This window comes from Wolbachia endosymbiont of Frankliniella intonsa, from assembly GCF_029856955.1.
Lineage (GTDB): Bacteria > Pseudomonadota > Alphaproteobacteria > Rickettsiales > Anaplasmataceae > Wolbachia.
In genome coordinates, this window is the sequence record NZ_CP097148.1 from 1326443 (window position 1) to 1384113 (window position 57671).

The 57671-nt window shown below is 33.8% G+C and carries 45 protein-coding genes, 3 tRNA genes and 17 pseudogenes (2 of these 65 running past the window's edge); 32 read left to right on the top strand and 33 right to left on the bottom strand.

Annotated features, from left to right (window positions below; all coding sequences use genetic code 11):
* The 5 genes and pseudogenes from M3L71_RS07465 to M3L71_RS07485 all read left to right on the top strand — a co-directional run.
* Positions 1 to 314: pseudogene (locus M3L71_RS07465) on the top strand (IS630 family transposase); it begins 538 nt to the left of the window's first position.
* Positions 311 to 454, top strand: coding sequence for a hypothetical protein (locus tag M3L71_RS07470; protein ID WP_280143202.1), 144 nt, complete (start codon positions 311 to 313; stop codon positions 452 to 454). The pseudogene M3L71_RS07465 and the gene M3L71_RS07470 overlap by 4 nt, the downstream one beginning before the upstream one ends.
* A gap of 37 nt (positions 455 to 491) precedes the next feature.
* Positions 492 to 752 (top strand): transposase, encoded by a 261-nt coding sequence (locus M3L71_RS08500; RefSeq protein ID WP_410543483.1) that lies wholly within the window; start codon positions 492 to 494, stop codon positions 750 to 752.
* A 98-nt stretch (positions 753 to 850) separates the two neighbouring features.
* Entirely contained in the window at positions 851 to 1888 is a 1038-nt protein-coding gene (purM, locus tag M3L71_RS07480) for a phosphoribosylformylglycinamidine cyclo-ligase (protein WP_280143543.1), read from the top strand.
* 87 nt (positions 1889 to 1975) lie between these two features.
* Positions 1976 to 2981, top strand: a pseudogene (locus tag M3L71_RS07485) (IS630 family transposase).
* A gap of 13 nt (positions 2982 to 2994) precedes the next feature.
* On the opposite strand, the pseudogene M3L71_RS07490 reads toward M3L71_RS07485, so the two are convergent.
* Positions 2995 to 3141, bottom strand: a pseudogene (locus M3L71_RS07490) (IS110 family transposase); the annotation flags it as partial.
* A 287-nt stretch (positions 3142 to 3428) separates the two neighbouring features.
* On the bottom strand, positions 3429 to 4448 hold the full coding sequence (locus M3L71_RS07495) for an IS110 family RNA-guided transposase (protein WP_280143544.1): 1020 nt from the start codon (positions 4446 to 4448) through the stop codon (positions 3429 to 3431).
* A 554-nt stretch (positions 4449 to 5002) separates the two neighbouring features.
* On the opposite strand from M3L71_RS07495, the gene M3L71_RS07500 reads away from it, so the two are divergent.
* Together M3L71_RS07500 and M3L71_RS07505 are read left to right on the top strand one after the other, a co-directional pair.
* The gene (locus M3L71_RS07500) at positions 5003 to 5686 is read left to right on the top strand and encodes a phosphatidylserine decarboxylase (protein ID WP_280143545.1); all 684 of its coding nucleotides are present in this window, start codon (positions 5003 to 5005) and stop codon (positions 5684 to 5686) included.
* Positions 5683 to 6453, top strand: coding sequence for a CDP-alcohol phosphatidyltransferase family protein (locus M3L71_RS07505; protein ID WP_280143546.1), 771 nt, complete (start codon positions 5683 to 5685; stop codon positions 6451 to 6453). The genes M3L71_RS07500 and M3L71_RS07505 overlap by 4 nt, the downstream gene beginning before the upstream one ends.
* 33 nt (positions 6454 to 6486) lie before the next feature.
* Here M3L71_RS07505 and M3L71_RS07510 read toward each other — a convergent pair whose 3' ends face one another.
* Both M3L71_RS07510 and M3L71_RS07515 read right to left on the bottom strand, forming a co-directional pair.
* A complete protein-coding gene (locus M3L71_RS07510; protein ID WP_280143547.1) occupies positions 6487 to 6684 on the bottom strand; it encodes a hypothetical protein in 198 nt (65 codons plus the stop codon).
* A pseudogene (locus M3L71_RS07515) lies at positions 6684 to 7689 on the bottom strand (IS630 family transposase). The gene M3L71_RS07510 and the pseudogene M3L71_RS07515 overlap by 1 nt, the downstream one beginning before the upstream one ends.
* A gap of 495 nt (positions 7690 to 8184) precedes the next feature.
* Between M3L71_RS07515 and M3L71_RS07520 the strand changes: the two are divergent.
* Genes M3L71_RS07520 through plsY form a run of 3 tightly spaced genes read left to right on the top strand, consistent with a single transcriptional unit; the run spans position 8185 to position 11579 of the window.
* Positions 8185 to 9522 (top strand): alanine/glycine:cation symporter family protein, encoded by a 1338-nt coding sequence (locus tag M3L71_RS07520; protein ID WP_280143548.1) that lies wholly within the window; start codon positions 8185 to 8187, stop codon positions 9520 to 9522.
* Between the two features lie 2 nt (positions 9523 to 9524).
* Complete coding sequence (locus M3L71_RS07525) at positions 9525 to 10991, top strand: alanine/glycine:cation symporter family protein (RefSeq protein WP_349292701.1); 1467 nt, start codon at positions 9525 to 9527, stop codon at positions 10989 to 10991.
* 9 nt (positions 10992 to 11000) lie between these two features.
* A complete protein-coding gene (gene plsY, locus M3L71_RS07530) occupies positions 11001 to 11579 on the top strand; it encodes a glycerol-3-phosphate 1-O-acyltransferase PlsY (protein ID WP_410543484.1) in 579 nt (192 codons plus the stop codon).
* Here the strand turns inward: plsY and M3L71_RS07535 are convergent.
* The 3 genes from M3L71_RS07535 to M3L71_RS07545 form a co-directional block, all read right to left on the bottom strand.
* The gene (locus M3L71_RS07535) at positions 11574 to 13454 is read right to left on the bottom strand and encodes a hypothetical protein (RefSeq protein ID WP_280143550.1); all 1881 of its coding nucleotides are present in this window, start codon (positions 13452 to 13454) and stop codon (positions 11574 to 11576) included. The genes plsY and M3L71_RS07535 overlap by 6 nt on opposite strands.
* A 55-nt stretch (positions 13455 to 13509) precedes the next feature.
* Positions 13510 to 14406: a cation diffusion facilitator family transporter gene (locus tag M3L71_RS07540; RefSeq protein WP_280144182.1), complete on the bottom strand. Its 897-nt coding sequence runs from the start codon at positions 14404 to 14406 to the stop codon at positions 13510 to 13512.
* A gap of 27 nt (positions 14407 to 14433) precedes the next feature.
* Positions 14434 to 14506, bottom strand: a tRNA-Val gene (locus M3L71_RS07545).
* A 487-nt stretch (positions 14507 to 14993) separates the two neighbouring features.
* Here M3L71_RS07545 and M3L71_RS07550 point away from each other — a divergent pair.
* The gene (locus tag M3L71_RS07550) at positions 14994 to 16136 is read left to right on the top strand and encodes a collagenase (protein WP_280143551.1); all 1143 of its coding nucleotides are present in this window, start codon (positions 14994 to 14996) and stop codon (positions 16134 to 16136) included.
* Here the strand turns inward: M3L71_RS07550 and M3L71_RS07555 are convergent.
* Positions 16066 to 16578 (bottom strand): ankyrin repeat domain-containing protein, encoded by a 513-nt coding sequence (locus M3L71_RS07555; RefSeq protein WP_280143552.1) that lies wholly within the window; start codon positions 16576 to 16578, stop codon positions 16066 to 16068. The genes M3L71_RS07550 and M3L71_RS07555 overlap by 71 nt on opposite strands.
* 200 nt (positions 16579 to 16778) lie before the next feature.
* Here M3L71_RS07555 and dnaE point away from each other — a divergent pair, with 200 nt between their 5' ends.
* The 7 genes and pseudogenes from dnaE to M3L71_RS07590 all read left to right on the top strand — a co-directional run.
* On the top strand, positions 16779 to 20108 hold the full coding sequence (dnaE, locus tag M3L71_RS07560) for a DNA polymerase III subunit alpha (RefSeq protein WP_280143553.1): 3330 nt from the start codon (positions 16779 to 16781) through the stop codon (positions 20106 to 20108).
* A 48-nt stretch (positions 20109 to 20156) separates the two neighbouring features.
* Entirely contained in the window at positions 20157 to 20930 is a 774-nt protein-coding gene (gene rpsF / locus M3L71_RS08370; protein WP_349292753.1) for a 30S ribosomal protein S6, read from the top strand.
* Positions 20930 to 21208 (top strand): 30S ribosomal protein S18, encoded by a 279-nt coding sequence (rpsR, locus tag M3L71_RS07570; protein WP_010402759.1) that lies wholly within the window; start codon positions 20930 to 20932, stop codon positions 21206 to 21208. The genes rpsF and rpsR overlap by 1 nt, the downstream gene beginning before the upstream one ends.
* Positions 21209 to 21211: 3 nt before the next feature.
* The gene (rplI, locus tag M3L71_RS07575) at positions 21212 to 21766 is read left to right on the top strand and encodes a 50S ribosomal protein L9 (protein WP_280143554.1); all 555 of its coding nucleotides are present in this window, start codon (positions 21212 to 21214) and stop codon (positions 21764 to 21766) included.
* Positions 21767 to 22002: 236 nt separating this feature from the next.
* The gene (gene purB, locus M3L71_RS07580; protein WP_280143555.1) at positions 22003 to 23304 is read left to right on the top strand and encodes an adenylosuccinate lyase; all 1302 of its coding nucleotides are present in this window, start codon (positions 22003 to 22005) and stop codon (positions 23302 to 23304) included.
* A tRNA-Met gene (locus M3L71_RS07585) sits at positions 23295 to 23366 on the top strand. The genes purB and M3L71_RS07585 overlap by 10 nt, the downstream gene beginning before the upstream one ends.
* Before the next feature lie 605 nt (positions 23367 to 23971).
* Positions 23972 to 24280: pseudogene (locus tag M3L71_RS07590) on the top strand (IS630-like element ISWpi10 family transposase); the annotation flags it as partial.
* 29 nt (positions 24281 to 24309) lie between these two features.
* Here the strand turns inward: M3L71_RS07590 and M3L71_RS07595 are convergent.
* A pseudogene (locus M3L71_RS07595) lies at positions 24310 to 25170 on the bottom strand (IS630 family transposase).
* 212 nt (positions 25171 to 25382) lie between these two features.
* Here M3L71_RS07595 and M3L71_RS07600 point away from each other — a divergent pair.
* A complete protein-coding gene (locus tag M3L71_RS07600) occupies positions 25383 to 25931 on the top strand; it encodes a hypothetical protein (RefSeq protein ID WP_349292702.1) in 549 nt (182 codons plus the stop codon).
* Positions 25932 to 26083: 152 nt separating this feature from the next.
* Here the strand turns inward: M3L71_RS07600 and M3L71_RS07605 are convergent, their stop codons facing one another.
* The 4 genes from M3L71_RS07605 to lipB are packed head-to-tail and all read right to left on the bottom strand — an operon-like array spanning position 26084 to position 28634.
* Entirely contained in the window at positions 26084 to 26632 is a 549-nt protein-coding gene (locus M3L71_RS07605) for an IS630 family transposase (protein WP_349292754.1), read from the bottom strand.
* Between the two features lie 27 nt (positions 26633 to 26659).
* On the bottom strand, positions 26660 to 27007 hold the full coding sequence (locus M3L71_RS07610; protein WP_264336399.1) for a transposase: 348 nt from the start codon (positions 27005 to 27007) through the stop codon (positions 26660 to 26662).
* A gap of 29 nt (positions 27008 to 27036) precedes the next feature.
* A complete protein-coding gene (locus M3L71_RS07615; protein ID WP_280143556.1) occupies positions 27037 to 28017 on the bottom strand; it encodes an LD-carboxypeptidase in 981 nt (326 codons plus the stop codon).
* The gene (gene lipB, locus M3L71_RS07620) at positions 28017 to 28634 is read right to left on the bottom strand and encodes a lipoyl(octanoyl) transferase LipB (protein WP_280143557.1); all 618 of its coding nucleotides are present in this window, start codon (positions 28632 to 28634) and stop codon (positions 28017 to 28019) included. The genes M3L71_RS07615 and lipB overlap by 1 nt, the downstream gene beginning before the upstream one ends.
* A gap of 303 nt (positions 28635 to 28937) precedes the next feature.
* Here lipB and M3L71_RS07625 point away from each other — a divergent pair.
* The 3 genes and pseudogenes from M3L71_RS07625 (at position 28938) to M3L71_RS07635 (ending at position 32971) form a co-directional block, all read left to right on the top strand.
* Positions 28938 to 30110: pseudogene (locus M3L71_RS07625) on the top strand (phage portal protein).
* Positions 30111 to 30213: 103 nt separating this feature from the next.
* Positions 30214 to 31284: pseudogene (locus M3L71_RS07630) on the top strand (IS3 family transposase).
* 517 nt (positions 31285 to 31801) lie between these two features.
* Positions 31802 to 32971 (top strand): hypothetical protein, encoded by a 1170-nt coding sequence (locus M3L71_RS07635; protein ID WP_280143558.1) that lies wholly within the window; start codon positions 31802 to 31804, stop codon positions 32969 to 32971.
* Here M3L71_RS07635 and M3L71_RS07640 read toward each other — a convergent pair.
* Positions 32955 to 33479, bottom strand: coding sequence for an IS630 family transposase (locus tag M3L71_RS07640; protein ID WP_349292755.1), 525 nt, complete (start codon positions 33477 to 33479; stop codon positions 32955 to 32957). The genes M3L71_RS07635 and M3L71_RS07640 overlap by 17 nt on opposite strands.
* Positions 33458 to 33835, bottom strand: coding sequence for an IS630 transposase-related protein (locus M3L71_RS07645; protein WP_280143559.1), 378 nt, complete (start codon positions 33833 to 33835; stop codon positions 33458 to 33460). The genes M3L71_RS07640 and M3L71_RS07645 overlap by 22 nt, the downstream gene beginning before the upstream one ends.
* A 54-nt stretch (positions 33836 to 33889) precedes the next feature.
* Here M3L71_RS07645 and M3L71_RS07650 point away from each other — a divergent pair.
* A pseudogene (locus M3L71_RS07650) lies at positions 33890 to 34363 on the top strand (transposase); the annotation flags it as partial.
* A gap of 42 nt (positions 34364 to 34405) precedes the next feature.
* Entirely contained in the window at positions 34406 to 34636 is a 231-nt protein-coding gene (locus M3L71_RS07655; RefSeq protein ID WP_280143560.1) for a hypothetical protein, read from the top strand.
* Between the two features lie 131 nt (positions 34637 to 34767).
* On the opposite strand, the gene M3L71_RS07660 is transcribed toward M3L71_RS07655, so the two are convergent.
* The 3 genes from M3L71_RS07660 to def all read right to left on the bottom strand — a co-directional run bounded on the left by M3L71_RS07660 (position 34768) and on the right by def (position 37044).
* On the bottom strand, positions 34768 to 35295 hold the full coding sequence (locus M3L71_RS07660; protein ID WP_280143561.1) for a demethoxyubiquinone hydroxylase family protein: 528 nt from the start codon (positions 35293 to 35295) through the stop codon (positions 34768 to 34770).
* 446 nt (positions 35296 to 35741) lie between these two features.
* Complete coding sequence (locus tag M3L71_RS07665; protein WP_280143562.1) at positions 35742 to 36515, bottom strand: uracil-DNA glycosylase; 774 nt, start codon at positions 36513 to 36515, stop codon at positions 35742 to 35744.
* Positions 36505 to 37044, bottom strand: coding sequence for a peptide deformylase (gene def / locus M3L71_RS07670; protein ID WP_264377471.1), 540 nt, complete (start codon positions 37042 to 37044; stop codon positions 36505 to 36507). The genes M3L71_RS07665 and def overlap by 11 nt, the downstream gene beginning before the upstream one ends.
* A gap of 137 nt (positions 37045 to 37181) precedes the next feature.
* Here def and ftsA point away from each other — a divergent pair, with 137 nt between their 5' ends.
* Positions 37182 to 38420, top strand: coding sequence for a cell division protein FtsA (gene ftsA / locus M3L71_RS07675; RefSeq protein ID WP_280143563.1), 1239 nt, complete (start codon positions 37182 to 37184; stop codon positions 38418 to 38420).
* 285 nt (positions 38421 to 38705) lie between these two features.
* Positions 38706 to 39599, top strand: a pseudogene (locus M3L71_RS08620) (IS5 family transposase).
* A gap of 251 nt (positions 39600 to 39850) precedes the next feature.
* Here M3L71_RS08620 and M3L71_RS07690 read toward each other — a convergent pair.
* Positions 39851 to 40391 (bottom strand): annotated as a pseudogene (locus M3L71_RS07690) (transposase); the annotation flags it as partial.
* A 110-nt stretch (positions 40392 to 40501) separates the two neighbouring features.
* Positions 40502 to 41538: pseudogene (locus M3L71_RS07695) on the bottom strand (IS3 family transposase); the annotation flags it as partial.
* 83 nt (positions 41539 to 41621) lie between these two features.
* On the opposite strand from M3L71_RS07695, the pseudogene M3L71_RS07700 reads away from it, so the two are divergent.
* Positions 41622 to 42623: pseudogene (locus M3L71_RS07700) on the top strand (IS630 family transposase).
* Positions 42624 to 42636: 13 nt separating this feature from the next.
* On the opposite strand, the pseudogene M3L71_RS07705 reads toward M3L71_RS07700, so the two are convergent.
* The 11 genes and pseudogenes from M3L71_RS07705 to M3L71_RS07755 form a co-directional block, all read right to left on the bottom strand.
* Positions 42637 to 42816 (bottom strand): annotated as a pseudogene (locus M3L71_RS07705) (IS110 family transposase); the annotation flags it as partial.
* A 267-nt stretch (positions 42817 to 43083) separates the two neighbouring features.
* Positions 43084 to 43254: pseudogene (locus tag M3L71_RS07710) on the bottom strand (IS4-like element ISWpi18 family transposase); the annotation flags it as partial.
* Between the two features lie 109 nt (positions 43255 to 43363).
* Complete coding sequence (locus M3L71_RS07715; protein ID WP_265030875.1) at positions 43364 to 43915, bottom strand: 5-formyltetrahydrofolate cyclo-ligase; 552 nt, start codon at positions 43913 to 43915, stop codon at positions 43364 to 43366.
* On the bottom strand, positions 43899 to 44528 hold the full coding sequence (locus tag M3L71_RS07720; RefSeq protein ID WP_139686783.1) for a ferredoxin reductase domain-containing protein: 630 nt from the start codon (positions 44526 to 44528) through the stop codon (positions 43899 to 43901). Before M3L71_RS07720 ends, M3L71_RS07715 begins: the two co-directional genes overlap by 17 nt.
* 33 nt (positions 44529 to 44561) lie before the next feature.
* A complete protein-coding gene (locus tag M3L71_RS07725; protein WP_280143566.1) occupies positions 44562 to 45689 on the bottom strand; it encodes a SurA N-terminal domain-containing protein in 1128 nt (375 codons plus the stop codon).
* 118 nt (positions 45690 to 45807) lie between these two features.
* Positions 45808 to 45898, bottom strand: a tRNA-Ser gene (locus M3L71_RS07730).
* A gap of 98 nt (positions 45899 to 45996) precedes the next feature.
* Complete coding sequence (gene ppa, locus M3L71_RS07735; protein WP_265030871.1) at positions 45997 to 46503, bottom strand: inorganic diphosphatase; 507 nt, start codon at positions 46501 to 46503, stop codon at positions 45997 to 45999.
* An 80-nt stretch (positions 46504 to 46583) separates the two neighbouring features.
* A complete protein-coding gene (locus M3L71_RS07740; protein ID WP_280143567.1) occupies positions 46584 to 47843 on the bottom strand; it encodes a WD1261 family protein in 1260 nt (419 codons plus the stop codon).
* Between the two features lie 79 nt (positions 47844 to 47922).
* Complete coding sequence (mnmA, locus tag M3L71_RS07745; RefSeq protein WP_280144187.1) at positions 47923 to 49035, bottom strand: tRNA 2-thiouridine(34) synthase MnmA; 1113 nt, start codon at positions 49033 to 49035, stop codon at positions 47923 to 47925.
* A gap of 227 nt (positions 49036 to 49262) precedes the next feature.
* The gene (locus M3L71_RS07750; RefSeq protein WP_280143568.1) at positions 49263 to 50330 is read right to left on the bottom strand and encodes a rod shape-determining protein; all 1068 of its coding nucleotides are present in this window, start codon (positions 50328 to 50330) and stop codon (positions 49263 to 49265) included.
* Between the two features lie 20 nt (positions 50331 to 50350).
* Positions 50351 to 51769, bottom strand: coding sequence for a gluzincin family metallopeptidase (locus M3L71_RS07755; protein WP_280143569.1), 1419 nt, complete (start codon positions 51767 to 51769; stop codon positions 50351 to 50353).
* 279 nt (positions 51770 to 52048) lie between these two features.
* On the opposite strand from M3L71_RS07755, the gene M3L71_RS07760 reads away from it, so the two are divergent.
* The 3 genes from M3L71_RS07760 (at position 52049) to ftsH (ending at position 55816) form a co-directional block, all read left to right on the top strand.
* Positions 52049 to 52528: an OmpA family protein gene (locus tag M3L71_RS07760; RefSeq protein ID WP_349292756.1), complete on the top strand. Its 480-nt coding sequence runs from the start codon at positions 52049 to 52051 to the stop codon at positions 52526 to 52528.
* Positions 52529 to 52678: 150 nt separating this feature from the next.
* Positions 52679 to 53974: a tRNA lysidine(34) synthetase TilS gene (tilS, locus tag M3L71_RS07765; protein ID WP_280143571.1), complete on the top strand. Its 1296-nt coding sequence runs from the start codon at positions 52679 to 52681 to the stop codon at positions 53972 to 53974.
* A 12-nt stretch (positions 53975 to 53986) separates the two neighbouring features.
* Positions 53987 to 55816 (top strand): ATP-dependent zinc metalloprotease FtsH, encoded by a 1830-nt coding sequence (ftsH, locus tag M3L71_RS07770; RefSeq protein ID WP_280143572.1) that lies wholly within the window; start codon positions 53987 to 53989, stop codon positions 55814 to 55816.
* A 124-nt stretch (positions 55817 to 55940) separates the two neighbouring features.
* Here ftsH and M3L71_RS07775 read toward each other — a convergent pair whose 3' ends face one another.
* A complete protein-coding gene (locus tag M3L71_RS07775) occupies positions 55941 to 56225 on the bottom strand; it encodes a hypothetical protein (protein ID WP_280143573.1) in 285 nt (94 codons plus the stop codon).
* On the opposite strand from M3L71_RS07775, the pseudogene M3L71_RS07780 reads away from it, so the two are divergent.
* Positions 56219 to 57222: pseudogene (locus M3L71_RS07780) on the top strand (IS630 family transposase). The gene M3L71_RS07775 and the pseudogene M3L71_RS07780 sit on opposite strands and share 7 nt — an antisense overlap.
* Positions 57223 to 57233: 11 nt before the next feature.
* Here the strand turns inward: M3L71_RS07780 and M3L71_RS07785 are convergent.
* Positions 57234 to 57449 (bottom strand): annotated as a pseudogene (locus M3L71_RS07785) (iron-containing alcohol dehydrogenase); the annotation flags it as partial.
* A 42-nt stretch (positions 57450 to 57491) separates the two neighbouring features.
* Between M3L71_RS07785 and dapE the strand changes: the two are divergent.
* Positions 57492 to 57671, top strand: the start of a protein-coding gene (dapE, locus tag M3L71_RS07790) for a succinyl-diaminopimelate desuccinylase (RefSeq protein ID WP_280143575.1). The gene runs 1017 nt beyond the window's last position; only the first 180 of its 1197 coding nucleotides appear in the window; the start codon lies at positions 57492 to 57494; its stop codon lies beyond the right edge, outside the window.

A 57671-nucleotide genomic window follows, 5' to 3' on the forward strand; every position in this document is an offset into this window, starting at 1 on the left:
GTAGAAAAATAGTTGTTCCGTTAACATTTGAGGGCCATTGTAATATGGATATCTTTAATAAATGGTTTGAGCAGTTTTTGACACCTATTTTGGAACCTGGACAAACTGTTATCCTTGATAATGCTACTTTTCATAAGTCTAATAAGATTACTGAACTTGCTAAAGAAGTTGGTGCTGAAATTTTGTATCTTCCTACGTATTCCCCAGATTTCAATAAAATTGAGCATCATTGGTTTGCTATAAAAAATAGAGCTAGGAAAAACATCCCTCTATTCACATCTTTTCGTCATGCTGTTGATTCTGCTTTTCTATGAACTTTCCGGACTATTATGAAAAGAGCTATATCTACGATACCATAGGTTTACTTGAAGATGTTTTGTGTAATTTTATTGTCAATATTTCCAGTACTACTATTAAACGAGTTTGTAATGTTTCTTATTTGTTCCGTCAGTAATGGATTTTGGTATTATTTGTTCGGTCAGTAATGGATTTTGGTATTATTACCTAAATTGCCACTTGGCACAACCATAGTTATGGATAATGCTACATTTCATAAGACCACTAAAACAAAATCATTAATAGAGTCTTTTGGCTTTCATGTGCTGTATCTTCCAACATATTCACCAGATTTGAATCCCATAGAACACTGTTGGCATACCATCAAAAGCCGCCTCAGACCTCTAATGTATAAATGTACAGACTTACAACTTTTGGTTGGTAATACCATAATGGAAATTTATCATTCATTTTAGAAAATACTATAGTAGTCAATTTAAGAGAAAGTTTCGTTGCGCTTTTTGTGTCAAAGCATTAATGTAGTATTAATAATTATAAGATTTATGAAGGCGTTATGAATACTTATGCTAAATCTGGAATAGACCTTAAACTATATAATGAACTAATAAAAAAAGTTAAACCTATTATTGAAAAGACTAAAGGAGAAGAAGTAATTAGTGAAGTAGGATCATTTTCTGCATTGTTTGACTTTTCTTCGCTGAGTAAGAAATACGACCATCCAGTACTTGTTTCCTCAACTGATGGAGTGGGCACAAAACTATTAATAGCTCAAGAGGTGAATAAGCATGATACTATAGGTATAGACTTAGTTGCAATGTGTGTAAATGATTTACTTGCACAAGGAGCAACACCTTTATTTTTCCTTGATTACTTTGCAACAGGCGTTTTAAACAAAAACGTTTTATTGTCTCTAATCCAGGGCATTGCAGAAGGGTGCAAGGAATCTAAAATAGCATTAGTTGGTGGAGAAACTGCAGAAATGCCTGGAATGTATGGTAACAATCACTATGACCTTGCAGGGTTTGTGGTTGGTGTTGTTGATCGAAAGCAAATTCTTCCAAATTGTAGTATAATGAAAGCAGGTGACTGTGTAGTTGGTTTAGAATCAAATGGAATTCACTCAAATGGATTTTCTTTGGTGCGCCATATTTTTAAAAGCTTAGGTATAAATTATAATGATATATCTCCATGGAATAATAAATCTTGGGGTGAAATATTACTTAAGCCAACAAAGATATATGTTGATTCTTTGTTGCCTATTATGCCAAAGGTAAAAGGCATTGCGCATATAACAGGTGGCGGGTTAATAGACAATATCCCAAGAATTCTCTCAGGAAATTTATTTGTAGACATAAATATTAATTCTTGGAAATGGCCAGATATATTTTTATGGCTGAAAGAAGAAGGCAAAATAGAAAAGAGAGAAATGTTAAAAACATTTAATTGCGGCATAGGTATAGTACTGATTGTAGATCCCGATAATATGAAGGATGTGGAAAGCCATTTCCAAAAGCGTGGAGAAAAAATTGAGATTATTGGAAAACTTGATGAGGCATGTAACCCTCCACTTGATAGAGTGGTATTTAGTTAGTCTAATACCAATTCCCGCTATAGAAAGAACAGATAGAGAATAATGGGGAAAAAGTCATACTAGAGTAAGTGAAATAGCGAGGTATAAATGGCATTAAGGTCAAAACTATTAGACGAAAGAGTTGTAAATTTAGCGAAAGAAATGTTAAAAAAGGTAAGAAATAACGCATATGTTTCAAAAAAGTTACAAGCGGTGATAGCAGGAAAAGAAAGTAGTATAAGCGCTGTGGCAAGAATATGTAAAATTTCAAGGACTGCTTTGACTGAATGGATAAAGCATCTAAAATTTGGTAGAGTAGAAAAATTATTTGCCCTGTTTCAGCGGAGAAGAAAAAGCAAATTAAACAAAAATCAACGTGAGCAAATTGAAATATGGGTAGAAAGAAATCCAAATATTACTATTAAGGAAGTACAAATAAAAATCTCAGAGGAATTTGCCCTAAACATCAGCAAATCAACAGTGCACCGTGAGATACAAAGGATGAAATTTTCTTACATAACACCGAGGCCAATGCACCATAAACAAGATAAAAACAAGCAAGAAGAGTTTAAAAGATACTTCAATAAAATAGTCAATTTCCACCCTAAAAGGGAGGTGTTTTTTTGATGAATCACGATTTGGGACTCATTCAAAAATCGGACACGGATGGTTTAAAAAAGGGGTCAGAACGCAGGTTAAAATGAAAATTGGTAGACAAAATTTCTATATCTAAAGTGCGGTAAATCCAAGAAGTGGTAAGAAAATTAGCCTACTTGCTCCATATGTAAACACTGATTGTATGAATATATTTCTGGAGCAGATGTCGAAAGATTTAGGCACGAAAGAAGCCTTTCTTGTAATGGATTGTGCAAGTTGGCATAGATCAAAAAGTTTGAAAATTCAGGAAAACATTACCATCATATACTTGCCTCCTTATTCACCGGAACTGAATCCTGTTGAAAGGTTGTGGCAATATATCAAATACAATACTTTACGCAATAGTATCTACGATACCATAGGTTTACTTGAAGATGTTTTGTGTAATTTTATTGTCAATATTTCCAGTACTACTATTAAACGAGTTTGTAATGTTTCTTATTTGTTCCGTCAGTAATGGATTTTGGTATGAGTTCATCTATTTGGCCATTAAAGAATTCAATAGTTTTTTGACAACTTTCCCTTATATGGTCGTTTTCAGGTGCTTCCAGTCTACATTTTTCCTGAGTTCTCATTTGCGTGATGTCATCACGACGTTGACAAAGTGCAACCAAGGTTCTCTAATTGCGTACAAGTCAACAATAATTTTCACATAGATCAAAATAGCATATTTCCTCCATAATCCTTGATATAAATTAAAAATAGCATGCTTCCATGGTTCTCTCCGCGGTCTGATATGGCTAGTTTAATTTTAGCCAAGCCGCACTATACTTGTTAGGGCGGAAGTGGATGGCAACATGTTGTTTACGAAGTCTACGCTTCAACCATAGCTCTTGCTTATCCCTTCCATCGGCATTACTATCTTTACTTTCAATAAAATTATTGTCCTATACTCCTTTAGTGTTTATTGATAATAAAATTCTGTTTTATCAACCAACATTCTATGCATAATTAAAGCTAGTTTTCTTGCTAATGCAACTACTGCTTTCTTTACACCCTTCTTTTTTGCAAGCTTTATTCCCCAGCTTTTTAATTTGAATTTTTTCTTGCTAACTGTCAGTATTGTATGCGCAGCTTCATACAACATATTTCTACATTCTACCGGTCCCATCTTTGATATGCTACCATGACGATTAACTTCTCCAGAAGCGTACTGTCTTGGCGTCAATCCCATATAGGCTCCGACTGTATCAGATGTTTCAAACCTATGTGGATTATCAATTGTAGCCTTATACGTCATTGCTACTATAATACCAACTCCTGGTACAGTAGTTAATAATTTGCAATCTTCGTCTTTCTTGCCTTTCTCTGATAATATTTTATCAAGCTTTTTTATTGATTCTTCTATTATTTCCAAACTACAAACTAATGCTTCAATTGAATCCTTACTGACTTTATCTAGATCTTTTATTGCTTCTTGCACTTTTAAAGAAAAGATTACAATCTTTGACTTCTTGCCAAGATTTATTCCGTATATCTTCAATAGCCCTCTTATTGTTCCCATAATTTGCTCTCTGCAATACATTAACTGCCTTCTACTTCCGAGCGTTACCTTAACTTGACAAGACTCATCTGATTTTACTAATACCTCTTTATACAGCCCAGCTCTCATCATTTGTGCTATACCCCTTGCATCATTTTTATCGTTTTTATTGATTCTCGCAGACAATGATGCTGCCATATGCCTCGCATCTACACAAATTACTGGTAATTCAAAGCTCCTTAACTCTTTGCACATCGATATTGACAATTGCCCACTTTCTATTCCTATGGATTCGTATTCTCTGCTTTGACTAAGCAGAAACTCAGCTATTGCACTGCTCTCACTTGCAACAATTTCTTCTTTAACAATTTTTCCTTTCTCATCAACGATACTTACAAAAGTTTCTTTGAGTGACAAATCTAATCCGCTATAATATTTCATAAGACTACTCCTACTGTAAAGGTTTAAATTATTTTTGAAGAACAGATTCATTGAACTTGTTACTTCGTGCTAAAATAATGGAGTATGTCTCTCCATCATTCAATCGCAATTACAGTATGTTGTTTGAAGCCTGCTCTTGTAAACCGGCTCCGAGGGACCTACCCTCATCTACTGTGCAGCTTTTGCACTTAGTTTGCTCTTACTTGAACATTCTTTGTGTCTCTACGGCACACCGTTTGCACCAGACTTTATTAGTAGCTCTGTAGCTTCAATATCACCCATCCGAATTGCAGAGTATAAGGAAGGAGATTCATCTTTTTCTATTTCCCCTGTCATACGAAATTACGAACATAATAATTCATACATTATTAAGAATAATTGTTAATTTTTTATTAAAATAATATTAACAACAGCTAAAAATCTTTGATTTTTATTAAAGATTTAATATCCATCAATGCTTATATAAGCATTCCAAAAGTGAAGAAGTGAAAAAAAGCTTTTCATGAGAAATTATAAATGATAAATTGTTAATAATGAATTATTAAGAATAAGTTATGTGCTTTGGTTTGCCTAACATAAACAGAGAAGGTTATTTATTTATAATTGTTTCCTTTATAGTAACGTGTATAGCATTTTCTATATCTTGGGGGACTGGAATTACTTGCTTATTACCAACACTACTATGTACTTATTTCTTTCGTGATCCAGCAAGATCTGTACCAAACAATAAGGATTTTATATTAAGTCCCGCTGATGGTGTGGTTTCAAAAATTGAAGAAGTTAGTTACCCTTTATCAGAAGAGAATAGAGAAGAGAAAAAGTTTACGCTTGTCAGCATATTTCTAAGTGTTTTAAATGTTCATGTGAATCGTATACCAATATCTGGTACGATAAAGGAAATGAGCTACAAGAAAGGCAAGTTTGTTTCTGCAATGAGTAATAGGTCCAGTAATGAAAATGAAAAGCAGGTTATTGTGATTGAGTATGAAAAGGAAAAAGAAATCATTGTGGAACAAATAGCTGGATTTATCGCACGCCGCATTGTTTGTAATTTAAGAGCGTCTCAGAATGTAAAAGCAGGTGAAAGGTTTGGAATTATAAGATTTGGCAGTAGAGTAAATATTTATATCCCTGCTGGAATAGAGGTAAGAGTCTCAGAAGGCCAAACTGTTATTGGTGGTGAGACAGTTATAGCAGATTTAAATAAACAAGAGAAGCTTACCTTTGACATTGTATGAATAACGATGAAAGTAACGGTAAATCCTTACCTATTACAAAGTTATTTCCAAATTTTATAACTTTACTAGGTTTATGTGCTGGCCTTACTTCACTTAAATTCACATTTAATGAACAATGGGAATTTTCAGCAATTTTTATTATCATTGCAGCAATAATAGATGGAATGGATGGCAGAATAGCAAGAATTCTAAAATCAACTAGCGATTTTGGAGCACAGCTTGATTCTTTTGCAGATTTTCTAAATTTTGGTTCAGCACCTGCTTTTCTTTTATATTTTTGGAAATTAAAGGAAATTAAAGTTGTAGGTTGGATCTTAGTAATGATATATGTAATCTGCATATCAATAAGACTTGCAAGATTCAATGTTTCGCTACATTTAGAGCAATTATACTGGAAAAAATTTTTCTTTTCCGGCGTTCCAGCTCCTGTATGCGCTTTACTTGCTCTGTTACCAATAATTATTACCTTCCAATCTCATGAGAGTGAATACTTACTTCTTATAGAGCAATTTTTTAACGTAAAGAATACAGCTTGTTACTTTTTGGCCATTTCATTTTTTTCGATAAGTCATATTCCAACTTTCTCTGCAAAGTACATTTATGTTCCTAGAAGCCTATCCTATATATTTGTGTCGTTTTTTGGAATATTGATCATACTGTTTATAAGCAAGCCCTGGATAACACTACCAATTTTAGGCGCATTGTATATACTTACTATTCCAATAAGCACTGGACTTTATATATATTATGTATGTAAAATTCGTTGATTACTTCTTTTCTGAATAATAAATCAAAAATCTTTAAGCAGAAGGCCCTTCTTTCAATTTTGTCAGCTTTTCTGATACCTTGAGCTCAGTTAAATTTTTGGCTTTACTATTTTTCATATACCAAGTAAGAAAATCTTCGTGTTCAGAATCAAGATACTCGCCTATAGTTTTTATAGGTTCTGAATCATCAATTTTTATTATCAAATCTAACGTATTTATACCAAAATCCATTACTGACGGAACAAATAAGAAACATTACAAACTCGTTTAATAGTAGTACTGGAAATATTGACAATAAAATTACACAAAACATCTTCAAGTAAACCTATGGTATCGTAGATACTATTGCGTAAAGTATTGTATTTGATATATTGCCACAACCTTTCAACAGGATTCAGTTCCGGTGAATAAGGAGGCAAGTATATGATGGTAATGTTTTCCTGAATTTTCAAACTTTTTGATCTATGCCAACTTGCACAATCCATTACAAGAAAGGCTTCTTTCGTGCCTAAATCTTTCGACATCTGCTCCAGAAATATATTCATACAATCAGTGTTTACATATGGAGCAAGTAGGCTAATTTTCTTACCACTTCTTGGATTTACCGCACTTTAGATATAGAAATTTTGTCTACCAATTTTCATTTTAACCTGCGTTCTGACCCCTTTTTTAAACCATCCGTGTCCGATTTTTGAATGAGTCCCAAATCGTGATTCATCAAAAAAACACCTCCCTTTTAGGGTGGAAATTGACTATTTTATTGAAGTATCTTTTAAACTCTTCTTGCTTGTTTTTATCTTGTTTATGGTGCATTGGCCTCGGTGTTATGTAAGAAAATTTCATCCTTTGTATCTCACGGTGCACTGTTGATTTGCTGATGTTTAGGGCAAATTCCTCTGAGATTTTTATTTGTACTTCCTTAATAGTAATATTTGGATTTCTTTCTACCCATATTTCAATTTGCTCACGTTGATTTTTGTTTAATTTGCTTTTTCTTCTCCGCTGAAACGGGGCAAATAATTTTTCTACTCTACCAAATTTTAGATGCTTTATCCATTCAGTCAAAGCAGTCCTTGAAATTTTACATATTCTTGCCACAGCGCTTATACTACTTTCTTTTCCTGCTATCACCGCTTGTAACTTTTTTGAAACATATGCGTTATTTCTTACCTTTTTTAACATTTCTTTCGCTAAATTTACAACTCTTTCGTCTAATAGTTTTGACCTTAATGCCATTTATACCTCGCTATTTCACTTACTCTAGTATGACTTTTTCCCCATTATTCTCTATCTGTTCTTTCTATAGCGGGAATTGGTATTACAACTTTTGGTTGGTAATACCATAATGGAAATTTATCATTCATTTTAGAAAATACTATATATCTATACTGAGCAATGTAACCTTTGGTAAAACCTGATACCTTTTTTTCAATTTCTGGAAATCTTGTAATATCATTAGGAATAATATCTTCAAAATGACTTAGCAAATTCTGTTGCACTCTCTTGAAATTAATGTCTAGAATACTTTGCTCATTAGCATTTTTGCCCATGATAAATATATTAAATAATTTAATTATATCATAGAAATGTTAATTTAAATTAAAAATAATATTTAACAAGTAAATTATTTAATATTTAAAGTAAGTTACAGTAATGAAATGCATACTAAACAGATTGTATTACAGCAGTAAATAGGTTATATATCTTTCAATCCATTACTACTTCAGCCTCATGATTATAAAAGCAACTGATCTATTAAACTCTCTTCTGTATATAAAGATATTCAACATTCCATTTATAATTCTTTGGGTAATTGCAACTGGAGTTTTTTGTACTGTTCGGTTCAAATTCATTAACTTTAGATTATTCAAGTATGGAATACAGACGCTATTCAACCTAAAATGTAATGGTAATAACAATGGTATAATCACTCATATTCAAGCGTTTACAACAGTCATTTCAGGAACAGTTGGCCTTGGAACAATATCAGGAGTTGCAATAGCTATTACAATAGGGGGCCCAAGTGCAATTTTTTGGATGATAATTACTGGAATACTCGGTATGTCGATAAAGTTTGCTGAAGTAGTACTTGCATTTACCTATCGCTCTGAAAACACAACTGGTGGGGCTTTTTATTATATGGAACATGGACTTGCAAAGATTGGATTTATGAAGACTGGCAAATTCCTTGCATTTATCTACGCAGTTATGCTGCTTGTTGCAATGATTCTAGGCGGCATACCATTTCAGGCAAATCAAATTGCAGCGTTGTCAAGTAACTTATTTGAATACAACACATCTGTTATTATCTCGCTATTTGTATTAATTGTAATACTGGGAGGAATAAAGCGAATTGCTTTAGTTGCAACAGGTTTAGGGCCGATCATGATAATGTTATATATAGGCATGTGTATATATTTAATCTGTGTAAACGGAAATAATCTACTGAATGCTCTATCTATAATATTTCAAGATATCTTTAACAAATCAGCTATAGGAGGTGGAGTATTGAGTGGATTAATAGCAGGGGTAAGAAGGTCAGTGTTTGCTAATGAAGCAGGTACTGGAACAGCAGCTATAGCACATTCGATTGTAAAAGAGAAAGACCCAGTTAAAGTTGGAAGTGTTGCAATGATTGCACCATTTGTAGACACAATATTAGTCTCATTTTTGACTGGTATTGTGATAATTATCACCGATATGCATAGCACTAATACCGTAGGTGATATTACGTTAGTTAGCTCAGCATTTTCAACAGCCTTGCCTTTATTGAGCAAGCTAGCTCTTCCGCTGATAATGTTTTCCTTTGCATTTTCCACAATAATAGCTTACTATTACTACTGTGAAGTTGCCCTGTTGTACTTATTTGGTAACAAAAAAGTACTGATATTGTTCCAAATTCTTATAGTGGGTTCAGTGTATATCAGTTGTATGTCAAAAAATATAGAATTTATATCTTATTTAGGCGATAGCCTGTTTATGTGCCTTATGATTCCAAATGCTGTTGCAATATATCTACTGAGAAGGGAAGTATTAAATACAATAGATTCTTATTACAAAAGGTATTAAACATGATTTATAGATTGCTTTGCATGATGTTATTTTGCCTATCGTTTAACGATGTATACGCTGCTTCAGTTTTTCATAAAAGTTATGAAACTGCATTAAATGGAGTAAGCAACTTCATGAATGAAGTGTTGTTTTTCAAGATCTTTCACGTACCATTTATAATTCTTCTATTGGCTTTTGGTTATATATTTCTAACACTACGTTTTAAATTTCTCAACATAAGGATGTTTAAGCATGCATTCGCTATTTTGTGTGGAGAATATGACACAGATCATCACGATGGTCACATTACTCATTTTCAGGCATTTGTAACCGCGCTATCAAGCACAGTAGGTCTTGGAACTGTTGCCGGTGTTGCAATTGCAGTTTCAATGGGAGGACCAGGAGCGGTACCTTGGATGATGATTACAGGCTTTTTTGGTATGTCAGCAAAATTCGCTGAAGTGACTTTAGCATTCAGGCACAGAACAGAAGGTCAAGAGCAGTTATTTAGTGGTCCTTTTCAATATATAAGAAATGGGCTAGAGGAATTTGGATTTAAAAAACTTGGTATCGTACTGGCTGCAATATATGCAGCGGTTTTTGTATTATCAGGTCTTGGTGGAAGTGTAGCGTTTCAAACTAACCAAATGGTTTCAATATTATCTGGTTATTCAAATTGGATAGATGGTCATCCTTGGTTTCTCTCTTCCATAATTTCTACGCTACTTGCTCTGGTGATTATCGGTGGAATTAGGAGAATAGCTAGAGTATCTTCTGCACTAGTGCCTATCATGTCACTAATATATATTTTGAGTTGTGCCACAATCATTGCATTCAATATTCACAATTTTGGCAATACATTAAAAATATTGTTTTCCAGTATGATAGACTTCAATGCCGTTGGTGGAGGAGTGGTAGGAGCATTTGTTGCTGGAATTCAAAGGGCAATTTTTGCCAGTGAAGCAGGTGTTGGTTCTGCATCAATTACTCATGCAGCAACTCAGGATGAAGAACCAGTAAGAACTGGACTAGTTGCGATGATAGAACCATGCTTTGATACAATGTTAATTTGTTGCTTAACAGGAATAACAATAGTAATAACAGGTGCATACCAGACCAGCACTGGCGAGGGAATACTGATCACCCAAAAAGCATTTGAGACAGTTTCTTCTTGGTTTCCTATCCTTTTAACCATAGCTGCGCCTTTGTTTGCATTTTCTTCAGTAATTTCATTTGTCTATTGCTGTGAAATGGGATGGTTATATTTATTTGGTCCAAAGAGTATAGTGATATACCGAATATCGGTAATAATTGTGGCATTTATCTCTGGTCTTTCCAAAGATATAATGGCTATTGCTAATATTGGTGGGGCTTTATTCTCTTGCTTAGCACTCATCAATATGACAGCACTTATACTGTTTAGCAATCAGATTAACAATGAATTCCAATGTTATCTAAAAAGGCTAAGGAATAATAAAATTAGCTAGATTTTTGCTATGATAGAGATATTTGTAGTTTTTGTATTATCTTACATATTAGGTTCAATACCGTTTAGCTTAATTATTGCAAAAATAAATGGTATAAATTTAAGAGAAGTAGGTTCAGGAAACATTGGTGCTACAAATGTTGCAAGGACAGGAAATAAATTTCTTGCTGCTCTTGCGTTATTTCTGGATACCTCTAAAGGGTTTATCGCAGTTTATACAGCACAACAATTTTGTGATAATAACGATTTATATATATATGTATCTGCAATTTTAGCAGTTCTAGGGCATATGTTTCCTATTTGGCTAAGGTTCAATGGAGGAAAGGGGGTTGCAACAACTTTGGGAGTTTTAGTAGCACTTAACATTTCTATAGCATTAGCATTTGTATTTGTCTGGCTAATAGTATTTTTTATCTTTCGGTACTCCTCTCTTGCTTCCTTGGCTGCTACTGCAGGAGCTGTTATAGAATCTTTCTTTTTTCAAAAGGAGTTATTCCTTATACTACTCACTGTAGCGATATTAATTTTCTTGAAGCATTATAAAAATATTGCAAATCTTCTGCAAGGCAGAGAGCATAAGTTTTTATAAGCGATGAGATGTTAAATCACTGACACTTAAACTACGAGATAAACTGCTTGATGGTATTATTTTATCTTCTTTATTTAAGATTGTAATTTTTACTCTTGTTATACTCTCTACTTCTTGAGGTATTAAAAGCCGATCTTCAATAAATCCTTGTTTCACTTTTTTTATTTTTTCATAAAGTGTAGTGATATTGTACTTGTTTTGATTATAAATATCTTCAATTTCTAGCTCTAGTTTACATGAAGCTTCTTTTTTTAACATGTTATTTATCACTGCTTCTGTTATTGCTAGCTTTTCTTGCAGAATTTTCTTTATTTCTTCTTTATCGTCTCTGCTATTTTTACTCAGTTCGGTGTATACCCTATAACACCTTTTCTCTAGTGGTAACGTTCTTAAACTATCTAACATTCTGGCAACTTGACCCTTAATAGTCTTCTTGGCTTTCAATTTTAATTCTTTTACTTCTTCTTTTATTATTTTGCTAGCTATTCTCTTAGCTTCAGTTAAAGATGAGTCCTTGAGAAAAAAATCTGTTCTAAGTAAATTTTGGTTTAAAAGCTCCAAAAAGACTTTTCCTTTGATGTTTTCGAGTTGATCGTCTAAACCATCCCCCTGTAGTTTATTTGTTATGTGCTGAGACAGCGCAAAGTGCTCTAATTTATTTAACTTTACAGAGCTGATATTTTTCATTAATGTCAGCGCAATTTGTTCACTATACTTAGAAGTAAAACTCAGTAAATTTCTCATTAAGGAAATACTTACTTCTGCAATAAAATCATCAACTATTTTTTGACTTTTATTATCTTCATAATTATTTTGGGCGTTATGCCAAGCCCTAAGAATTTCTTTACTGTTCTTCTTATTTTTTAGCCTGTCTAACATAAACTTACGTGCTTCATTTTCTGCTTCTGTAAGGAGCATTTGTCTAGGTGGTGTAAATTTAATCTCTGGATCGGAATGAATACCCTCTAATGTACTTAACATTCTGTAGATAACACCAGTAAAACATGTGTTAGGAATTCGTTCTTTTCTAGAGAAAGTTTGGCTATCTAGTAAATTTGCAATCAACGCGTCTTTTTTATTTTTTACAGCTTCTCTATCTCCATCATTGCAGGCTCTAAGAACTAACAGAAGAATTTGTCCACCAGTGAAACCAGAGCTATGTTTCTCATTACCTTTGCAAAAATCTTGCAAAAACATTACTAATTTTCCCTTATTCTCATTACTAAATGTTTGGCCATCAAGCATATGTAAGTAATTTATATATTCAATAAATTCTTCAAATTCCCTACTATTAATAGCGTCTTCTGTTACTGCATTATACTTGCGTATTAACTTGCCAATATTATTACTAATATCGTCATTCAATAGATGGGGCAGTAAATGCTCATAAGTATCATCAAACTCATTTGTCATACTGCGAGTATTTTCTTTTATGCCTTCTAAAAAGAAACTTATAGCAGCTTTGAGTAACGTAAATGGATTAAAATCCTTTGGCCTTAATTCACTTTGTAATAGAATTAAAACCATTGCAAGTGGTATTGTTGCAAGTAACGAAACGAGCAGAAAAGTAGCTGTAAAGGTTAGATATGTTACAGAAGCAAAAAATAAAAGGAAAGATGCTATTTTAATTTTATTTTTCTCAAAAAATATTTCCCCATATTCCTTTTTACTTATTTTTTCCTGCTTTGCAGCTTTTATGTCTTTATAAACGTAAAAAGCTTTTATTTCAGATCTAAAAAAGAATGTGGCAAGATATAAAAAGACATTGGCAGGATTAACTAAAATGCTTAAAGAAACAAAAGCTGCGAAGTAACTTTGTGTCTTTAATCTGTAAGAATCCTTTCCAGGAAATTGTATTTGGGAAATACCTATCATATCCTACTCTCTATAATATTATTATATTGTAGTAATAACAAATATCCTATAGATGTCAATGCTTAAGTATTTTACTGTCTACGCACTCATCGTATTCAATTTCAACTGTAGAGTGCGCAATTTCGAACCTATTTAATAGTATTTTTTTTATCTCATACAAAATATTATTGTGTTGTCCATTTTGCTTTATCTTGGCATGCATAGTAAGTATAAAATAATTATCAGATAGTGACCATGCATGTATATGATGCACATCTATCACTTCAGGTAACTTAGATACAATCTCACTTTTTATCTCCTCAGCAGATAAACTCTCAGGTGTACCTTCAAGGAGTATATGGCAAGAATTCTTGAGAATTTTATAGCCACTGTTTAAGATTATTACACTGACAAATACTGACAAAATAGGGTCCACTATTTGCCATCCGGTAAACATGATAATTATGGATGCAAGTATAGCAGCTACAGAACCTAAAATATCTCCGATAACATGCAATACAGCACTTTTTATATTTATGTTACTTTCGCATTTACTATGTAATATAAAAAAAACTATGATATTAGAAATCAGGCCAAGTGTGGAAATTATTAACATTATTTTCCATTCAACATGAACTGGAAAAATAAATCTTTTTATTGATTCAATTATAATGACTACTGCAATGAAAAATAGAGTTAAACCATTAACAAATGCTGCAATTATCTGCAATCTGTGATACCCATATGACCTCTGTAAATCAGATTTCTTAGCTGAAAATTTGTGTGCTATCCAGCTTAAAATCAAGGCAAAAAGATCAGTGAGCATGTGACCTGCATCTGATAACAGAGCAAGCGAATGTGAAATTATTCCACCTGCTATCTCCATAAGCATTGTTATAGCAACTATTATTATGGAATAAATTAAGCGCTTGGACTCTGCTATTGAGTGTTTGCCATTGTGCACTGCTGTCATACAAAATCTTTTTATGAGCAAAAATCGTGGGTAACACTGGGCTCGAACCAGCGACCCCTTGCACGTCAAGCAAGTGCTCTACCAACTGAGCTAATTACCCGTCGTAGCTTTAGTATAGTGCTTCAATGAAATGAAAGTCAATTTGCTTTTAGACTTCTTGCTGGATGAAATTCCTTGACAAACCTTCTTACCTTCCTTACTATATTAGCAAGGGTATTTGTGCTTGTTTTTATCTTCGCGGATTTAACAACAAAATTCAGTAAAAAACTCAGGTATTTATTGGCAAATTACATAAAAATTATAGCGACTGCATGTCTTTTAAATTTTTTCTACATTCAGCCAAATCGCGCTTGTTAGCACATTATTACAACGCCAATTTACATTATAAAACTCGCTACTAAAGGATTTTTTTACCTTTTTTTTCTACTCAGTAAATTTCTTAACTATAATTCCGCTACTTATTAACAGCTATGGAATTTTAGCTATATTCTCGATTTTTCATATTGAGTTAACTGTCTATACTTTTTTTATTAAGATATAAATTATATCAATATGAGAATTTACACTTTCTTAGCGGAAGTAGCTTTATGCTTGATATTGTAAAGACTAATAAATTAGGGGTTAAAGTAATGACAATCAATCGACAAGTAAATAAAAATATATCTAAAGATGAATATTTTAACAACAAGCATATCATAGAAGTTAAAGATTTAAATATCAAAGTAGAGGTTCATTCTCATGATTTAAGAACAAGTAAAGTTGCTCACATTGAAAGCGAGATAAGAGAAACAGCTACTAATTTTAAAGATGCATTTAAGCTGGAGCCTGGTAGCTCAGAACAAACATTCAAAATTTATGTGTTTGATGATAAGGCTGATTACACTCACCTTGGTGGAAGCGAACGTTTTGGTTCTTACCTTGGAGATGAAGGTGGTAAATGTTACTACAAAGGAGAAGCTGATATTTTTGCTGAGATGTATGTCTATCAGCAAGGTGGCGTTCATAACCTTCAGCATGAATTTGCACATGGTTTAACTTACTTGGCTACAGGAGGAAAATCTCTACCTACAGTATTAATTGAGGGAATTGCAGATTACTTTGAACATCATTCAGATCACAAGTTCAATGCTCAAGGGTCAAGCATTGATAAAACTGAAGCCGCAAATTTGGATCTAGGTGAAATTTTAAATTTACAATACTCAGCCAATGGTGAAGGAAACAGTTTAGTGTATAAAACTGGTCATGCGTTGATAATGTACTTACAGGAAAAAGATCCTAGTTTATTAAGAGACTACCTAGATGCTTTACGTCAAGGTAACTCAGATGAATCAAAAAGTTTCTTGAAAGACATAAAAGGACATGATGCTGACTTCAAAAGTTGGCTTGCTGAGAATGATACAGAAACTGCAATGGAACATCTCAACGCTTTGCAAGTTACAAAAGGAGATTTTATAGCAACTGGTCAAGAAATAGTGGGTGGAGAAATTAAAGATGTATCGTATTATAAAGCAAATATAGAAAAAATAGATGGAGAAAACGTTGGAAGTTTCTCTGCTGTAGAGCATGTGTCATTTTACGATTATGCTCGTGCTGTTAATAGGGCAACAAATGATACCCTCGATATATCAAAGGAATATCATTTCTTAAAGGCAGTAAAAACTACTGATGGACAGGTTGAGCTGACTTACTCTGATCAACAAGGTAATGAATATCAAAACAGTCAAGAGTAGTTAAAAACTCTACTATCTCTTTGCGACCATACAAAGCAGCATGGTGCAAAGCAGTGCTCCCAAAACTATCTTTCGCATTAACATCTGCTTCTTTTGAGATTAAAAACTCTACTATCTCTTTGCGACCACACAAAGCAGCATAGTGCAAAGCAGTGCGATTCAACCCATCTTTCGCATTAACATCTGCTCCTGCTCCGAGTAAAACCCCTACTGTCTTTTTGTAACCATTCTGAGGAGCTATCATTAATAACGTAAATTTCATCGATGAGGGGGGAGAATTAAATACATAATTTACATCAGATTTATTTTCCTCCCACTCTTGATATAGATCTTGATCCTTTAGTTCTTCTTGTATTTTCTCAATTATATTATCTTTATTTAAATCTTTCTCAGCCTCAATCGTACTCAGTACTTTTTTCAGTGATTCATATTCTCCTGTCATGATTTTACCTTCAATATTAAAAGAGTTATTTAATTATTACATAATTATGATAAAAAGTCAATTAAAACAAGCTAATAACAGGGATTGTGAATAGTAAATTAGATTCAAATAGCCTCTTTGGTGTTATTTCAGTTTTAGACCTTTTCATATCCCTACGAGCAAATTAATGTTATCCTTTTATTGCTAATCTAAAGTTTTTTATGTTCATACACTTGCGTGTTCATAGCGTTTATTCTCTGCTTGAGAGTTCGGTTAAAATTGAGGAGCTGATTGGTCTTTGTTTGCAGAACAAAATGCCGGCAGTTGCAGTTACTGACTCAGGTAACTTATTTGGCTCGCTTGAATTTGCAGAATATGCAGCAAGTAGGGGAATACAGCTAATAATAGGATGCAATATTATCGTTCGAAACTTAGAACAAAATTTATCAATACTCCTACTTGCAAAAAATGAACAAGGGTACACTAATTTAGTCACCTTGGTGAGTGAATCTTTTAAAAAGCGCAAGAATAACAGCGATATTCCTTACGTTGATTTTGATGAGATATTAAATTTAAGTTCAGGCCTAATCGCCTTAACTGGTGGATATGACGGCATATTGGCTCAACTGTTATTGAAGCAAGATAAAGAAACGATAAAAAGACTGCTCTCAGCATTCGATGGTCATTTATATGTTGAATTGCAGCGTCATGGTCTGAATAAAGAGCTAGAGCTTGAAGAAGCTTTAATAGATTTTGCTTATCAGCGCAATATACCACTAGTTGCAACGAATGATGTGTTTTTTTCAAATAGATCTGATTATGAAGCTTATGATATATTAACGTGCATATCGGAGGGCAGTTATGCCCTGGAGAATAACAGAAAGAAGTTAACTACCGAGCATTACTTCAAATCTGTGGCAGAAATGGAGGAACTGTTCAGCGACATTCCCGAAGCAATTTATAACACTTTAGTGATAGCTAAGCGGTGCTCTTACATGCCAAGAAGCAGGCAGCCTATCTTGCCTAAATTTCCTTGTCGAGAAAATAAAACTGAGAATGAAGAACTGAGGGAGCAGGCAGTTGCAGGATTAGAATTCCACATTGCAAATGAAACGGACATAGACCTTAAAAAATACTACGATCGGCTGAATTACGAACTAAGCGTAATAACTTCGATGAACTACGCTGGCTACTTTTTGATAGTTTCTGATTTCATTCGTTGGAGCAAAGCAAATGGCATTCCAGTTGGACCGGGAAGAGGTTCTGGTGCTGGATCGATTGTTGCTTGGAGCTTACAAATTACAGATCTTGATCCAATAAAGTTTGGTCTGATCTTTGAAAGATTTTTAAATCCTGATCGTGTATCGATGCCTGACTTTGATATCGATTTCTGCCAAGAGAAAAGGGACCTGGTTATTGATTATGTTCAGAAAAAGTACGGTTATGTTGCTCAAATAATCACTTTTGGAAAATTGCAAGCAAGGGCAGTATTGCGTGATGTTGGTAGAGTATTGCAAATGCCTTACTCTCAAGTGGATAAAATATCTAAAATGGTTCCATTTAATCCAGTAAATCCTGTAACTTTATCGCAAGCGATAGAGCTTGATCAAAACCTACAGAAAGAACGAGATAGTGATGAGGTAATTGCAAAGCTTCTTGATATATCACTAAAGCTCGAAGGAATATATCGTCACGTTTCAACTCATGCTGCTGGAATTGTAATATGCGATCAAAAATTAGAAAATTTTGTTCCCGTCTATTATGATCCAAATTCGGCTCTGCCAATCACTCAATACAGCATGAAATATGTAGAGAAAGCTGGGTTAATAAAATTTGATTTTCTTGGACTTGGTACGCTAACACTAATAGATCATGTATGTCGTTTAATTAATCGTGATGAAAAAAAATTTGATATTTCCTCGGTTTCTTTGATTGATCAAAGAACCTATGAAATGCTCTCAAGAGGTGATTCAATCGGAGTGTTTCAGCTTGAAAGTTCGGGAATGAGAGAAGCTTTAATCAAACTAAAGCCAGACTGCATTGAAGATATCATCGCTTTAATTTCTCTTTATCGCCCAGGGCCTATGGATAACATTCCAACTTATGTTACAAGAAAGCATGGACTTGAAAAGCCAGATTACATTCATCCATTGCTTGAGGAGGTGTTAAAAGAAACATTCGGAGTAATAATCTACCAAGAACAGGTAATGGAAATAGCGCGTATTCTCTCTGGATATAGCTTAGCAGAGGCGGATTTACTCAGACGTGCCATGGGTAAGAAAATTAAGGCAGAGATGGATAAACAACGTGAACTTTTTGTTCAAGGAGCAACAAAAAACGGTGTTGATTACGACAGGGCAAGTTATATTTTTGATCTTGTTGCAAAATTTGCTGGTTATGGATTTAATAAATCCCACGCTGCAGCATATGCGATTATATCTTACCAAACAGCTTACCTTAAGGCTAACTACCCGCTAGAATTTTTTACGGCCTTGATGAATCTCAACATTGATGATAGAGACAAACTGAATTTGTTTTATCATGCTGCAAAATTCACTGGAGTTGATGTTCTTTCGCCTGATATCAGCAAATCTAAGGCTGAATTTTCAATAGAGGGTGAGCACATACGCTACGGAATTGCTGCTTTGCGTAATGTTGGTTTTGCTATAGCAGAAGGAATAGTAAATGCACGCTCAAGTTCTTATAAGGACATATGGGAATTCATTCAAAATTTGGGGCATATAATAAATAAAAGGGCATTAGAAAGTTTAATTAAATCTGGAACATTCGATAGTGTGCACAAAAATAGAAAGCAGTTATACGAGTCAATAGACACATTGATTTACTTTGCAAATAAAAATAGGCAGTCAAATCAAGCTGTTTTATTTGGCAATCTTGATGTCCTCAAGCCAAAACTCGAGGATGTGGAAGATTTTAATGAAGAGGAAAAATTAGAGCATGAGTTGTTTTCACTAGGGTTTTATTTAACTAATCACCCGCTTAAAAAATTTAAAACTCTTTTGAAAAAATTAAATATTGGGTTTATCGGAGAGAGTAAGACGATAAAAACTGCTGGTGTAATATTAAATGTGCGTATGAGAACCTCAGAACGTGGAAGATTTGTTATCCTAACACTTTCTGATCCCCACAATGTTTCTGAAATAGCATTCTACAATAATGAAATAATAGAAGAAAAAAGGAATCTATTTTCACCTGGAGCATTTGTGATAATTGATCTTGAAATTTCAGAAAACACAACGAGACTATCAGGAAAGGACATATCTGAATTTACAGAAAAGGTTACTTCTCTAATGAAAGGATTAGTTTTAACTGCTGTATGTGCAGACTCGCAAAAAGTTGCTGAGGAGTTGAATTCAGTGTTGAAAAATGGAGGCAAAACCAAAATAATGCTAAAGTTTCTTCTCAAAAAACATAAAGTCAGCATCTTGTTGCCAGGTACATATTCAATCACCCCCCAAGCTATTTATGAAATATCTCACTTAAGTTGGATTGAAGGCGTAGAAATTAATACAAATAACTTGCTTATATAAAAAAGTTTTATATAATAAATTGTTTAATTGATATTAAAGGAAGATATAGTGAATCTCTATGAATTTACTTTTATAGCACAACCGAACTTATTGCAGCAAGAAGTAGAAGAAATGGTCCAAGAATTTGCTATTTTGTTGAAAAATATTAAAGCAGATGTTATTTCTCGGGAGGTTAAAGGTCTCATAGAAAGAGAACATAGCACAGTTACAAAACAAGAGCTAGAGGCAAGTACTGAAAGCATTAAAAAAAGTCTGATTGTTTACTCTGATTTTTTTGAAACTCTGACAAAAATTTTATGGGTTGAATTGGAAGAAGATTTTTCAAATTTAAAAGAAATAAAGTCAAGAATCGATAAAGAATTGAAAAATGAACTAAGTGATACGGGAATAAAACAAAATTTTATGGACCTTCCAGGAGCTAACACTAAAAGTGCATTTATCTATAATGTAGCAAATGCTTTTAAGGAAAATATTTCACAACATCTAATAAAGCCCCTTCAAGAGGTTTTAAAAAGTTTTAAAATAGTAGACTCAAATCAATTGAGTAAAACGCTGGAAGTGCTTTTCAAAAATATTGAAGCTTCAGGATTGATAAAATATGAATATTGGGGTCTATTGGATTTTGCATACCCAATAAATAAGATGAAAAGTGGTCATTACTGTATGATGTGTATAAGTTTTACTTCAAGCATTATGGATGAATTTGAGCGTAGAGTAAAACTGAATGAGAATATTATTCGCCACTTGTCTGTACGGGTTAATGAGTTTTTTAAAGGTAAATCTTACATGCTGGATAAACAAATTGAGGAGAAAAGTGCATAATGATGAAAAGACGAAATAGTTTTAATAATTCTTACGTGTCTGTAAATAACAGAACTGGCTTTAGGCGTCCTAAGGTCTGTCCTCTTACTGCATCTAAAGATGAGGACATAGACTATAAGAATATAGATTTATTGTCCAAATTCACCTCTGACTATGGTAGAATATTACCTAGAAGGTTAACAGGTGTTTGCGCAAGAAAACAAAGAAAGTTGCGCTTAGCAATTATAAGAGCACGATTTTTAGCTCTTGCTCCTTACTGTACTAAAAAAGTTAGGTAATTTATGTTAATAATTTTAAAGGAAAATATAACAACTTTAGGTAAGCTTGGTGAAGTTGTCAAAGTTAAGCCAGGTTATGCACGTAATTTTCTTTTTCCACAAAAAAAGGCGATGAAAGCCACTAAGGAAAATTTAATAAAGTTAGAGGAACAGCGTTTATTATTGGAAGAAGAAAATATCAAAAAATTAAATGCAGCAAAAGTGCTTGCATCATCACTGCATGATAAATTTATTATATTAATAAAGCAAGCTTCAGAGGATGCAAAGATTTTTGGCTCTGTAACCACACGTGAAATTGCAAAAACTTTATTACAAGAAGGATATGATATAAGTCATCATACTTTATCTTTTGGTGGAATAAGTATCAAAAATTTGGGCGAGTATCAAGTAAATATAGAATTACATAGTAAAGTGATAGTTCCAATTACTATATACGTTGTAAGATCTGAAAAAGATGCACATGAATTGAGGCAAGTAAAGTTGCAAAATCAGAAATCTGAGCAACAAGAGGAAGAGCAAGATGCGAGTAAAGAAGCTACTGATGGTGATGATAGCTGATCAAAGATGATCCCTTGTTATAGTCGTAAAGAAATGTCTTCCATTGCTAAGCTTGTATCATCCCAGTGCTCCCCTCATGTCATCCCAGTGCGTGACACTGGGATCCTTTTTATTTCATCATGGACATTATTTTATGCTTCTAGAATACGTTATCCATTGAATAATTTGCAAATACTTTTATATCTGGATTCCAGTGTCATGCACTGGAATGACACCATTATTGGAATAAATCAAAAATGATCCCACGCTATAGCCGCAAAGAAATGTCTTCCATTTGGGAAGAAAAAAATAAGTTTAATATATGGCTCAAAATAGAAAAATTATCGTGTGAAGCTCAAGCAGAGTTAGGAGTGATTCCAAATAGTGTTGCTCAGAAGCTCTCTGATGTTATTGAATTTGATATTGAACGTATTAACGAAATTGAATCCATTGTAAAACACGATGTTATAGCTTTTTTAACATATGTTGCTGAAGAAGCGGGAGTTGATGTTCGTTATCTTCATTATGGAATGACAAGTTCTGACGTTTTAGATACATGCCTTGCGGTTCAGTTAAAGGAATCATGTGATATTTTGCTCGAAAATTTAAAAAATATACTTTCAGCACTGAAAAAAAAGGCTGAGGACTATAAAAATATTGTTTGTGTTGGGCGCAGTCATGGAATGCATGCAGAATCAACAACTCTTGGATTAAAATTTGCTAGATTTTATGCTGAATTTAAACGCAATTATCAGAGATTAATTAGCGCGAAAACAGAGATCTCGATTTGTAAAATATCAGGTGCAGTAGGTAATTTTTCAAATGTTGATCCGTTTGTTGAAGAGTATGTAGCGAAAGAAATGGGACTTATACCTGAAACCATATCGTCTCAAGTCATTCCTCGTGATAGACACGCAATATTCTTTTCAGTTTTAGGAGTGATTGCAAGTTCAATAGAGAATATTGCCGTTGAAATACGTCACTTGCAAAGAACTGAAGTTGGAGAAATTTCTGAGTATTTTTCCACTTGTCAGAAGGGAAGTTCTGCTATGCCGCATAAGTGTAATCCTATTTTAAGTGAGAATTTGACTGGGCTCTCACGCTTAATACGCAGCTATGTTTTTCCTGCATTAGAAAATGTTGCATTATGGCACGAACGAGATATATCGCACTCGTCTGTGGAAAGATGCATTGCTCCTGATGCTTGTATAGCAATGGATTTTGCTTTAGTACGATTAACAGATTTGATAGATAAATTGGTGATCAATAAGGAAAACATTGAAAAGAACTTAAATTCTTCAAAAGGCTTGGTTTTTTCACAACGAGTATTACTCGAGTTGGTAAATAGTGGTTTGGCGAGGGAAGAGGCGTATAAAATTGTTCAGAGCAATGCAATGAAAGTGAAACAAAACAATAGTGATTTTCTGGCCGAACTGAAACAAGATAAATCCTTACTTGAAGTTATTAACTCTAAAAAACTTGAATCTTTGTTTGATTTGAAGTATTATACGAAACATGTAGATCATATATATAGCAAGGTTTTTAATGAGGCTGAGTAGCTCAGTGGTAGAGCAGGAGGATCATAATCTCTTGGTCGGGGGTTCAAATCCCTCCTCAGCCACTCAAGCTAAGCTATGGTTTGGCGATAGCAGCGCATTTGACAAAATAACGTGATTCATTGTCAATTAACTGAAGTTTTTTTTCAGTTGTTCATATAGTATATGGAATAATGTATGTGAAGTGATAAAGATACAACATTTGTTGTATCTATTCAGGGGAATGGCTAATGGTATCCGTTCAAGAAAGTGGTAAGGTAGATGAGAAAAGACAACTAAATGAATTTCATCCGAGTAGCTGACACTGGCATCTATATAAAGACAATCTAATGCACTCATTTAAAGTGAAGTTTTCTGGATCCCAGTGTCTAGGCACTGGGATGACAAGAAAAGAGTTGACTTGAATGACACCGAATAGGTACTGGGATAGAGGCTACTTGAATAATATTTTACCATGTCATTACAGCACTTGATGCTGGAATCCAGAAGTTTTTTGAGCACAAAAGTCATGCTAAGTTTTTGTTGTTAAGAAAGGCTGGATAGCTACTTGCATGACACCATTTGTTACTGTGTTTTTGTCTATCTTATACCAATTCCCGCTATAGAAAGAACAGATAGAGAATAATTGGGAAAAAAGTCATACTAGAGTAAGTGAAATAGCGAGGTATAAATGGCATTAAGGTCAAAACTATTAGACGAAAGAGTTGTAAATTTAGCGAAAGAAATGTTAAAAAAGGTAAGAAATAACGCATATGTTTCAAAAAAGTTACAAGCGGTGATAGAAGGAAAAGAAAGTAGTATAAGCGCTGTGGCAAGAATATGTAAAATTTCAAGGACTGCTTTGACTGAATGGATAAAGCATCTAAAATTTGGTAGAGTAGAAAAATTATTTGCCCCGTTTCAGCGGAGAAGAAAAAGCAAATTAAACAAAAATCAACGTGAGCAAATTGAAATATGGGTAGAAAGAAATCCAAATATTATAGCTCTTTTCATAATAGTCCGGAAAGTTCATAGAAAAGCAGAATCAACAGCATGACGAAAAGATGTGAATAGAGGGATGTTTTTCCTAGCTCTATTTTTTATAGCAAACCAATGATGCTCAATTTTATTGAAATCTGGGGAATACGTAGGAAGATACAAAATTTCAGCACCAACTTCTTTAGCAAGTTCAGTAATCTTATTAGACTTATGAAAAGTAGCATTATCAAGGATAACAGTTTGTCCAGGTTCCAAAATAGGTGTCAAAAACTGCTCAAACCATTTATTAAAGATATCCATATTACAATGGCCCTCAAATGTTAACGGAACAACTATTTTTCTACTATTTAGAGCTGCAATCATGCTAATTCGTTGAGTTTTCTTTCCAGATTTTAGGGCATAAAATCGCTGTCCTTTCTGAGAATATCCATAGGGATAGTCTTCGGTATTATCAATACCAGATTCATCTATATATACTAAGTTTTGAGGTTCTTTCGTTGCTATAATTTTCAAAAATTCAGCACGTTTTTCTTCATTCCTTTCTTTGTATCCATATGTCTTTTTTGCGTGTGAGTCCAATTTTTTTAAGAGCTAGATGAATCGTTGGGATACTAACATTACTCCAAAGCTTAGCCATTTCCGATAGAGTTTTTCCACCATGTTTTTTTGGCAAATTCAGTAAATTTATTCCAGTCGGTAATTTTATGATTATAACCTCCATTTCCAAGTTTTTTCGACTGAAAATCTCCTGTTTCTTTTTTTTCTTTGCTGCCACTCCCATAATGTAGTTCTTCCAATTTTAAATCTTGCTGCTACCGTTTCTCTGCTTTCCCCTTCGTCTAGTACCTCCATTGCTTTTTTTCTTAAATCATAACTATATGCTGCTGGCATACTTACCTTCACTACTATAAACTCTTATTTTAAACCGTTTGGACCATTATGAAAAGAGATATAACTCTGGTTCATATTTTTTTGTTGCCATTCTTTTACCCCTTTACCTTCCTACTCGGATCAACCATTTTTTTTGGTCTAGTTTATGGGGTGCATTATAAACCTCAAAAGGAGCAGATGTTAATGCGAAAGATATTTTGTGGTGCACTGCTTTGCACTATGCTGCTTTTAATGATCAAACAGAGATAAAAAAGGCTTTCTTCGGAAGAGGAGCAGATTTTGATGTAGACGAACCTCTTTTTTTACATAATGATGCTAAGAATGGTCGCGTAGGTATAGTAGGGATTTTACTTGAAAAAGAAGCACATGTTAATGCAGTATATTTATGTGGAAAGACTCCTTTAGATTATCCTAAGAATCAAGACTTAGTAAAAGCTCTATTAGACGCAGGAGGACGTCCTTTTGTGGAAGAACATAATAATAAGGCAATGATTGTGAAAGCACGTAATAAGGCAATGATTGCTGGTGGAGTGAATAAATTATTAGGCACTGCTATAGCAGTGGCACTTTTTACAACTGGAATAATTACAGCTGAGTTGATACCTATCGTTATAGCAGTGGTTGCAGTTACAGCAGCAGCACTGGTAGTTGGTTGTGCTACATATGAATTACTAAAGCCTAGTACTAAAGTTGATGGAGCAGAAAAACCAATTTTCAACTCAATAAATGAACAGCAGGGAGTTACTGGCATTCCTTCATAGTAGAGCGCGTGACGCAGGTTCCTGGATCACAGTGTCTGGGCACTGGGATGACAATGAAGGTGCTGCTTGAATAACAACGAAGGGTTATTTGGATAATAGCCGTACTTGATCTGGATTCCAGTGTCTAGGCACTGGGATGACAAGAAGGAGGGCTACTTGAATGGTTGAAGGGAAAGTGCTGCAATGAAAGGAGTGTTAGATAAAGCTATAGTATTTTCTAAAATGAATGGATAAATTTCCATTATGGTATTACCAACCAAAAGTTGTAAGTCTGTACATTTATACATTAGAGGTCTGAGGCGGCTTTTGATGGTATGCCAACAGTGTTCTATGGGATTCAAATCTGGTGAATATGTTGGAAGATACAGCACATGAAAGCCAAAAGACTCTATTAATGATTTTGTTTTAGTGGTCTTATGAAATGTAGCATTATCCATAACTATGGTTGTGCCAAGTGGCAATTTAGGTAATAACATCTTCTCCAACAATATATTGAATACCTCTTTTTCACACCCACCTTTGAAAGTCATTGGTGCAATAAATCTCATTCCAATCCACCCGGCTACTATACTGATTCTCTCTCGAGTTCTCCCTGGAATATCTGCATAAATTTTCTTTCCTCTTGGAGCACGTCCATATTCTCGGTATAACTTATTATCAACTCCTGCTTCATCTATATATAAGATGCTGGAATGTTCTATTTTGAGATTTTATCAATAAATTGCTGCCTATCTTCTTGATTGCGCTCTTGATATAGTGTGACTTTTTTTTAAAGTAATTTTTAGCTGTTTTAGTCTATACCAAATTGAATTTATTCCAAATCCAAGATTTTGTTTCATCTCTGCCAGAGTATGATCTGGATTCTTTGTAACATATTCTTCGAGTATTTTTGGGTCTATTTTTCGAATAAAGCTACCGTTTTTAGATGGCTTTAAGCTTTCACCAGCAGCTTTCTTTTTTAACCAGCGGTACAGAGTTGCTATTCCTATCTCCATGAGCTCTGCTATCTCAACCTTTGTCTTCCCTTTTTCTATCATCAATACTGCCTTTTCCCTTAAATCCACACTATATGCCATTATAACTCAAATACTTTGTTATACCTTTATCATTTGCTTTGGGAAATACTATACTTGTATAACTGTTGCACATCCATAAACTCCTTCTCGTCTTGAATGCTGATGATAGTGTGAGTGTTAAGAGGTAAAGGGTCATTTATATGTCCATGGCCTACCCCTTTCATTGTAAATACAGGAAAGTTAACACTCTTTGCAAACCTTTCTTTTACAACTTCAACAAGATTATCATTATAACAGTTAACAAAGTCTCCAAAGATTACTGCATGTACTCCATCAAAAATATGAGCTTGTTTTAGGTGATCTAGACTGCGCTCAATTGAATATGGATAAACTCTTATGTCTTCTAAAAATAGAATTTTGTCTTTTGCATTTATTTGCCAAGCAGTTCCTATACTGTTTTCAACCAAAGTCATATTACCACCGATGATTTTAGACTCTAATCTGCCATTTTTTAGTCTAACTCCATTATTTATCATCTTTAAGTTGTCAAATCTGATAGAGTTGCGTTGGTTAAGAATTAATTCTTTTAATTTTTCAACAGAGCTTTCAGCAACAGAGTTATTTACTATCATTTCCAACATGGTGCCGTGGAGGGTTTGCCAGTCGTATTTAACTTGCAGATAAATATGTAAAGCAGTGATATCACTATAGCCTATAAGAATTTTTTTGTTTTGAGCAATTCTTTCTTTTTTATCATTGGGCAGCTTTTCTAGGTAAGGAATTAGACGAGAAGCCCCTTCTCCTCCTCTGATACACAAAATTATTTTGCTATCATCAGTGAGCGCATTAACCAAATCATTCGCTCTAAACTCATCAGAGTTAGAATAAAATGGGTTGTCATTACTGTATATTTTCTCCGAAATGTGAGGATTAAAACCCAAAGTTTTTACGTATTCTCTTATAGTAGGCAGATCTGATTCTTTTCCTTTCGAAGAAGGAGCAATAATATCAACTTGATTTGCAGGATTAGTGAGTAAAAGGCATAGAAAATAAAGAATAAAGGAATACATTAAAATATCTTATGAAACTCTTGCTTTAATATATCATCTAATTCGCAAAGAGAAACTTTTACTCCTAGTTTTTCCATTGATGTAACGCCGTAATCTTTTATTCCACAAGGAATAATACCCTCATAGTGGGAAAGGTTTGGAGAGACATTAAGTGCTATGCCATGATAAGTTACCCATTTTCTCAAGCGAATGCCAAAAGCTGCTATTTTTTCTTCTACTCCGTTGTTGTTCACCCAAATGCCTATTCTATCTTCCTTAAATTCCCCAAGTATATTAAAGTGTTTTAAAACATTTATGATCCAATTACTTAGGTCTCTGATATATAGTTTTATGTCACATTTGTTTCTTTTTTTAAGATTTAGCATTAAATATATAATGCGCTGCCCTGGTCCGTGATATGTATATTTACCGCCCCTGCCTGTTTTATAGACAGGAAACAATTTTTCAATAATGTCATCATCTGTTGCACCGATTCCTGCAGTATAAAGTGGAGGGTGCTGGAGCAGCCATACTAGCTCGTCAGATAAATTATTGTAAATTTGTTGAATTTTTGCTTCCATGAATTCTACAGCATTGTTATAATCAATAAGTTGGTTAGATATTAGCCATTCTGTCATATTCTATTTCTTTAGGTCTATCAATGTCATTCCAGTCTGGAATCCAGAAATTTGATTGTAGATAGCACACTGAACTGGTAAGCATAGCTGTTTTAAGCTAAAAGGAACGTATTTGACTAAATTGTATAAAAAGATGGATCCTAGTGTCAAGCTACTTGGATGACAAATATGGGCTACTTGAATGGCACTATCGCAAACGAACTAGTGTCAGCTACTCAGATGATATCGTTCTTGTAACACCAATTGATATAATTCAACTATAATTTTAATCTTTTAACAAATTTAATTTTTCAGGAGGCAAATATGAATTTTAACATTTTTCAAAGAAAGAAAAGCAGTGAATACTCTGCTTTGCAACTAATGATGTAACCAAGTTGGAGTAGGCGTGATTATGTAAGTTTTGCTGAGGAAGGCTACATAAAAAATGTTATTGCCTTTCGAGCAATTAATATGATCGCAAGTGCTTCATCTTCGGTACCTTTTACTCTCTGCCAGCTTACTGACCAGGGAAAATCACAACTAAAAGCGCATCCATTACTGAAGTTACTTTATTCTCCTAATCCAATGACATCAAAATCGGAATTTATTGAGGGGATTGTGACTTATCGATTAGTTAACTGCAATTCTTATATATTGATGATTGAGCCGCATAACAAACCAACAGAGCTTTATCTTCTGCGCCCCGATAGAGTTGAAATTATTCCAGGGAGAAGTAACGTTCCTTATGCCTATCGTTATACCGTAAATAACAACAGTTATGACTTTAAAGTTGATAAATTGACTGGGCGTTCAACAGTACTGCATCTTAAAACCTTTAACCCTTTGAATGATTGGTATGGACTTTCACCAATTGAGGCAGCTGCATATAGTATAGATCAGCATAATCAGGCTGGTGCTTGGAATCAGGCAATGCTGCAAAATGGAGCAAGACCAAGTGGTGCAATGGTTGTAAAATCAGAAAAGGATGGAAGTGGTGGAAACTTAAGTCAAGAGCAGTACCAACGCTTAAAAGGACAGATAAATGATCATTACTCAGGTCCTGTCAATGCTGGAAGACCTATATTGCTTGAAGGGGGCCTAGAGTGGAAGGAAATGAGCTTATCACCGAGGGATATGGATTTTATTGAGTCAAAACATAGCTCAGCTCGTGATATTGCGCTAGCTTTTGGCGTTCCGCCTCAGTTGCTTGGCATACCAGGTGATAATACTTATAGCAATTTAGTTGAAGCACGTCTTTCCCTTTGGGAACAGACGATTTTACCAACGCTAGAAAATATTATCTGTCACCTGAATTCTTGGCTAGTGCCAAAATGTGGTAAGGATTTATGTTTGTCATACGACAAAGATGCAATAGAAATTCTAATGGAAAAAAGACAAAAGATGTGGAAATACGTGCAAAACGCAAGCTTCATGACGCTCAATGAAAAAAGAGAGGCTTTTGGCTTGCAACCTTTACCCGGTGGTGATAAGTTATAATGCACCCCATAAACTAGACAAAAAAATGGTTGATCCGAGTAGGAAGGTAAAGGGGTAAAAGAATGGCAACAAAAAAAAATATGAACCAGAGTTAAAAGCAAAGATAGCTTTGGAAGCAATAAAAAATCAAAAAAGCACAGCTGAGATATGTAGTGAATATAAAATACCATCAACAAATCTATATGATTGGCGTGATAGAGTATTGGCAAGGTTAAAAGACCTATTTGTTGAAGAAAGTGAAAGTGCGAGAAAACAAAGAATCTTAGCGCAAGAAATAGAAAGTTTACATAAAGTAATAGGAGAATTGACAGTGGAAAATAGCTATTTGAAAAAAATTACTGAAATAAGCAAAAAGATAGAGTAAGGTTTATAGAAAAGATTCTGATCTGTCAATTAGGAAACATGCTGATTTATTGGGGATTTGCAGATCTAGCCTATATTATAGGCCTATAATTAATAACGAAAGTGAAGTAGCAAATTTGATTCAAGAAGTATATTTGGCTTCTGATTGCCGTTATGGATATCGTAAAATTACTGCTGAAATCATAGCGAGTGGGGTAGTAGTCAATCGCAAAAAAATCTTAAGAATTATGAAAAAAATGAAGATTAGTGGGCTGTATTGTAGAAAAGATGTAATACAAGTATTAAAGAAAAAAAGCATAAAATATATCCTTATCTACTCAAAGATTTGATTATTTGTAGAGTTAATCAGGTATGGGCTACTGATATAACATATATTATGGTAGAAGGTAAGTTTGTCTATTTTGTGGCAATAATGGACTTGTATAGTCGCTATATTATTGCTCATTCATTATCACCATATCTCGATGCTGGATTTTGCCTTTATACTCTCAAAGAAGCTCTAAAACAAGGTAAACATGAGATTTTTAATAGTGATCAAGGGGTACAGTTTACTTGCTACAACTTTATTACGGAATTAGAGCATGCTAATATTAAAATCAGTATGGACCATAAAGGACGTTGCTTCGACAATATATTTGTTGAGCGCTTATGGAGAACTTTAAAGCAAGAAGCTATATATTATTATAGACCAAATAGTATCAGAGATTTGAATCTTATAATAAATGACTTTGTTGGTTGGTATAACTATAGAAGGCTACATCAGACTCTAAATTATAAAGTTCCTGCTGATCTTTATTATCATAAACAGTAAATGAATATATTGATAAATACTTTAAATGTGTGTCGACGTATTTATCAACATATTCATTTTAAAAATCGGATCACTTTAAAAAAATGGTCTAGACAAATGGGTGCACTATACTTTGAGTTATTAGATCAACATCATGAATATAATCTCTATCTAGAGAATGGTTTTGTGAAAATGTTCGACTGCGCAAGCGATCACGTTTATCACGATCATAACTCAGCCTATATCTAATATACAAGGAGGGCCCTGCCCTCTTTTTGTTATTCTAATGCCCAGACACTGGCATCCAGTTAAATTTGCTAGTATAAAAGTAATCAACGTTTCTAAATGGATTCCAGTGTCAAGCACTGGAATAACACCAAAGGGGCTACTAGGATGACATCGTCTGCTACATACTTAGATCACAAGAGAAGAATTCTGAAGCGAAAAGCTTCAAGGAAATCTTATGCAAAATCTAGTATTTACGGAATTTATATTATTTTCATGCAAATTATGGTTTTTATAATTAACGGAAAGTGATATGGCTAGTTTAACTTTTAAAGACAGTGCTGGAGCAAATGTAGTATCCCCTACCATTAAAAGCATAATTTATGAAGATGCTGCACAGAATAAGTATACCTTTGGTGTAGGTAATACTAGTGTTTTCAACACTTTTAGGTATGAACCTAATGGTGCTGCTGAAATAGATTACAGTGCTACAGCAACAAACTTCATGACTGTAGGTGCAATTGCTACATTATTAGGTATTGGAACTAACGTAGGTGCAATAAAAACTAAGACTGATTCTATTCCATCTGACTTAAGCGCTGACTTAGTTACCATAAAAACTCAAGTCGGAACAGATCTGATATCAGGAATAAAGGCTAAGACTGATAAGATTACAGATACCTTAGGAGCTGATGTCATTGCTATAAAGGCTAAAACTGATACTATTCCAGCCGACTTAACAGCTAAAGTAACTGCTATAGAAACTGCTACAAATGCTGCTAATTTAGGAGACAAGGTTACTGCAATACAAACTAAGACTGATAAGATTACAGATACCTTAGGAGCTGATGTCATTGCTATAAAGGCTAAAACTGATACTATTCCAGCTGACTTAACAGCTAAAGTAACTGCTATAGAAACTGCTACAAATGCTGCTAATTTAGGAGACAAGGTTACTGCAATACAAACTAAGACTGATAAGATTACAGATACCTTAGGAGCTGATGTCATTGCTATAAAGGCTAAAACTGATAAGATGCCTGACGATCTAGGAACTGAGTTAGGTAAGTTAGCAAAATCTGATGAACTAGCTCCTTTAGTTAAAACTGCTGAATTAGATCCTTTGGCTAAAACCGCTGAACTAGCTCCTTTAGTTAAAACTGCTGAACTAGCTCCTTTAGCTAAAACTGCTGATGTTACTGCAATAAGGGCTAAGACTGATAAGATCACAGATACCTTAGGAGCTGATGTCACTGCTATAAAGGCTAAAACTGATACTATTCCAGATGACTTAACAGCTAAAGTAACTTCTATAGAAACTGCTACAAATGCTGCTAATTTAGGAGACAAGGTTACTGCAATACAAACTAAGACTGATAAGATGCCTGCTGACTTAAACGCTAAGTTAATTAAGTTAACTACAATAGGAAATGCTATAAATGGTAATGGTCACGTCACTGAAGCTGCTAAAGCTGTACTATAGTATTTTCTAAAATGAATGGATAAATTTCCATTATGGTATTACCAACCAAAAGTTGTAAGTCTGTACATTTATACATTAGAGGTCTGAGGCGGCTTTTGATGGTATGCCAACAGTGTTCTATGGGATTCAAATCTGGTGAATATGTTGGAAGATACAGCACATGAAAGCCAAAAGACTCTATTAATGATTTTGTTTTAGTGGTCTTATGAAATGTAGCATTATCCATAACTATGGTTGTGCCAAGTGGCAATTTAGGTAATAACATCTTCTCCAACAATATATTGAATACCTCTTTTTCACACCCACCTTTGAAAGTCATTGGTGCAATAAATCTCATTCCAATCCACCCGGCTACTATACTGATTCTCTCTCGAGTTCTCCCTGGAACATCTGCATAAATTTTCTTTCCTCTTGGAGCACGTCCATATTCTCGGTATAACTTATTATCAACTCCTGCTTCATCTATATATAAGATGCTGGAATGTTCTATTTTTGAGATTTTATCAATAAATTGCTGCCTATCTTCTTGATTGCGCTCTTGATATAGTGTGACTTTTCTAAAGTAATTTTTAGCTGTTTTAGTCTATACCAAATTGAATTTATTCCAAATCCAAGATTTTGTTTCATCTCTGCCAGAGTATGATCTGGATTCTTTGTAACATATTCTTCGAGTATTTTTGGGTCTATTTTTCGAATAAAGCTACCGTTTTTAGATGGCTTTAAGCTTTCACCATCAGCTTTCTTTTTTAACCAGCGGTACAGAGTTGCTATTCCTATCTCCATGAGCTCTGCTATCTCAACCTTTGTCTTCCCTTTTTCTATCATCAATACTGCCTTTTCCCTTAAATCCACACTATATGCCATTATAACTCAAATACTTTGTTATACCTTTATCATTTGCTTTGGGAAATACTATATCATTTAGAAGCTATCCGAGAAATCCTTAAAAAGCTTGAAAAGGAAATTATAGCTTTCGCTAAACAACTTCCTGGGTTCAGCAATCTTATCAGCATAAAGGGAATAGGTCCAATTTCTGCGGGTGTTTTTATTGTAACAATTGGAGACATTAATGATTTGCGTAGACCTGAGAAACTTACTGCATATTTTGGAGTTGTGCCAAGAGTTTCTCAATCTAATCAGCAATGTACAATTGGAAGAATTACCAAACGAGGGTCAAAAATAGCGCGTACTTCTTTAGTTCAATGTACTTGGATTGCTGTACGTTACAGTCCTTACTTGAAAAGCTTTTATGAACATATAAAAAAGAAGCGTGGTTCTGCTAAGGCTATAACTGCTACTGCTAGGAAATTTCTTATAACTATTTTCTACACTCTTAAAAATAACTGGTTTTTTAAAGATTTTACAAAATTTGAAATTTTTACTGGACAATAATCATAGGAGATTAGTATTTATCTACGGAAAGATGGTAACAAAATGGTAGTAGAAATTGATGAGAAAAGCAAAATAAGGTTTAGCAAGTTAGAAAACAAATCAAGCTTTGGAGGGAATTGTCTTATACAGGGGAAAAGTCTTTTAGAAGTTATGGGCAAGAGTTTTGAAAATATTCCTGAGGAGTTAACTCAGACTATTAAAAACGTTCCATCTACTAGTCTTATGCAAACATGTTTACAACAACAAGAAAACTCTAATAGGGAATTAAATTAATGTATTTTTAGGATAATAATTAAGAAATTAATTATAAACATTCATACGCATTCGATTGTAGTAGAGGATATGGGGCAGCAATTAGCACAAGAACTAAAGGCAAATGTGGTTGTTTGTCAAATAGTGATTGATTAAATCAATTTAGAGAGGTAAATAGCAGCTTTGCAGCTTGTTTTTATGAACAAAGATAAACCGTTGTAGCCAAGTGCGCTTTCGGCATTGTGCTGAATTGCAATATCTCTGTGCTCTAATTCCTCATCGCGAAATTTACTTATAGTTTCTCTTAATTCCCCATCTTCTAAATGTAAGACTTGCTCCTTGTAGTGCTCTCCGATCACTTCTTCAACTGCAGCAGTGCAAGCCATAGCGGCTTTTTTACCCATCATGGCAGTTACAACACCAAGTGATACCCCTAAAGCACCCCAAAATGGCAACAAAAGAGTAGGACGAACTCTTTGCTCCTTGATTTTCTCATTAAAATAGTGGAAATGTTTTTTTTCCTGCTCCTCCATTTCAATTATTTTGTCAATTATGGAAGATTTTTTAAGAATAAATTTTTGACCGGAATAAATGCAAATGGCTCCATATTCGCCAGCATGATTTACTCTAATTGCTTGTTCTAAAAAATTTCCTTTCAATTTTTTTATATTGCTTTCCAATGTCTCCTCACTTTATTTCTGCATTAGTACTACTATAAACCAACATATTATAGAGTAAATAAAATTCCATGCGTGCATTGCAGAAACATTGTGATTACAGGAACTCAAGCAGCTATAGCAACGGCAAGAGTTACTTGAAGGACTCCGCCATTCTCCTTAAAATAAGGGTAAAGATATATTATTTATCTTCAGTCTGTGCAGATAAAACGACAAAAAGCTCAATATACTTGATGTTTAATTTTTTGCACTATGTGCACTCTATGTCTTTATAAAACTTTTACCCACATAAGCTAAAATGCGCTTATCAAAGCATTTAATACAATGAAAAACGCCAATTAAAAAAATAGGTAGTAGCTGATAGATTTTCTTGTGCCTTTTTCTCTGTTTAGTAAATTTTTCAATATTTAATGCAATTAGCCGGCACTGGGATGACAATGAGTGGTGAGCTAAACGTCCGTGTGGTTATTGGTATTATCAAGATATTCTCTAATCTTCTTTAAATCTTCCCAAGCTAAGCGTTTTTGTGCTGGTTGACGAAGTAGATAGGCTGGATGAAATATAGCGGCTGTGGTAATTGCATGAGATAAATATTGGTTAGTATAAGTATGAAATTTGCCACGCAAGTTCGATATAGTCTTTGTGTTATCAAGAAGGCTATAACATGCAATTCCTCCAACTAAAATTAGAATCTGCGGTAAAACAAGAGCAATATGCTTCTCAACAAATGGTCTGCACATATCAAGCTCTAGATCAGTTGGTTTTCTATTACCTGGTGGACGCCAAAACACGGTGTTGCTTATATATACCTTAGTGCGGTCCAGATTAATTGCACCGAGCATCTTATCGAGCAGCATTCCGCTTGCACCACAAAATGGTATGCCTTTCAGGTCTTCATTTGCTCCTGGTGCTTCACCAACAAGCATGATTTTTGCATTTGGATTACCATCGGAAAAAACAGTATTAGTTGCAGTTTTTTTTATTTCACAACCCTCAAATGACTTAACTGCACTTCTTAGTTCATCTACACTACCACATTCACTTGCAAGCTTCCTTGCTTCAATGATCCATTCACTTGGGAACATGGCTTTTTTCTGCTCGATGACAGAAGACTGTTCAGCTCTCTCATTTTCCACTTTTTTTTCCTCTTCACCTTCAGTTAGCGTGCAGTCAACACCCACTTCATGATAGAACTTCAACAATTCTAGATCTTCATTGTTCATAGTGCCTCTTAACCTTTTGAGCTTTTTTCATAGCCATATCGTACTTCAATTTAGACAAATGTCTAACGTATAATATACCATTTAAATGATCTAACTCATGCTGAATACACCTTGCAAGCCAACCACTAGCTTTTAGCGTCTGTTCTTCGTTATTTAAATTTTTATATTTCACAGTTAAATATTTTGGACGCTTAATTTCATGGCTTTGCTCTGGAATTGAAAGGCACCCTTCTTTGAGAATTACTTGTTCACCCGATAATTCTGTAATTTCAGGGTTAATCATACAAAACTTGCCAACTGAGTCATACCCTGCTAGCTCATCTCCAACCTTTTCTGGCTGAACGTCCATGATAAAAATTCTCTTCAGCACTCCAACTTGTACTGCAGCAAGACCAAGACCTTCTGCATCGTACATAGTTTCGAACATGTCGTTTACTAATTCTTTAATTTTATCGGTTATATCTATTACTTCACTGGCACGTGTAGTTAACCTTTCATCAGGGGCAATTACAATTGGCAATTTAGACATAAAATTAAAATTTTATGTTTTATTTTTTCCTTTGTACAGTATTTTGGGTATATTAAAATGTTGCTGTATTTTTAATAGAAATATAAATTATTAAAGGAAGCTACAATTTGAATGGAATTGTGTCATAAGGTCAACTAATGTACTCTGCAGTAATAATAAAACCAAAGCGAAATGTTTTTGCCGTTTTAGACGTAGGTACAACAAAAATTATCTGTCTAATTGTTAAGATCAATAGCAACTTCAGCTATAAAATAATAGGAACGTGTTATAAAAGTGCAGAAGGTATAAGCGGTGGATCAATAACTGATGCAAAGCATGCAAGTTACTCTATTTCATCAACTATAGGTTTAGCTGAGCAAGTATCAGAAGAGACTATAGACCAGATATATGTGAATGTAGCCGGATGTGGAGTCTCATCTTTTAACGTATATAACGAAATTATTGCAGCTAATCACGAAATTTCAGACCGAGATATAAAACGTGTAGTCTTTCAGACGTTTGAGAAATATATCGAAGAAAATGTTATCATTCACAATATACCACTGAAATATCACTTGGATGACATGACTGATATAAAAGAGGTTGGTGGATTGTACGGAAAAAGACTATCTGCTGATGTTAATGTCGTCACTGCTTCGCGTCCAGCGCTTACCAACATTGAAAATTGTATAACTAATAATAGCGGGATAAGTATGGCTGGTTGTATTGCTTCCGCATATTCTTCAGGCCTTGCCTGTCTAAGTGAAGATGAAAAAGAGCTAGGAACTGCCATTGTTGACATAGGGGGTGGGTGTACTGCAATTGGAATTTTTAAGAGAGGAAAGCTTATATACACAAGCAGCATTCCAATTGGTGGCATTCACATTACTCGAGATATAGCTTATGGACTATGCACAAGTATAGAGCATGCTGAACGCATAAAAATACTATACGGTAGCACTGTCGTAACTTCAATAGATGAGAACGAATATATTACACTGCAAAACAGTGAAAATGATGAACCGACTCGAGTACCCAAGTCCGAACTTATTGACATCATAAGACCTAGAGTTGAGGAGATATTTGAACTGGTAAGAGAACAATTTCAAGAACAAAAAGATCCAATCAATAAAGTAGTGCTCACAGGTGGAACCAGTCAACTCACAAGCATGAAAGAGATTGCAAGCTATATATTCAACAAACAAGTCCGCATTGGATGCCCTGAGTCTCTCAGTGGCCTTGATGGCGAGTATGATAAAAATCCCGTATTTTCTGCTGCCATAGGCTCTATCAAGCTAATAGTTGACACTTTTTATAAAAATAACTCTGGAATGCTCGGTCAAGATGGTAAAATGAGTAAATTGTATAATTGGGTTAAATCGAAAGTCACGGTTTGATTTTACCAAATAAAGTTTTGATATCCGTCAAAGGAAGTATAAAAAAAATTATTTCAAGATTGATAAATTGATTCGTGATCATACACCTGAAATTATCCGCTCCCATGGAATGATTGTTTATGATATGGTAATGGAAAAAGATGAATATGCTGAACGTCTCATTCTATGATAAAAGATAAAACAGGCTGTATCCCAGTGGGCTTTGTTGCATCGCTCAAGTGAAAAGAACTGGCAGTTACTGACAAAATTCATTATAAATAGCCATTTAACTGTTGAAGAAAAAATATGCCACAAAAAATGAGAGTCAGTAACTGCCATGAATATAACAAATTTCTCCAAGAAAGAGGAAGCATTTTTTGTTATATCAATGACGCCATAGAAAATTGGTATGAAAATAGTCCAAAAATGCAGGGCGGCAACTATATTTATAGTGATAAAGTTGTGATTTTAGTTCATATAATCGTCAGTTTCTTTAGAATTGGTTTAAGACAAACAGTAGGGTTTGTAAAAGGATATCTGCAACAAATAGGAAGAGATTTGCAGCTATTCACAAGCATCAAAAAAAACTTAGTATTAAGATAAATGATTGCAGAAAATAATATAGAAGATATTGAAATTGCTATAGACAGTACGGGAATTAGTATATACAACAACACACAGCAAGGAAAATAGCACTGACAGAGTGGCTATGAGCAAACGAGAAAATCGTACGTAATGTTGAATATAAACAACAAAAAAGCCATAGCTGTAAAATACAGTAACGGTGTCTACTCTGATCACTTGTGATTTGCTAAAAGAAGTTGATTTTCAGCATGCCATAAAAGTACTATATGCAGATAGAGCATGTGATAGGCACAAGTTTTATAAGTTGTGTAACGAATATGATATAAAGACAAAAATTCCACCAATAAACAATGCGGCAGAACATCCAGAAATAAATTATATGTCTGACAGGAATGCTGCTATTAGGTTAATAAAATTATACGGTGAAGATGGCATGAAAGAATGGAAAAAGAAGTAAATTATGGGAAAAGATCTTATATTGAAGGGTTTTTCTCAAGATTAAAGCAAATATTTGTTTAGGAATAAATCTGAGATAAATCGAGAAAAAGAACTAAATGCTATTTGCTTAATAAATTCACTGATATAGGTATGGCTAAATTTGAGATAGTTACATGAATTTACCATAAATCACCATCTCATAAAGTGTTATGCAACAAAGCCATCCCTGTGTCACTGCCATTAAGTTAAGGGAAAGAGAAGTTAAGATTGGACAAAAAATTTGAAGTGATTGATAATTATGGTAAATACTAGGGTGAATTTTTAAGAAAAGGGAGTCTGAAAAGTGCAAGTTATTTAAAAAAGTAATAATTGCAGGTTATTTTGCAAAGAATGTACTAATACAATGATACTGAAAAGATATCTTGAATTTAAAACACATGTTTTCTAGCTCTTTTCTGGTAGTTGAGTGAACGAATATCAGATATCTTATGACGATCAACTCTTCTCCCTTTTCTCACCACTAAAGTGTTCATCAAAAATAACTGTGATAGTCGATACATAATGCAGTCTATGTCTGACTCTGTAGAAAAAATATCAAAGGATAAGTTTTTAATCGCATTAAATGAGACAGATTTATTGATGCTTTTTTTTTAGTTTACTATTCTGTGAGCTCAATGTCTCTTCATCATCTTCTATCATGATACTTTCTAGATTACTGATGAAGATAGTTGACCAAAAATCCTGCTTGATAGTTTCAATACTTTTTCCTGTGAAATTCTCTAAATTTAATCTTCCCTTCAGCCTAGAAAAAAATGTTTCTACTCCCCAGCGCAAGTAATATAATCTCTCAAACTCTTCAACTGTAAAACGTTTCTCATCTAACAGAGATGTTACTAATACTTCAACTTCTCCAGAAGAAAGTATTATTTTGACTAACCTGAATTTCATCTCATCAGGTAATCCTAGCTTTTATAGTGCACCCATTTGTCTAGACCATTTTTTAAAGTGATCCGATTTTTAAAATGAATATGTTGATAAATACGTCGACACACATTTAAAGTATTTATCAATATATTCATTTACTGTTTATGATAATAAAGATCAGCAGGAACTTTATAATTTAGAGTCTGATGTAGCCTTCTATAGTTATACCAACCAACAAAGTCATTTATTATAAGATTCAAATCTCTGATACTATTTGGTCTATAATAATATATAGCTTCTTGCTTTAAAGTTCTCCATAAGCGCTCAACAAATATATTGTCGAAGCAACGTCCTTTATGGTCCATACTGATTTTAATATTAGCATGCTCTAATTCCGTAATAAAGTTGTAGCAAGTAAACTGTACCCCTTGATCACTATTAAAAATCTCATGTTTACCTTGTTTTAGAGCTTCTTTGAGAGTATAAAGGCAAAATCCAGCATCGAGATATGGTGATAATGAATGAGCAATAATATAGCGACTATACAAGTCCATTATTGCCACAAAATAGACAAACTTACCTTCTACCATAATATATGTTATATCAGTAGCCCATACCTGATTAACTCTACAAATAATCAAATCTTTGAGTAGATAAGGATATATTTTATGCTTTTTTTCTTTAATACTTGTATTACATCTTTTTCTACAATACAGCCCACTAATCTTCATTTTTTTCATAATTCTTAAGATTTTTTTGCGATTGACTACTACCCCACTCGCTATGATTTCAGCAGTAATTTTACGATATCCATAACGGCAATCAGAAGCCAAATATACTTCTTGAATCAAATTTGCTACTTCACTTTCGTTATTAATTATAGGCCTATAATATAGGCTAGATCTGCAAATCCCCAATAAATCAGCATGTTTCCTAATTGACAGATCAGAATCTTTTTCTATAAACCTTACTCTATCTTTTTTGCTTATTTCAGTAATTTTTTTTTCAAATAGCTATTTTCCACTGTCAATTCTCCTATTACTTTATGTAAACTTTCTATTTCTTGCGCTAAGATTCTTTGTTTTCTCGCACTTTCACTTTCTTCAACAAATAGGTCTTTTAACCTTGCCAATACTCTATCACGCCAATCATATAGATTTGTTGATGGTATTTTATATTCACTACATATCTTATACCAATTCCCGCTATAGAAAGAACAGATAGAGAATAATGGGGAAAAAGTCATACTAGAGTAAGTGAAATAGCGAGGTATAAATGGCATTAAGGTCAAAACTATTAGACGAAAGAGTTGTAAATTTAGCGAAAGAAATGTTAAAAAAGGTAAGAAATAACGCATATGTTTCAAAAAAGTTACAAGCGGTGATAGCAGGAAAAGAAAGTAGTATAAGCGCTGTGGCAAGAATATGTAAAATTTCAAGGACTGCTTTGACTGAATGGATAAAGCATCTAAAATTTGGTAGAGTAGAAAAATTATTTGCCCTGTTTCAGCGGAGAAGAAAAAGCAAATTAAACAAAAATCAACGTGAGCAAATTGAAATATGGGTAGAAAGAAATCCAAATATTACTATTAAGGAAGTACAAATAAAAATCTCAGAGGAATTTGCCCTAAACATCAGCAAATCAACAGTGCACCGTGAGATACAAAGGATGAAATTTTCTTACATAACACCGAGGCCAATGGACCATAAACAAGATAAAAACAAGCAAGAAGAGTTTAAAAGATACTTCAATAAAATAGTCAATTTCCACCCTAAAAGGGAGGTGTTTTTTTGATGAATCACGATTTGGGACTCATTCAAAATCGGACACGGATGGTTTAAAAGGGGTCAGAACGCAGGTTAAAATGAAAATTGGTAGACAAAATTTCTATATCTAAAGTGCGGTAAATCCAAGAAGTGGTAAGAAAATTAGCCTACTTGCTCCATATGTAAACACTGATTGTATGAATATATTTCTGGAGCAGATGTCGAAAGATTTAGGCACGAAAGAAGCCTTTCTTGTAATGGATTGTGCAAGTTGGCATAGATCAAAAGTTTGAAAATTCAGGAAAACATTACCATCATATACTTGCCTCCTTATTCACCGGAACTGAATCCTGTTGAAAGGTTGTGGCAATATATCAAATACAATACTTTACGCAATAGTATCTACGATACCATAGGTTTACTTGAAGATGTTTTGTGTAATTTTATTGTCAATATTTCCAGTACTACTATTAAACGAGTTTGTAATGTTTCTTATTTGTTCCGTCAGTAATGGATTTTGGTATAACTTTACACTTTTTCAACCACTGTGCTAGGTTATGAAGGTCTTCAGTAAAGCAACCAAATTTCTGAACGCGTTGCTCATCTCCTCCTTCAGGTATACACACATAGTGTACAGCTGAACCAATGTCTATTCCTGCTGCATTAGGATTCACTATTTCTAATTTACTTTTTGCTTTTTTCATGCTAACTCCTACATATAATTTGTTACAGGGAAACGCTTCAGCTTGGAACGGTTGATAGTACAATCTCCTAACCGAGGTAGTCTAAATGACTCCATCAATGATTTGACCGTTCCTTCCAAGACCATGCTTGCATACGGGCACTTATGCACCATTGAAAATGTCGATCATAACTGCAGAGGCGCTCCCTCTACAACTATACTTGAAAATTACTAAAAACTTAAATTTGTGTGTTTCTTTCTGATTTGACAGATTTTTCTGTTCGATGCTTGTATGCAGAACAAACTCATTAAGCATTACTTGTAATGACTTTACACTCTTTCTAAAAATCAGGAGAAATACATTAATGAAGGGCAGCTTTCTTTTTCGTGAGAAGTCTTTTGAGGATGCTCTGTGTGCGTTTATAAAGTTTAAACTCATCAATTTATTTTTTATAAACATGATTATTCTTTTTTTTACTCATGTCATTACTTCTTTTAATTTGTGAATCTTACCTGATTTTATAATACAGTCCATCACTTTCCCTTAACTTAATGGCAGTGAGACTATGCTACTCCTTTCTATCCACTTTTTTGAGCAATCCACTTCTACATCTAACACACATCTCAGTGATTATAATATCCAATTTTTGATCATGTTTTTCTACAGGTAAATTTTTACAATATTGCTTCTCATAGGCTACACCTATAAATATTTTTCCAAGTGGCCGTAATTTTTTTATCATTTCATCATACCAACCACCGCCAAAACCTAACCTATTAAAATGATCATCAAAAGCAACAATAGGGGTAATGATTGTGTCGGGAATCATATCTTCATCTGCTTTATTCCATTCCTCAAATTTTAATAACTTATTTTTATTAGGAATTGCTACTTTATATCCTAAATCGAGTAAATGATGCATCAAAGGCACAACATTAATTTCTCCGTCTGTTGGAATGTACGCTGCTATTGTTTTACCTTTAACGCAACTTAAGTTTTTGTTAAAGAGATTAATAAGAGAATTTGCTGCATAACTAGAATAACTTTCATCAACATCTTTTCTTATGGTTCTATATTGCTTCCTTAGTTCCTCTTTGTGCTGTTTAGTGTCTTTGAACATGTTCTATCCATTTTGCAGTGAGCTTTTCTTGTAAACTATTTTGCTTCAAGCGCTCACTTAAAAAATCAAAGTCAACAAGCTCCATATCCTGATCTTGATTACTGCAACTATAAACAAAACTTATTTCTCCTGTTTCCTTATTTATGTGTTGCTGAATACATTGAGCGCAGATTTCTTTCATCATGCACTGCATAGGAGAGTTAACTGATGATATTGCTATGTGTTTTGGTTTCAGATATGGCTTTAAAATTGTTTTTCTAGCTTCATTTACAGCTTTCATCATTTTATCAGAACCAATAGTGATGATTTTATCTATAGTGTTTAAACTAATAGTAATTTTACCTAACTTTCCTTGCTGATATGAGCTTATTGCATTAACTATATTACCATGAAAGGATTTATCCTGATCTCTACTTGTTTCTATCAATCCTTCTTCACATGCCCAAATTACTGCACTTGATGCACGTTCTATCAGTGCTCGTTTAAATACATCACTTAATTTTTTATAGCCAGCGAAATATAAAACCTTATGATTGTTTTCAAGACATGCCTTCCCTATCGAAAATAACACTGCATTTCCAACTCCACCGCCAATGAGCATTATATTCTTCATAAACTTTTTATGGAGTAGAAAACCTCTCTAACTTCAATTAAACTGATAACTAACAGCTGCATTTTTTCTCATATTATCCAATAACAGGTTCCTTTGTATCATAATCTTTTGTTGATACATTTCCTGTTTGATTGCTTCTATATCCATTGCATTATTTTTGATATCACATAACATCATCAACTTTGCAGTGCTATTTTCTCTTAATTCTACTATTTCATTCATATTTGTTTTACTAAATAAAATCTGTAAATCAGGATTTAAATTTCGCATTTTTATTTCAAACTCTTTTACGCTTGGCAACTTGAAATCATCTGCTAACTTGTCAAAATTTAAACAACTGACCTTTTGCTCCTTAAAATTAGAGAGTAAACTTTCTGAACCTTCAACTACAACCTGTTTCAGTTTTAAAGTACTTTTCAGCATTGTATGATTAAGCTGTACTTTATCTATGACTTTTATAACAGAGTAACCTTCGCTTAAACTAACCGGACCTGCTACATCACTGATTTCTAATCCTTCCAAAACGTCCCTGAGTTTACCTTTTAGCTGACTTAAATTAACGGTTGCTTTGCTCATCTTTATTGAAGATTCTGGATTATTACTGCTACGTAATTGTTTTATTAAATCTTCAGCCATCTTCTGATCAGGAATTACAAACTCCTGAAATGTAATAAGGTAGTCAGGTTTCTCTTTTTGTTTTCTTACGTCGTCCACTTCTTTGTCGCTGATATTGACAAGTGGCACAATTCCTACTTCAATAATCTTGTTCCACAGTAGCTGACACTTTACTTGTTTTTTTAGGGTATTGAGATCTATATTATGCTTTTTTACGTATTGATCAACTTCATCAGCCTCAAGTTTTAAACTTTGAGTTAAGAATAACGTGACAGCATTATTTAACTCCTCGTTACTCAATTCTATATTCATCTTCTGTGCTTCGCTGACAATGATAATTTCGTCTATTAACTGTCTTAGAATTTGAGATTTTACCTCTTTTTGATTAATCTTCTGAGTGCCAAGCAATGAATTTATGAAGTTTATACGTCTTTCAATATCTAAATTTGAAATTGGCTCACCATTTACATCTGCAACAATTTCAATCTCAGTTGCAAGTAACCTAAGCGGCAGCATTATTAATATCAAAATTAGTATTTTATGCATATAAAATTATTTAGCTAATAACTAATTCTATAATAAATACTGAATAAACGCTAGCTAACTTTTTAATAATTAAAAAAGAGGATGAAATTACTGTAATGAATACCTAAACAATAATATACGGAAGGAGAGGGATTCGAACCCTCGATACGACTTTTCAATCGTATAACGGTTTAGCAAACCGCCGCCTTCAGCCGCTCGGCCACCCTTCCAAATTATTACTATAATATCAAGACCTTTACTGCCTGTCTAATGCTTTTAACCGCAACATAAAAAACAACAATATTTTTCTGAGCAGCTCTAATGCAAACTAATTCCTACTTTTTTCAATGATTTTTTTTGCTTTTTCCACATCAGCCCATTCTCCAACTGTTACCGTTTTTCCCTTTTCTAAATCTTTATAATGAGAAAAGAAATGAGCTATTTTATCTAGTAGGTTTTTAGATAAATCAGAATAGTTTTTTATATTGTCATAATAGCTATCAACACTGGAGATAGGTACAGCTAATATTTTTTCATCCTCTCCTTTCTCGTCTTTGGTAAGTAATGCACCTACTGGACGCACCGATATCAAAACTCCAGGCGCTAAAGGAAATTGAGTTAGCACCAAAACATCCGCAGGGTCACCATCACCTGCGCAGGTATTTGGTACAAATCCATAATTGCAAGGATAAGTCATTGAGGTAGACAAAAATCTGTCAACTTGTAATAATCCGAGCTCTTTATTAAATTCATACTTTACAGGTTCAGCATTTGCACTTATTTCAATTACTACACTGATTGCATCTGGTTTTGTTGTTATTTTGCTTAAATCCATGGATTACCTCGTTATTCAAGAGAACATATTATATAGCATACACTTTAAAAGTGCTACATTTATCATTCATAAGTAGAGGTTTATGGTTGCATAGGACCATTTGTAAAACCATTAATAGTTGCACTGTTGAACGTTGAATGTGGAGGATCTTGTGGTGATTTCAGTAGTTGAAATAAAGCATATACTACTACAATAGTCAGTACTGCAGCAATTATTAGATTAGTTTGTGGGCTCATTGAGTTAAACAAATTTTGCTCCATAAAGAAATAATCGGTAGCATATAATCCAACAGACAATACAAACATACCTAAAATAAGTTTACAGACTGTGTTTTTATGATTTTTCTTGCTGAGTATGAAATTTGGCCTACATTTATTCTCTTCTTGAGGTGCTGAATAATGTGTGTTGTTTATTATCCTCTCTTCAAACTTATTGCTATTTTGCTCTTTTAACAGCTGTTTCAAAGTTGGTCCAGCTCTTTTCAGGCATAAAAAACCTTGATTATTATAACCTGCAGATGACAATATATTGAATGTTCTGTTTAGACTACCTATCTTCTCACAATCCAGCGTATATTTAGTGGCTCTATTTTGATCTTTCAAATTAATACTTTGCAGTAATCCAATTAAAGCCATTATATATCTGGAAACGACCACGTTATCTATTATTGATAAACTTTCCTTTTTTACAGACTCTTTGTGATGTTCAGAAAGTTTATGATAGTGGCCAAATATAGAAAATAATAATACTACATCCCTTTCTACTTTTATCTCTTGATGAATAGAATAATAGAAATCAATAATGCATTTACTTAAGGTAAATTCTCTGTCATATTCGTTTAATGCATTTTCTTCACTTAGTAACTTTCTAACATCAATAAGCACCTTATTTTCAAAATCTTCTACTGTTTTAAATATTAATTCTCTCTTTGGATTTGCTAAAACGTTAAGTAAATCTAATTTTCTTCCATCTACTATTTCGTGTATGTCTTTACCTAACTCAGACTCCTTAATAACTTTATATATTTCATCTATGATATCTTGAGTGCTCAGATTATTACTCCCTCTTAAAATTTCATAAGCTTGAGTATAAATTAAGAACAACCCTTTTAGACTAAATTGTAAGTTAAAATATTTATCTAATGATTCCTCTTTTTTTCTAACGAATGAAGACAAACCAATATGGTTTCTGTGGTCTATTTTACCAGTTAAGTTAGCATGTTGAAAATTGCCTAAAAAAATAAACAAGGCCTCTAATAAATTGCCTTTACCAACAATTTCGATTAATTTTTCAACTTCTTTAACCATCCCTCTAGTCCACAATATAATAATTATCTTCATAGTATAAAGAATATAGGGTAAAACAGCAATAAATTTTATTGTATGTTTACATTCTGCATTAAAAAATTAAACCACCAAGTTAGGAGCATATCCAACCTCCACCGATAACTTGTTCGCCCTTATATGCTACACAGGCTTGACCTGGACTGATGCCAAAGTAATCGTCGTTTAAAATGACACAGGCTTTATTTTTTTCGTCAATTGAATGTATTGTTGCTAAACTCCCTGCATGTGATGACCTGAGCTTCACAGTTACTTCCATACCTTCCTTTGGTTGTTCTAACCAATTTAACTCTTTGATCAATATTTTTTTTTGCATTAATGCGTTGATCGGACCTACTATAACCTCATTATTCTCTGTATTAATTTTTATCACGTAAAGAGGCTCATTGTGTGCGATGCAGAGGCCTCTTCTCTGCCCCACTGTAAAATTTACTATGCCGCTGTGCTCACCTAGCACTTTTCCATGAATATCTACTATTTTACCTTTCTGTACAGATTGTGGAGCTAATTTAGCTATTGTTTTACTATAGCTTTCGGAAACAAAGCATATATCTTGACTATCCGGCTTTTCAGAGATTTGTAAGCTAAAATATTTTGCTAATTTTCTTATATCACTTTTATAGAACTCACCTAGTGGAAATCGCAAAAGCTTTAACTGCTCCTCAGTTGTAGCAAACAAAAAATAACTTTGATCTTTACTTTTATCAACACTTCTGCACAACTTTACCTCACCATTTTCTTCTAATCTTCTTACGTAATGTCCTGTTACGAGCACATCCGCACCAAGATTTTTTGTGACTTGCAATAGATCGCGGAATTTTACTGTTTGGTTACATCTTACACATGGTATGGGGGTTTCCCCACGCATGTAAGTATTCGCAAAATCTTCTATTACTTCCTTTTTAAATGTTTCTTCGTAATTTAAAATATAATGAGGAAAGCCAACACTTTCAGCTACGCGTTTGGCGTCATAAATATCTTGTCCAGCGCAGCATGCACCTTTTCTTGCATTAGCATTGCCATCAGTGCCATATAGCTGAAGAGTCACACCTATCACTTCGTACCCAAGGTTATACAGCAGTGCTGCAGCAACGGAGCTATCAACTCCCCCGGACATTGCAATAATAGCCTTAGTTTGATGCGGAGCTTTATCTTTTAATAAAGGTTCAATTTCAAATTCTTTTAGCATATAATTTATAAACACAAACCTGGTGTCAAGCGCTGGAATCCAGTTTCTATTACACAATTTCATCGAAACAGCCTACTTATTTGTAGTCAAGTTCCAGTGTCAAGCGCTGGGATGACACCCCTTCCTGCTGGAAGTTGCCTTTAAATTACTTGGTGCGTGACACTGGGATCTCATTTATATTACATAATTCCATCAAAACAATTCGATAAACTGCCTTCAAAAACAATTTAATCTTGCTTGAATAAAACATGGCCAAAATAGTCCATGTTTTCAAGTACTTTTCCGCTACCCAGGGCAACACAACAAAGTGGATCATCTGCAACACGAACTGGTAATTTTGTTGTTTCACTAATAACTTTACTCAAGTTGCGCAATAACCCACCTCCACCAGATAAAATTATTCCTCTATCAACTATATCAGAAGAAAGTTCAGGTGGAGTACTCTCCAGTGCAGTTCTAATAGCAGAAATTATCTGATGTACAGGCTCTATTAGGCTCTCTGCAACTTGATATTCTGATAAAAGCATTTCTTGTGGCATACCACTCACTAAATCCCTGCCTTTAATTATCATTCCCTCTTTGTTGTTTTCAACTGGCAGACTGGCTGAACCGACGTTTTTCTTAATTTTTTCAGCAGTTGTTTCGCCAATCAATAACTTATGATTTTCACGAATGTATGACTTTATTGCCTCATCCATAATATCGCCACCTACTCTGGCAGAACGTGAATAAACAATTCCACCTAAAGAAATAATTGCAACTTCAGTTGTACCACCTCCTATGTCAACAATCATAGAACCTTCAGGTTCGGTAACTGGAAGTCCAGCCCCAATTGCTGCAGCCATTGGTTCTTCAATTAAGAATACTTCATTTGCACCAGCACTTTCTGCTGCATCTTGTATAGCACGCCTTTCAACTGGGGTAGATCCAGATGGAACACATATGATAATATTAGGCTTATTAACAGTGAATCTTGTGTTTGCGCTGCGTATGAAATATTTTAACATTTCTTCCGCGCTTTTAAAATCAGCAATAACTCCGTCTTTCAAGGGCCTTATCGCTTCTATTTCTCCAGGTGTTTTTCCGAGCATCATCTTAGCTTTTTTGCCAAAAGCATAAGGAACGTAACTTCCTTTTTCTTTTACTCTTGCTACAACTGATGGTTCATCAAGCACTATCCCCTGACTTTTCTGATAAACTAAAGTATTTGCAGTACCAAGATCTATAGCAATATCGCTAGCAAATAAACCTTTGAAAGTAAAAAAATTTCTGATTAAATTCCGAACAAAACTCATACACAACTCAAGAAAACCATTTATTGAGATAAATTATACTTTTCAGATAAGTAACTAGTGTAGCACTCAATATCTAAATCCCCACCTGTTACCTTTTTTAGCTGTTCCAAAAAGCCATAATTTGCACTATATACATTTTTAGAGAACCAATCGATAAGTAAACTGAAATCTCCTTTTACTATAGAATCTAAAAATTCGTAATGATTTTTCTTAATGAAAGAAAAAAACTGCACAGCAGCGATTAACGCTATGACTTTAATAGGAAAGTAGCCTATAACACCACTTATCCAATACTCATCTTGAAAATAAGTGTCTAGCTCATTTTTAGCTTTTACTGAAATCTTGTAATGCTTCATACCTTCCAACCATTTATCGTGTAGATCTTTAACTTCCAACGTACCATTTATTAGATCTTGTTCTAATTTAGTTCTTAGCATAATGTGAGCCAATAAACTAAATTCATCCGCATTCTTCAAAAAAGATGAAAGATTTACTTTATTGAAAATCAAATACAAATTTTCAACACTACTATTAATTTTGCCTTTTGTAGAAAGTTTCTCCTTTATGTGTGGTTGAATGAACTCAATAAATTCTCTGGATGTTCCAATGATCCTTTCCATGAATAACCCTTGAGTTTCATACATAATATGTTTTGTAATTGAGATCTTTATAGAATTTTGCGCTAAACATTTTTGATGAATTGCATAACCAGTATGCCGTAAAAGTAAAAATAAACCATAACAAAGGTCAGATTCATCATAATCGATAGAATCGTAATAAGAAATGGAAATCTCATTTGGTCTAACACTCATTTGCTGTAAGAATAAGGAACCAAGTTCAATCTGTCTCTGAACCGTAACTTTTTGTATATTAGTAACCTTATCCTTCTTCTGCTTTTGAGTTACTTTCTCTACATTTTCACTAAAAAATTTACCTAGCTTAGGAAATATTTCCTTTATGTTCTTTTCTGTGATATTAGAGTCATAGTCAGCAAGCAATGACTCATAGTTTGAGCGCTTTAATTGCTGCGATTTTATAGAAGCTGCTTCACGAGTAAGCTTAATTAGGTTAGTAAAGCATTCTTTCAGCTTTTCTAAGTTACTAATTTCAGAATTAGTTAGCCTCCATAAGTTTTGGCATTCAATCTTAGCTTTGGACAAAGATTTTACTAAATCAACAGGAATAGCACTATTGCTTTTATGTATCCCCTCTATTAACTTTAGCTGCGGAGTGTCTGCACTCTTATTATTGCTAAGAGCGTCAGCTAATGATTCTTTTATTGCATCATGAGAGATAATTTCATGTCTGATTTCCTCTAGAAGACACATTTGTTCAACTTTGTCCTCTACATTCAATTGGCTTTTGCTTAGTAGTTTTAGTGTGTTTTCGATATTCCTTACCTTGTGTAATACTTCTTCTAAAAACTTATAAGATCTCATTTTTATTCATTGTTTTGAAAACATCTGTTTAATATCGTAATAGATTAATAATAAAGTTAAAAGTATATTTGCTTAAAGTACAATAAAAAATTGTATTTTTACTCCTTCATTGAACTTTTCGACAAAAATCGAGCATCTTATCAGAAAATTAATTGTCAGATTGTATTGTAAGTGAAATATTTAGTATTTTATTTCTCTTGACTACATTATAGTATAGAGTGATGATTAGTGCTAAAGTTAAAATTATGCGCTATACTTAAAATTTATGGAGGTTTAGTAATGTGGAGTAGATTCGTTATAATGTGTTGTTTTTGTTTACTGCTTACTGGCGTAAGCTCTTGCCCCAAAAAAGGAGTAAATGCAACAAATAAAATGAATTCCGTTGTTAAGCAGATAGGTGATAAAAGAGTTTTCTTTGGTTACGATGAATCTAGTATTACTGAAATAAGTGCAGATGCATTGCTTGATGCAGTGGAAGTGTTACAAGATAACCCTGATGCGAAGGTTACTTTAACTGGTCATACTGATAATCGTGGTTCTCATGAATATAATCTTGCATTAGGTGCTAGAAGAGCAGATGCAGCTAAAAAGTTTATGGTCAGCTGTACACCTTATCTAGAAAATAGAATAAAAACTGCTTCTAAAGGTGAAACTGAGCCTTTGGTTAATGTAAAAGATGATTCTAGAAATTCCAAGTATGAGAGAGAGCATGCTAAAAATCGTAGAGTAGAATTTTCATTTTCTGGAATAAAGAAATAGTTTCTTGCGTTAAAACCTGGATCCCAGTGTTTAGCACTGGGATGATAAAAAGTGCAAATCCGTTGCTTCCACTGATTGTTAGTTGAACTTGTATTGAAGTCCTGTGGGCAGTATAATGTAGAGAGATATAAACTACCTAACCGAGACATAATGCAATTGGAGCTGTCATTTCAAAATATAGTTAATAACTTTGCTTTTCATGATAATCAAGTTGCGGTTGCAGTATCAGGTGGTATAGATAGCGTAGTTTTATTGCACTTAATGATTAACTGGGCAAAAAAAAGTAAGCTTTTAGCCCCTATAGCATTAACAGTAAATCATGGGTTACGTTTAGAATCTCAAAAAGAAGCTCATTTTGCTATAAGTTACGCAAAAGAACTTGGAGCAAGGGAGTCATTCGTATTAAATTGGGAGAAAAAAAATATTAAAGGCAATATTCAGTTACAGGCACGAAAAGCACGATACAAGTTATTAATAGAATGGTGTAAAAACAATAATGTTAAATATTTATTTGTTGCTCACCACGAAAATGATCAAGCAGAAACGTTCTTGTTGAGATTAGAGCGAGGTAGTGGCGTAGATGGATTATCATCAATGGACTACAAATCTTTCTTCAATGGTATTTATGTATTTAGGCCATTGTTAAATTTCAGTCGTAGTAAAATAGAAAGGTATGCTCAGCTTCACCAGTTAAGATGGATCGAAGATAGAAGCAATTATGACTTGAAATACAGGCGAACTTTATACCGTAACTTGCTTAAAGCAATTGATAATCAAGATGTTATAACAGAGCGAATATGCCTTACAGCCCTTCATATGAAAAGAGCTGCAAAAGCGTTGATGCACTACACACGCCTTGCATTTAATGACTGTATTAATGTTCATGATCTTGGTTATATTGAAATTAAACTAAGTGAATTTTATAAACTGCCAGAGGAAATAGCCTTAAGGCTCCTTCTTTATTCTATAATGGCAATCTGTGGTAAATACTATAAACCAAGATACAACAGCCTTGTTGCAATATTTAATAGAATATTGCAACAAAATAGTGATGTTAATTGCACACTCTATGGATGCAAAATAAGAAAATATGGAGAAAGTATTCTGATAATGAGAGAATCGTCAAAGATACATGAAATTACTGTACACTTACCATTAAATGGTTCTATTGAATGGGATAACAGGTTTAGCTGCACAATATTTGGAGATCAGGAGTGTTCAGTAACTATTGCTCCACTAAAGAAAACACAAAAAATCCCTGAATTTCTAAAAAATTATGATTATTGCTCTGAAGTTTACTATTCTTTGCCTACAGTACAAAAAGATGGAAAGATGCTTGCTTATCCTGATGTAAATTATAACGGAAAAAATAACGATGATGATAAGGTTCGATTCATTATTAATAGCACGATAAAACAAAATTTGGTAAGCTTGATTAGTATTTAATTAGAAATGTAAATGAAAAAATTTTTAGAAGGCTTGTTGATCTGGTTAGTGATTATTGTTCTTATTTCAGTTGCTTATATTCAATTTAGCGGAAGTATAGGTAAGAGTAAAACAACCATACCTTTTTCAGAATTTTTAACTAGACTAGAAGATAATGATATAGAAAATATTACAATAAGAAACCAAAGCATCGAAGGGAAGTTTGGGGATGGGTCAGCCTTTAACTCAAGTGGTGTTATATATAGTGACTTAATAAAAAGTTTGCATGATAGGAAAGTGAAGTTCTCCTTTTCAATTGGAGACTCTGCAATAGGTATAATTGGTGGATTACTTATTCAATGGGTTCCGACGCTTATCTTTATCGGTTTATTACTTTTCCTTTTTAAACAAACGCAAGCAGGAGGTAATAGAACTATAAGCTTTGGCAAATCAAAAGCTAGGCTTATGACTACTGGAAAAAAAGTGACATTTGATGATGTTGCTGGGATTGATGAAGCAAAAGAAGAGTTGGTTGAAATTGTTGATTTTCTTAAACAAAGGCAAAAATTTCAAGTGTTAGGTGGGAAGATACCCAAAGGATGTCTTTTAATTGGTTCCCCTGGAACTGGTAAAACTCTACTTGCTCGTGCAATTGCAGGTGAAGCTAATGTACCGTTTTTTAGTATTTCTGGATCTGATTTCGTTGAAATGTTTGTCGGTGTTGGTGCAAGCCGTGTTCGTGATATGTTTGATCAAGGTAAGAAAAATGCTCCTTGTATAATTTTCATAGACGAAATAGATGCAGTGGGTAGGCATCGCGGCATTGGTCTTGGTGGCGGTAATGATGAAAGGGAACAAACATTAAATCAATTACTGGTTGAAATGGATGGTTTCGAGTCTAATGAAGGTGTGATAATAGTTGCTGCAACTAACCGTCCAGACGTGCTAGATCCAGCACTACTTAGACCTGGTCGTTTTGACCGACAGATTACTATTTCTTTACCTGATATAAATGGGCGTGAAAGAATATTAAATACGCATATAAAGAAAATATCGATAGCACCAGATGTAAACGTAAAAACAGTTGCGAGGGGAACGCCAGGTTTTTCAGGAGCTGATCTAGCAAATTTAGTGAATGAATCTGCGCTTATTGCTGCAAGAAGAAATAAGAAAATTGTTACCATGGATGATTTTGAGTATGCACGTGATAAAGTGATGATGGGCATGGAAAGAAGGTCCTTAGTCATTACAGAAGAAGAAAAAAAGCTTACTGCTTACCACGAAGCTGGTCATGCAGTAGTTGCAGTTAATATGCCTGCTTCTGATCCTATACACAAAGCAACAATTATTCCACGTGGTAGAGCACTCGGTTTAGTTATGAGACTACCGGAAACAGATAGAGTGTCCCTCACAAGAGAAAAGATGCTAGCAGATATAACTGTTGCAATGGGTGGACGTGTGGCAGAAGAGCTAATTTTTGGCTATGATAAAGTCACAAGCGGCGCATCTTCAGATATAAAACTAGCATCAGATTTATCACGTGCTATGGTGACAAAATGGGGAATGAGTGACAAAATAGGGCCAATATATCACAATCGTGAACAAATCACACATGATTATGAGACAATTTCTGAAGATACGTTAAGACTTATAGATGAAGAAATAAAGAAAGTTGTCTTTTCTTGCTATGAAAAAGCAAAAGACATTTTAACCAAGCGTAGGAAAGACTTGGAGTTCATTGCTGAAAATCTACTGGAGTTTGAAACTTTAACAGGAGATGAAATAAGAGACATATTAAGTGGAAAAAAAATTGTTAGAAATGAAAATGAAGGTAAGGAAGAGGTAAGGAGATCCTCTCTCTAATCAAATCTGGCTTTATTTAACCGCTAAAACAAAAATTTTTAATTAATTAGCTTAAGTTATAAGATAATAGTTAAGCCGATGTATTTTATAAATGGACTTTTCTGAACATTCTTCCAATTTTTTTCTAAATAACTCTTTGCCTATTTAAATAAGTATGTTCAGTATTAGAGCTTTCCAGACCGCTACTAGGAGAAAGATTAGGTTCTTGCATCTCTATTAGCTTTAATACAGGAGCAGTTCCTGCTACAATAGCTCCTATAACAGCAGTAGCACCCATGATGAGAAGAATCGGTTCTGCAGTGGTGATTACACAAAGCTCATACCAATTCCCGCTATAGAAAGAACAGATAGAGAATAATGGGGAAAAAGTCATACTAGAGTAAGTGAAATAGCGAGGTATAAATGGCATTAAGGTCAAAACTATTAGACGAAAGAGTTGTAAATTTAGCGAAAGAAATGTTAAAAAAGGTAAGAAATAACGCATATGTTTCAAAAAAGTTACAAGCGGTGATAGCAGGAAAAGAAAGTAGTATAAGCGCTGTGGCAAGAATATGTAAAATTTCAAGGACTGCTTTGACTGAATGGATAAAGCATCTAAAATTTGGTAGAGTAGAAAAATTATTTGCCCCGTTTCAGCGGAGAAGAAAAAGCAAATTAAACAAAAATCAACGTGAGCAAATTGAAATATGGGTAGAAAGAAATCCAAATATTACTATTAAGGAAGTACAAATAAAAATCTCAGAGGAATTTGCCCTAAACATCAGCAAATCAACAGTGCACCGTGAGATACAAAGGATGAAATTTTCTTACATAACACCGAGGCCAATGCACCATAAACAAGATAAAAACAAGCAAGAAGAGTTTAAAAGATACTTCAATAAAATAGTCAATTTCCACCCTAAAAGGGAGGTGTTTTTTTGATGAATCACGATTTGGGACTCATTCAAAAATCGGACACGGATGGTTTAAAAGGGGTCAGAACGCAGGTTAAAATGAAAATTGGTAGACAAAATTTCTATATCTAAAGTGCGGTAAATCCAAGAAGTGGTAAGAAAATTAGCCTACTTGCTCCATATGTAAACACTGATTGTATGAATATATTTCTGGAGCAGATGTCGAAAGATTTAGGCACGAAAGAAGCCTTTCTTGTAATGGATTGTGCAAGTTGGCATAGATCAAAAAGTTTGAAAATTCAGGAAAACATTACCATCATATACTTGCCTCCTTATTCACCGGAACTGAATCCTGTTGAAAGGTTGTGGCAATATATCAAATACAATACTTTACGCAATAGTATCTACGATACCATAGGTTTACTTGAAGATGTTTTGTGTAATTTTATTGTCAATATTTCCAGTACTACTATTAAACGAGTTTGTAATGTTTCTTATTTGTTCCGTCAGTAATGGATTTTGGTATCACGCGCTGGAATGACAGGTGTAGCTGGAATAATTAAGTGAGAAATTTTATTAAATATGTTTTTATTTAAAAGTTTTGCTGTATTTTCATCTGCAATCAGAAAAATGTCATTTCCATATTGTCTACATATTTCATAGATATTATCAGCAAGTACTTTTACTTCCCTAATAAGAACTTGTTCTGTGTGCTGTAATATTTGTTTTAAATATCCCATAGAATGTTTACAATACGGTAATGTTAGTATTTCAAGATTGACATGAAGATTGACCCTGTAGAACTAACTAAGAAATTCATTTCTTTTAAAAGTATAACACCAAAAGACGATGGGGCAATAGAGCATATAGCAGCCATTCTCAAGAAAAGTGGTTTTGAATGTGAGATTTTAGAGTTTGGTGATAAAGTTAAAAATCTTTATGCGAAATATATAAATGGAGTA

Excerpts from the sequence above, each read along its gene's own strand:
- M3L71_RS07470 (WP_280143202.1), top strand. The coding sequence starts at position 311 with ATGAACTTTCCGGACTATTATGAAAAGAGCTATATCTACGATACCATA.
- purM (WP_280143543.1), top strand. The coding sequence starts at position 851 with ATGAATACTTATGCTAAATCTGGAATAGACCTTAAACTATATAATGAA.
- M3L71_RS07495 (WP_280143544.1), bottom strand. The coding sequence starts at position 4,448 with ATGAAATATTATAGCGGATTAGATTTGTCACTCAAAGAAACTTTTGTA.
- M3L71_RS07500 (WP_280143545.1), top strand. The coding sequence starts at position 5,003 with ATGTGCTTTGGTTTGCCTAACATAAACAGAGAAGGTTATTTATTTATA.
- M3L71_RS07505 (WP_280143546.1), top strand. The coding sequence starts at position 5,683 with ATGAATAACGATGAAAGTAACGGTAAATCCTTACCTATTACAAAGTTA.
- M3L71_RS07510 (WP_280143547.1), bottom strand. The coding sequence starts at position 6,684 with ATGGATTTTGGTATAAATACGTTAGATTTGATAATAAAAATTGATGAT.
- M3L71_RS07520 (WP_280143548.1), top strand. The coding sequence starts at position 8,185 with ATGATTATAAAAGCAACTGATCTATTAAACTCTCTTCTGTATATAAAG.
- M3L71_RS07525 (WP_349292701.1), top strand. The coding sequence starts at position 9,525 with ATGATTTATAGATTGCTTTGCATGATGTTATTTTGCCTATCGTTTAAC.
- plsY (WP_410543484.1), top strand. The coding sequence starts at position 11,001 with ATGATAGAGATATTTGTAGTTTTTGTATTATCTTACATATTAGGTTCA.
- M3L71_RS07535 (WP_280143550.1), bottom strand. The coding sequence starts at position 13,454 with ATGATAGGTATTTCCCAAATACAATTTCCTGGAAAGGATTCTTACAGA.
- M3L71_RS07540 (WP_280144182.1), bottom strand. The coding sequence starts at position 14,406 with ATGACAGCAGTGCACAATGGCAAACACTCAATAGCAGAGTCCAAGCGC.
- M3L71_RS07550 (WP_280143551.1), top strand. The coding sequence starts at position 14,994 with ATGCTTGATATTGTAAAGACTAATAAATTAGGGGTTAAAGTAATGACA.
- M3L71_RS07555 (WP_280143552.1), bottom strand. The coding sequence starts at position 16,578 with ATGACAGGAGAATATGAATCACTGAAAAAAGTACTGAGTACGATTGAG.
- dnaE (WP_280143553.1), top strand. The coding sequence starts at position 16,779 with ATGTTCATACACTTGCGTGTTCATAGCGTTTATTCTCTGCTTGAGAGT.
- rpsR (WP_010402759.1), top strand. The coding sequence starts at position 20,930 with ATGATGAAAAGACGAAATAGTTTTAATAATTCTTACGTGTCTGTAAAT.
- rplI (WP_280143554.1), top strand. The coding sequence starts at position 21,212 with ATGTTAATAATTTTAAAGGAAAATATAACAACTTTAGGTAAGCTTGGT.
- purB (WP_280143555.1), top strand. The coding sequence starts at position 22,003 with ATGATCCCACGCTATAGCCGCAAAGAAATGTCTTCCATTTGGGAAGAA.
- M3L71_RS07610 (WP_264336399.1), bottom strand. The coding sequence starts at position 27,007 with ATGGCATATAGTGTGGATTTAAGGGAAAAGGCAGTATTGATGATAGAA.
- M3L71_RS07615 (WP_280143556.1), bottom strand. The coding sequence starts at position 28,017 with ATGTATTCCTTTATTCTTTATTTTCTATGCCTTTTACTCACTAATCCT.
- lipB (WP_280143557.1), bottom strand. The coding sequence starts at position 28,634 with ATGACAGAATGGCTAATATCTAACCAACTTATTGATTATAACAATGCT.
- M3L71_RS07635 (WP_280143558.1), top strand. The coding sequence starts at position 31,802 with ATGGCTAGTTTAACTTTTAAAGACAGTGCTGGAGCAAATGTAGTATCC.
- M3L71_RS07645 (WP_280143559.1), bottom strand. The coding sequence starts at position 33,835 with ATGGCATATAGTGTGGATTTAAGGGAAAAGGCAGTATTGATGATAGAA.
- M3L71_RS07655 (WP_280143560.1), top strand. The coding sequence starts at position 34,406 with ATGGTAGTAGAAATTGATGAGAAAAGCAAAATAAGGTTTAGCAAGTTA.
- M3L71_RS07665 (WP_280143562.1), bottom strand. The coding sequence starts at position 36,515 with ATGAACAATGAAGATCTAGAATTGTTGAAGTTCTATCATGAAGTGGGT.
- def (WP_264377471.1), bottom strand. The coding sequence starts at position 37,044 with ATGTCTAAATTGCCAATTGTAATTGCCCCTGATGAAAGGTTAACTACA.
- ftsA (WP_280143563.1), top strand. The coding sequence starts at position 37,182 with ATGTACTCTGCAGTAATAATAAAACCAAAGCGAAATGTTTTTGCCGTT.
- M3L71_RS07715 (WP_265030875.1), bottom strand. The coding sequence starts at position 43,915 with ATGTTCAAAGACACTAAACAGCACAAAGAGGAACTAAGGAAGCAATAT.
- M3L71_RS07720 (WP_139686783.1), bottom strand. The coding sequence starts at position 44,528 with ATGAAGAATATAATGCTCATTGGCGGTGGAGTTGGAAATGCAGTGTTA.
- M3L71_RS07725 (WP_280143566.1), bottom strand. The coding sequence starts at position 45,689 with ATGCATAAAATACTAATTTTGATATTAATAATGCTGCCGCTTAGGTTA.
- ppa (WP_265030871.1), bottom strand. The coding sequence starts at position 46,503 with ATGGATTTAAGCAAAATAACAACAAAACCAGATGCAATCAGTGTAGTA.
- M3L71_RS07740 (WP_280143567.1), bottom strand. The coding sequence starts at position 47,843 with ATGAAGATAATTATTATATTGTGGACTAGAGGGATGGTTAAAGAAGTT.
- mnmA (WP_280144187.1), bottom strand. The coding sequence starts at position 49,035 with ATGCTAAAAGAATTTGAAATTGAACCTTTATTAAAAGATAAAGCTCCG.
- M3L71_RS07750 (WP_280143568.1), bottom strand. The coding sequence starts at position 50,330 with ATGAGTTTTGTTCGGAATTTAATCAGAAATTTTTTTACTTTCAAAGGT.
- M3L71_RS07755 (WP_280143569.1), bottom strand. The coding sequence starts at position 51,769 with ATGAGATCTTATAAGTTTTTAGAAGAAGTATTACACAAGGTAAGGAAT.
- M3L71_RS07760 (WP_349292756.1), top strand. The coding sequence starts at position 52,049 with ATGTGGAGTAGATTCGTTATAATGTGTTGTTTTTGTTTACTGCTTACT.
- tilS (WP_280143571.1), top strand. The coding sequence starts at position 52,679 with ATGCAATTGGAGCTGTCATTTCAAAATATAGTTAATAACTTTGCTTTT.
- ftsH (WP_280143572.1), top strand. The coding sequence starts at position 53,987 with ATGAAAAAATTTTTAGAAGGCTTGTTGATCTGGTTAGTGATTATTGTT.
- M3L71_RS07775 (WP_280143573.1), bottom strand. The coding sequence starts at position 56,225 with ATGCCATTTATACCTCGCTATTTCACTTACTCTAGTATGACTTTTTCC.